At 40.8% G+C, this 57,671-nt stretch carries 46 protein-coding genes, 1 tRNA gene, 6 rRNA genes, 1 other RNA gene and 1 other annotated feature (1 of these 55 running past the window's edge); of the genes, 6 read left to right on the top strand and 48 right to left on the bottom strand.

Annotation, left to right across the window (positions count from 1 at the left end; all coding sequences use genetic code 11):
• The 8 genes from ispE to metG form a co-directional block, all read right to left on the bottom strand.
• Positions 1 to 25: the 5' end (the start) of a 4-(cytidine 5'-diphospho)-2-C-methyl-D-erythritol kinase gene (gene ispE, locus AB1H92_RS00270; RefSeq protein WP_115359639.1), read on the bottom strand. The gene continues 827 nt to the left of window position 1, outside the view; the window shows 25 of its 852 coding nt (coding positions 1–25); it begins with the start codon at positions 23 to 25; the stop codon falls past the left edge of the window.
• Positions 26 to 198: 173 nt separating this feature from the next.
• Positions 199 to 384 (bottom strand): small, acid-soluble spore protein, alpha/beta type, encoded by a 186-nt coding sequence (locus AB1H92_RS00265; RefSeq protein WP_115359638.1) that lies wholly within the window; start codon positions 382 to 384, stop codon positions 199 to 201.
• A gap of 135 nt (positions 385 to 519) precedes the next feature.
• Complete coding sequence (gene veg, locus AB1H92_RS00260) at positions 520 to 786, bottom strand: biofilm formation stimulator Veg (RefSeq protein ID WP_075526414.1); 267 nt, start codon at positions 784 to 786, stop codon at positions 520 to 522.
• Positions 787 to 938: 152 nt separating this feature from the next.
• Positions 939 to 1,823 (bottom strand): 16S rRNA (adenine(1518)-N(6)/adenine(1519)-N(6))-dimethyltransferase RsmA, encoded by an 885-nt coding sequence (gene rsmA, locus AB1H92_RS00255; protein WP_115359637.1) that lies wholly within the window; start codon positions 1,821 to 1,823, stop codon positions 939 to 941.
• Entirely contained in the window at positions 1,816 to 2,379 is a 564-nt protein-coding gene (gene rnmV / locus AB1H92_RS00250; RefSeq protein ID WP_115359636.1) for a ribonuclease M5, read from the bottom strand. Before rnmV ends, rsmA begins: the two co-directional genes overlap by 8 nt.
• 273 nt (positions 2,380 to 2,652) lie before the next feature.
• On the bottom strand, positions 2,653 to 3,921 hold the full coding sequence (locus tag AB1H92_RS00245; protein WP_115359635.1) for a G5 and 3D domain-containing protein: 1,269 nt from the start codon (positions 3,919 to 3,921) through the stop codon (positions 2,653 to 2,655).
• Between the two features lie 129 nt (positions 3,922 to 4,050).
• A complete protein-coding gene (locus AB1H92_RS00240) occupies positions 4,051 to 4,821 on the bottom strand; it encodes a TatD family hydrolase (protein ID WP_115359634.1) in 771 nt (256 codons plus the stop codon).
• A 237-nt stretch (positions 4,822 to 5,058) separates the two neighbouring features.
• Complete coding sequence (gene metG, locus AB1H92_RS00235) at positions 5,059 to 7,020, bottom strand: methionine--tRNA ligase (RefSeq protein WP_115359633.1); 1,962 nt, start codon at positions 7,018 to 7,020, stop codon at positions 5,059 to 5,061.
• A 273-nt stretch (positions 7,021 to 7,293) separates the two neighbouring features.
• Between metG and AB1H92_RS00230 the strand changes: the two genes are divergently transcribed.
• Complete coding sequence (locus tag AB1H92_RS00230; protein WP_115359632.1) at positions 7,294 to 7,572, top strand: AbrB/MazE/SpoVT family DNA-binding domain-containing protein; 279 nt, start codon at positions 7,294 to 7,296, stop codon at positions 7,570 to 7,572.
• A gap of 130 nt (positions 7,573 to 7,702) precedes the next feature.
• Here the strand turns inward: AB1H92_RS00230 and rsmI are convergent, their stop codons facing one another.
• From rsmI to ffs, 19 genes are all read right to left on the bottom strand, one after another.
• Positions 7,703 to 8,578: a 16S rRNA (cytidine(1402)-2'-O)-methyltransferase gene (gene rsmI / locus AB1H92_RS00225; RefSeq protein ID WP_115359631.1), complete on the bottom strand. Its 876-nt coding sequence runs from the start codon at positions 8,576 to 8,578 to the stop codon at positions 7,703 to 7,705.
• Positions 8,556 to 8,843, bottom strand: coding sequence for a GIY-YIG nuclease family protein (locus tag AB1H92_RS00220; protein WP_115359630.1), 288 nt, complete (start codon positions 8,841 to 8,843; stop codon positions 8,556 to 8,558). Before AB1H92_RS00220 ends, rsmI begins: the two co-directional genes overlap by 23 nt.
• Positions 8,827 to 9,570, bottom strand: a complete 744-nt coding sequence (locus AB1H92_RS00215; protein ID WP_370475541.1) for a tRNA1(Val) (adenine(37)-N6)-methyltransferase — start codon at positions 9,568 to 9,570, stop codon at positions 8,827 to 8,829. The genes AB1H92_RS00220 and AB1H92_RS00215 overlap by 17 nt, the downstream gene beginning before the upstream one ends.
• A 106-nt stretch (positions 9,571 to 9,676) precedes the next feature.
• A complete protein-coding gene (yabA, locus tag AB1H92_RS00210) occupies positions 9,677 to 10,039 on the bottom strand; it encodes a DNA replication initiation control protein YabA (protein WP_115359629.1) in 363 nt (120 codons plus the stop codon).
• 13 nt (positions 10,040 to 10,052) lie between these two features.
• Complete coding sequence (locus AB1H92_RS00205) at positions 10,053 to 10,880, bottom strand: stage 0 sporulation family protein (RefSeq protein WP_115359628.1); 828 nt, start codon at positions 10,878 to 10,880, stop codon at positions 10,053 to 10,055.
• Positions 10,873 to 11,868 carry a DNA polymerase III subunit delta' gene (holB, locus tag AB1H92_RS00200; protein ID WP_115359627.1) on the bottom strand — a complete coding sequence of 332 codons (996 nt, stop codon included), beginning with the start codon at positions 11,866 to 11,868 and terminating at the stop codon, positions 10,873 to 10,875. The genes AB1H92_RS00205 and holB overlap by 8 nt, the downstream gene beginning before the upstream one ends.
• Before the next feature lie 57 nt (positions 11,869 to 11,925).
• Positions 11,926 to 12,366: a YaaR family protein gene (locus tag AB1H92_RS00195; RefSeq protein WP_243835629.1), complete on the bottom strand. Its 441-nt coding sequence runs from the start codon at positions 12,364 to 12,366 to the stop codon at positions 11,926 to 11,928.
• A gap of 17 nt (positions 12,367 to 12,383) precedes the next feature.
• On the bottom strand, positions 12,384 to 12,713 hold the full coding sequence (locus AB1H92_RS00190; protein ID WP_075526428.1) for a cyclic-di-AMP receptor: 330 nt from the start codon (positions 12,711 to 12,713) through the stop codon (positions 12,384 to 12,386).
• Between the two features lie 52 nt (positions 12,714 to 12,765).
• Complete coding sequence (tmk, locus tag AB1H92_RS00185) at positions 12,766 to 13,398, bottom strand: dTMP kinase (RefSeq protein ID WP_115359626.1); 633 nt, start codon at positions 13,396 to 13,398, stop codon at positions 12,766 to 12,768.
• A gap of 1 nt (position 13,399) precedes the next feature.
• Complete coding sequence (locus AB1H92_RS00180; RefSeq protein ID WP_115359625.1) at positions 13,400 to 14,836, bottom strand: aminotransferase class I/II-fold pyridoxal phosphate-dependent enzyme; 1,437 nt, start codon at positions 14,834 to 14,836, stop codon at positions 13,400 to 13,402.
• A 153-nt stretch (positions 14,837 to 14,989) separates the two neighbouring features.
• A 5S ribosomal RNA gene (rrf, locus tag AB1H92_RS00175) occupies positions 14,990 to 15,104 on the bottom strand.
• Between the two features lie 66 nt (positions 15,105 to 15,170).
• Positions 15,171 to 18,122 (bottom strand): 23S ribosomal RNA (locus tag AB1H92_RS00170).
• A gap of 190 nt (positions 18,123 to 18,312) precedes the next feature.
• Positions 18,313 to 19,867, bottom strand: a 16S ribosomal RNA gene (locus AB1H92_RS00165).
• Together the 16S, 23S and 5S rRNA genes form the textbook arrangement of a ribosomal RNA operon.
• A 341-nt stretch (positions 19,868 to 20,208) precedes the next feature.
• Complete coding sequence (locus AB1H92_RS00160; RefSeq protein ID WP_115359624.1) at positions 20,209 to 20,472, bottom strand: pro-sigmaK processing inhibitor BofA family protein; 264 nt, start codon at positions 20,470 to 20,472, stop codon at positions 20,209 to 20,211.
• A gap of 56 nt (positions 20,473 to 20,528) precedes the next feature.
• The gene (locus tag AB1H92_RS00155; RefSeq protein WP_115359623.1) at positions 20,529 to 20,741 is read right to left on the bottom strand and encodes a YaaL family protein; all 213 of its coding nucleotides are present in this window, start codon (positions 20,739 to 20,741) and stop codon (positions 20,529 to 20,531) included.
• 22 nt (positions 20,742 to 20,763) lie between these two features.
• Complete coding sequence (gene recR, locus AB1H92_RS00150) at positions 20,764 to 21,360, bottom strand: recombination mediator RecR (protein WP_115359622.1); 597 nt, start codon at positions 21,358 to 21,360, stop codon at positions 20,764 to 20,766.
• 11 nt (positions 21,361 to 21,371) lie between these two features.
• Positions 21,372 to 21,692, bottom strand: a complete 321-nt coding sequence (locus AB1H92_RS00145; protein ID WP_075526434.1) for a YbaB/EbfC family nucleoid-associated protein — start codon at positions 21,690 to 21,692, stop codon at positions 21,372 to 21,374.
• A gap of 91 nt (positions 21,693 to 21,783) precedes the next feature.
• A complete protein-coding gene (dnaX, locus tag AB1H92_RS00140; RefSeq protein ID WP_115359621.1) occupies positions 21,784 to 23,550 on the bottom strand; it encodes a DNA polymerase III subunit gamma/tau in 1,767 nt (588 codons plus the stop codon).
• Positions 23,551 to 23,721: 171 nt separating this feature from the next.
• Positions 23,722 to 23,987, bottom strand: an RNA gene (ffs, locus tag AB1H92_RS00135) — signal recognition particle sRNA large type.
• A 501-nt stretch (positions 23,988 to 24,488) separates the two neighbouring features.
• On the opposite strand from ffs, the gene AB1H92_RS00130 reads away from it, so the two are divergent.
• Positions 24,489 to 24,581 (top strand) — tRNA-Ser (locus AB1H92_RS00130).
• Between the two features lie 222 nt (positions 24,582 to 24,803).
• Here the strand turns inward: AB1H92_RS00130 and thrB are convergent.
• The 3 genes from thrB to AB1H92_RS00115 are packed head-to-tail and all read right to left on the bottom strand — an operon-like array spanning position 24,804 to position 28,068.
• Positions 24,804 to 25,715 carry a homoserine kinase gene (thrB, locus tag AB1H92_RS00125; protein WP_115359619.1) on the bottom strand — a complete coding sequence of 304 codons (912 nt, stop codon included), beginning with the start codon at positions 25,713 to 25,715 and terminating at the stop codon, positions 24,804 to 24,806.
• Complete coding sequence (thrC, locus tag AB1H92_RS00120) at positions 25,715 to 26,770, bottom strand: threonine synthase (protein WP_115363964.1); 1,056 nt, start codon at positions 26,768 to 26,770, stop codon at positions 25,715 to 25,717. The genes thrB and thrC overlap by 1 nt, the downstream gene beginning before the upstream one ends.
• Positions 26,770 to 28,068 carry a homoserine dehydrogenase gene (locus tag AB1H92_RS00115; RefSeq protein ID WP_115359618.1) on the bottom strand — a complete coding sequence of 433 codons (1,299 nt, stop codon included), beginning with the start codon at positions 28,066 to 28,068 and terminating at the stop codon, positions 26,770 to 26,772. Before AB1H92_RS00115 ends, thrC begins: the two co-directional genes overlap by 1 nt.
• A 274-nt stretch (positions 28,069 to 28,342) precedes the next feature.
• On the opposite strand from AB1H92_RS00115, the gene AB1H92_RS00110 reads away from it, so the two are divergent.
• Complete coding sequence (locus tag AB1H92_RS00110) at positions 28,343 to 29,713, top strand: aspartate kinase (RefSeq protein WP_115359617.1); 1,371 nt, start codon at positions 28,343 to 28,345, stop codon at positions 29,711 to 29,713.
• 43 nt (positions 29,714 to 29,756) lie between these two features.
• Here the strand turns inward: AB1H92_RS00110 and AB1H92_RS00105 are convergent, their stop codons facing one another.
• The 3 genes from AB1H92_RS00105 to AB1H92_RS00095 form a co-directional block, all read right to left on the bottom strand.
• Positions 29,757 to 30,404, bottom strand: a complete 648-nt coding sequence (locus AB1H92_RS00105; RefSeq protein WP_115363962.1) for a hypothetical protein — start codon at positions 30,402 to 30,404, stop codon at positions 29,757 to 29,759.
• A gap of 262 nt (positions 30,405 to 30,666) precedes the next feature.
• A complete protein-coding gene (locus tag AB1H92_RS00100) occupies positions 30,667 to 31,317 on the bottom strand; it encodes a deoxynucleoside kinase (RefSeq protein WP_115359616.1) in 651 nt (216 codons plus the stop codon).
• Entirely contained in the window at positions 31,314 to 31,949 is a 636-nt protein-coding gene (locus AB1H92_RS00095; protein WP_115359615.1) for a deoxynucleoside kinase, read from the bottom strand. The genes AB1H92_RS00100 and AB1H92_RS00095 overlap by 4 nt, the downstream gene beginning before the upstream one ends.
• A gap of 187 nt (positions 31,950 to 32,136) precedes the next feature.
• Here AB1H92_RS00095 and tadA point away from each other — a divergent pair, with 187 nt between their 5' ends.
• Positions 32,137 to 32,637, top strand: coding sequence for a tRNA adenosine(34) deaminase TadA (gene tadA, locus AB1H92_RS00090; RefSeq protein ID WP_115359614.1), 501 nt, complete (start codon positions 32,137 to 32,139; stop codon positions 32,635 to 32,637).
• Between the two features lie 33 nt (positions 32,638 to 32,670).
• Here the strand turns inward: tadA and serS are convergent, their stop codons facing one another.
• The 3 genes from serS to pdxS all read right to left on the bottom strand — a co-directional run bounded on the left by serS (position 32,671) and on the right by pdxS (position 35,782).
• Positions 32,671 to 33,945, bottom strand: coding sequence for a serine--tRNA ligase (gene serS, locus AB1H92_RS00085; protein WP_115359613.1), 1,275 nt, complete (start codon positions 33,943 to 33,945; stop codon positions 32,671 to 32,673).
• A 58-nt stretch (positions 33,946 to 34,003) separates the two neighbouring features.
• Positions 34,004 to 34,222 (bottom strand) — a binding site (T-box leader).
• Positions 34,223 to 34,267: 45 nt separating this feature from the next.
• Positions 34,268 to 34,846, bottom strand: a complete 579-nt coding sequence (locus tag AB1H92_RS00080) for an NUDIX domain-containing protein (protein WP_115359612.1) — start codon at positions 34,844 to 34,846, stop codon at positions 34,268 to 34,270.
• A 90-nt stretch (positions 34,847 to 34,936) separates the two neighbouring features.
• Complete coding sequence (gene pdxS / locus AB1H92_RS00075; RefSeq protein WP_115359611.1) at positions 34,937 to 35,782, bottom strand: pyridoxal 5'-phosphate synthase lyase subunit PdxS; 846 nt, start codon at positions 35,780 to 35,782, stop codon at positions 34,937 to 34,939.
• Between the two features lie 98 nt (positions 35,783 to 35,880).
• Here pdxS and AB1H92_RS00070 point away from each other — a divergent pair, with 98 nt between their 5' ends.
• Positions 35,881 to 37,293, top strand: a complete 1,413-nt coding sequence (locus AB1H92_RS00070) for a PLP-dependent aminotransferase family protein (RefSeq protein ID WP_115363960.1) — start codon at positions 35,881 to 35,883, stop codon at positions 37,291 to 37,293.
• A gap of 85 nt (positions 37,294 to 37,378) precedes the next feature.
• The gene (locus AB1H92_RS00065; RefSeq protein ID WP_115359610.1) at positions 37,379 to 38,548 is read left to right on the top strand and encodes a pyridoxal phosphate-dependent aminotransferase; all 1,170 of its coding nucleotides are present in this window, start codon (positions 37,379 to 37,381) and stop codon (positions 38,546 to 38,548) included.
• A 50-nt stretch (positions 38,549 to 38,598) separates the two neighbouring features.
• Here the strand turns inward: AB1H92_RS00065 and AB1H92_RS00060 are convergent, their stop codons facing one another.
• From AB1H92_RS00060 to dnaA, 12 genes are all read right to left on the bottom strand, one after another.
• Positions 38,599 to 39,939 (bottom strand): serine hydrolase, encoded by a 1,341-nt coding sequence (locus AB1H92_RS00060; RefSeq protein ID WP_370475193.1) that lies wholly within the window; start codon positions 39,937 to 39,939, stop codon positions 38,599 to 38,601.
• A 232-nt stretch (positions 39,940 to 40,171) separates the two neighbouring features.
• Positions 40,172 to 41,638 carry an IMP dehydrogenase gene (gene guaB / locus AB1H92_RS00055; protein WP_115359609.1) on the bottom strand — a complete coding sequence of 489 codons (1,467 nt, stop codon included), beginning with the start codon at positions 41,636 to 41,638 and terminating at the stop codon, positions 40,172 to 40,174.
• A gap of 401 nt (positions 41,639 to 42,039) precedes the next feature.
• Positions 42,040 to 42,154: ribosomal RNA gene (gene rrf, locus AB1H92_RS00050) — 5S ribosomal RNA — on the bottom strand.
• 70 nt (positions 42,155 to 42,224) lie between these two features.
• Positions 42,225 to 45,176, bottom strand: a 23S ribosomal RNA gene (locus AB1H92_RS00045).
• A gap of 190 nt (positions 45,177 to 45,366) precedes the next feature.
• Positions 45,367 to 46,921, bottom strand: a 16S ribosomal RNA gene (locus AB1H92_RS00040).
• Positions 46,922 to 47,560: 639 nt separating this feature from the next.
• Entirely contained in the window at positions 47,561 to 48,667 is a 1,107-nt protein-coding gene (locus AB1H92_RS00035) for an HD-GYP domain-containing protein (protein WP_115359608.1), read from the bottom strand.
• Positions 48,668 to 48,797: 130 nt separating this feature from the next.
• A complete protein-coding gene (gene gyrA, locus AB1H92_RS00030; protein WP_115359607.1) occupies positions 48,798 to 51,338 on the bottom strand; it encodes a DNA gyrase subunit A in 2,541 nt (846 codons plus the stop codon).
• A gap of 31 nt (positions 51,339 to 51,369) precedes the next feature.
• On the bottom strand, positions 51,370 to 53,289 hold the full coding sequence (gyrB, locus tag AB1H92_RS00025) for a DNA topoisomerase (ATP-hydrolyzing) subunit B (protein WP_115363956.1): 1,920 nt from the start codon (positions 53,287 to 53,289) through the stop codon (positions 51,370 to 51,372).
• 239 nt (positions 53,290 to 53,528) lie between these two features.
• A complete protein-coding gene (gene recF / locus AB1H92_RS00020; RefSeq protein ID WP_115359606.1) occupies positions 53,529 to 54,653 on the bottom strand; it encodes a DNA replication/repair protein RecF in 1,125 nt (374 codons plus the stop codon).
• On the bottom strand, positions 54,643 to 54,882 hold the full coding sequence (gene yaaA, locus AB1H92_RS00015) for a S4 domain-containing protein YaaA (RefSeq protein ID WP_115359605.1): 240 nt from the start codon (positions 54,880 to 54,882) through the stop codon (positions 54,643 to 54,645). The genes recF and yaaA overlap by 11 nt, the downstream gene beginning before the upstream one ends.
• A 132-nt stretch (positions 54,883 to 55,014) precedes the next feature.
• Positions 55,015 to 56,148 (bottom strand): DNA polymerase III subunit beta, encoded by a 1,134-nt coding sequence (gene dnaN, locus AB1H92_RS00010; RefSeq protein WP_115359604.1) that lies wholly within the window; start codon positions 56,146 to 56,148, stop codon positions 55,015 to 55,017.
• 173 nt (positions 56,149 to 56,321) lie between these two features.
• A complete protein-coding gene (gene dnaA / locus AB1H92_RS00005) occupies positions 56,322 to 57,671 on the bottom strand; it encodes a chromosomal replication initiator protein DnaA (RefSeq protein WP_115359603.1) in 1,350 nt (449 codons plus the stop codon).

Here is a 57,671-nt window from a genome sequence, read left to right as displayed (position 1 = left end):
TTGCGGGTGCCTTCTCGTACAACATTGGACTCCCTCCAATCCTCCGTTCTTTGCTCCCTATTTTACCATAGAACAGGAGAATGCACCTTCGGTAAGGGATAAAATATGTTCAATAAAAAAGGACTATTCGTCCATTATCAAATGATAACTTCGGAACAGTCCTTTTCTTCGTCAGCTTTCAATGGATTTAAAGGAATCCTATGGTGTTCGGTCGTCTTCACCAAGACCGCGATTCGCCATTTCAATTGCGCGCTTTACCATATTACCGGCATCACGTGCTTTAATTCCTCCCCAACCTTCCCGCTCAACAACATCGTAAAATCCAAGCTCTTTTGCAATTTCTTCTTTTAATTGCTCAGACATGATACTCTGTTTTCTCGCCATTCGGTTTGCCTCCTTTTCAGCTGACAAGCTTAGTATGCACTAAGCAACTAAAAAAACACCTACCGCAGGAATAATGAAAATCCCTTTGATAGGTGCTTGAAACTTGAAATAATATTTAAACAATAAATGCTAGTACTATTTGACAACGAAGTCTGTCAGACCAGCGTCGTCAATGATTGATATTTCAACGGCATCCGTTAAAATATCCGCGTAGCTGTAAGAGACTCTTTCAAACGAGTTCTCTTCTTGATCGAGTTCAACGACGAATACTGCACGATATGTTTCACTTAGAACACCAGTTCTTTCAATCGTTCTTCTTCGGCCACCGTTTACCTTCAAGTGCAAACGTTTCCCTAAATGAGAATCCAATAACTTCTTAATGTCCGCTAATGTTTTTGGCACTTCGCTAACACCTCACTATATACAACCATAACATATAGTGGTTTATTTGTCAACCAAACAGATAATTTTAACAAGCAATCATTATACTTGTCAATCATTTTATTTTAAAAAACCATAGTTTTTTTGAAGTGCACTTTTTTTCGACACTAGTTTTATTTCTTAGAAAAATCACTATATAACGCGTTAGATAATCGGGCAAACTCTTCTATTGTTAACGTTTCCCCTCTACGCCGCGGATCAATATCTGCTTCCTTAAAGGCAGCCAATATAGATTCTTTCTTCGTTTTCCCATCAGGAAGCGAGGTCTGTAAATTATTTAAGATTGTTTTTCTTCTTTGTACAAAGGATCCTTTTGACACTTGAAAAAGAAAATCTTCATCATTAACTTTTGCGGGTAATTGTTCTTTTCTCGTTAATTTTAAAACAGCAGATTCAACGTTTGGTTGTGGAACAAAAACTGTTTTTGGAACAATCATAGCAACCGAAGCATCCATGTAATACTGGATAGCGATGGATAATGAACCGTATGCTTTTGTTCCTGGAAGCGCGGTAATACGATCCGCTACTTCTTTTTGCATCATAATAATCATTCCAGTAATTGGAATCCTTTCAAGTAAAAACTTCATAATAATCGGGGTCGTTACATAATAAGGGAGGTTCGCAACAACTACAATATCTTTGAAATCTTTGAACTCCTCATCTATCATTTGCTTTAAATTTGCTTCTAATACATCTTGATGAATAACCTTAATGTTATTATATGGCGACAAAGTGTCTTCTAGAACGGGTAGTAAGCGCCCATCAATTTCATACGCTACGACTTTCCCTGCTTTTCTTGCAAGATGCTCCGTTAACGCGCCAATTCCCGGGCCAATTTCAATTACCCCTACTTGCTCTGTAAGTTCTGCATGAGAAACAATATTCTCCAATACATTTGGATCAATTAAAAAGTTTTGCCCTAAACTTTTTTTAAATGAAAATCCGTGTTTTTCTAAAATCTCCTTAGTCCTCTTCGGAGTCGCAATATCTTTATTCATCTTGTTTTTCCTCCTTATCGAGAACAGTTATAGTGTTTGCTAATTGTTCCGGTGTTATTCTAAACATTTCTAATCGTTTTTTTAAACCCTTCCCATTTACTTGTCCAATATGGAGCAATTCACTTAAACGTTCTCGCCTTTTTCGAGCATCTGGATGTCCAACTAGTCTTGCTGCCATCAAATCAATGAGCGGAATTTCGACAGCTGGTTGTTCTTCTACTGTATAGACGGATTGAATTGCTTGTCGAATATCATCGTCAGTCGCATGTTCAATTCCAAGTCCTTTACCATTCTTGGCAATCGTTTTCTTTTTTTCTAAAAAAGCATGTTTTACAGTCGGGATACGTTCCTCTATAATCGCACGAATGCGTCTTCCAGGATAGTCAGGATCAGTGAACACAATGACGCCACGCGTCTCCGCTGCGTGCTGAATACGCGACAACGTCTCTTCATTAATGGCTGAACCATTTGTTTCAATTGTATCCGCATTCGTTGCACGCTTCACTGCAACCGTATCAGACTTTCCTTCAACGACAATAATTTCTTTTATATTCACGAAGGTTCCTCTTTCCACTTTATTCTTTACATTATTCTACTCTTCCAATCCCTATTAGTAAAAAGGAATGTATGTATACCTACTTATCTTCAATGCATATACATGTGTAAACAAGCTCGATTTTGACAATAACGGTCACACTTATAACCAATAGAGCATTGATAAAATTGCATTCATTAGATGTGGAAGCTTTGAGCTAATATATATTGATCAACCTTTTATTTCCAACACCAAAAAATCCGCAGGACCAACACAGCCCCGCGGATAAAGATATTAATCTATAATTTTTATTTTCACTTTACGTTTTCCAAAATTATAAGCCGCTTGTTTCGTTGGAACGTGGAGGTCAATTCGGTTACCCTTTATCGCTCCGCCTGTATCGCCTGCAACTGCGTAACCATATCCCTCTACCCAAACTTTAGAACCAAGAGGAATGACGCTAGGATCTACAGCAATGACTTTTAAATTTGGATTTGCCTTTAGGTTAATTCCCGTTGCCGTTATACCTGAACAACCGCTACACCCTGCCGTATAAGCCGTTGCCGATACGTAAAATTCTTTACCTCCGGACGGTGCAGAATTATTTCGGGAAACAGACGTCGTTTTAGCCGGTGCTTTTGAAGCGCTCTTTGTTGGTGCAGCGCTTTTTGTTGGCGCAGCACTTGCTACGACTACCTTAGTACCAACAGCAACAATCTTTTTGGTTGGTTTTTTAACGGTAACTTCATCTATTAATGAACGTGAAACTTCTTTTCCATCTTCTTTTATAACTTCATACTCTCGAGAGACAATTCCTTTTTGACCTTGTTGGACAACCTTTTCGCGCCCCTTAAGTAATGAATCATCACTTTTCGTTTCAACTGCGAAGTTTTCCTCTTCCTCGACAGTCTCCGTGGCTTTTTTTACGCGAACGATTTGAACAACAGAACCTGGTTTGACTTGATTGTCTAAATCGCCTTCTAATCTATCTAAATCGTCTAGTTGGATGTCTTTACTTTTCAGAAAATCACCAATTGTGGTAGATGTTGACCAATATTTCTTTTCTTCTCCACCATCGATTAACGTAAACTCATACGCTTTATCGACTATGATACTGTTCTTTTCGTCAAGTCGCGTTGTTAAATCTGGGCTTACTTTGTCATGTGCAGTTAATTCTATACCTGCTTCATCTAAAGCTTCACCTACTGTTTCTTTCGTTGTCCAAAGAGTTGTATTTTCTTCATCGACGGTTACTGCGACTTGTTTCGATTGTTCCCACCGAATGGTTAGACCATTTTTTATCGGTGTATTCACTGAGGGTGTTACAATATCGTGCTCGGAAACTTCTATTTCATATTCTGAAAGAAGTTTACCTACTGTACTTGCATGTGTTCTATATTGTTCCTGTTGTCCGTTCACAGTAAGTGTTACAGACTTCTTATTCCCTTCATAAATTGCTAGGGAAACAACAGTCACGAATAATGTTGTAAATATAATTGTAAATAGTATTTGTTTACTCCTCAATGACTTAAAGAACAGATTTTTCATGGTGCTACTTTGCATGAAAAAATTCCTCCTTCATCACCTGTGTGATTATATAGGGTCCTTTTTTGCATGTCAACCCAATAGTTTTTTGTTTTCATAGATTTGAGTGCGTCTCATTAAGAAGAGTATGAGAATCATATTCTCTTTTTATTCATCTATTTTAAATAGTTTTAAAGCATTTTCCGTTGTGATAGATGCCACTTCTTCTATAGATACCTCTTTAAGCTTGGCGATTTCTTCCGCAACTAATGTTACATATACTGGTTCATTCCGTTTCCCTCGATGAGGATGAGGCGTTAAATAAGGGGCATCTGTTTCGATTAATAACTTATTTAACGGGATTTCTTTTGCAACTTGCTTTGGCCCTTTCGCATTTTTAAACGTAACTGGACCACCGAGCGAAATCAGAAAGTTCATTGTGATACATTCTTTTGCAATTTCTACACTTCCACTAAAACAGTGCATAATCCCACCGACTTGTTCAGCTTCTTCTTCCTTCAAAATGCGCACGACGTCAGCCGTAGCATCTCGATTATGAATCACAATCGGCAAATTTACTTTTTTAGCGAGTTGGATTTGTCTTCTAAAGAGTTTTTGTTGAACCTCTTTTGGAGATTTATCCCAATAGTAATCAAGACCCATCTCTCCAATGCCAACTACTTTAGGATGTGCTGCAAGCGATTCAATCCATTCTAAGTCTTCTTCCGTACAATCAACTGCGTCAACGGGATGCCAACCAACGACCGCGTAAATAAAGGGATAACGTTCTGTTAATTCCATCGCTTTACGAATTGTTTTACGGTCAAATCCGATTACAACCATTTTGGAAACGCCCGCCTCTAACGCACGTTCAATGACTTCCTCGACATCTTCTTCGTATTGATCTGCATTTAAGTGTACATGTGTATCTATAAACATAGTCTCTCTCCTCGCACTTTTTTAATTGTAATAGAGTTAATCATTTCTTTGGTCACAACCATATTACAAATACATTACAATATCTTTGTTGATTTATATAAATAGAATGATTTTATTTGTCGTTAAATGTTTGTTCTTATCAATAAAAAAGTGACGTATCTAATGATTACGTCACTTTTTTATCATATATAAATTATTACCACTTTGTTTTTAATAAATTTTTGTTTTGTTTCAGCTTTATTTCACAACGGCGCCATTCTCTAATGACTTGTCCACTGTTGCAAGCTTTAATACACCATTAGACTCCCCTGCTAAAATCATCCCTTGCGATAATTCTCCACGAAGTTTAACTGGTTTTAAATTCGCAACAACAATTACTTTCTCACCAATTAAAGATTCTGGTGCGTAGTGTTCTGCAATTCCTGAAACGACTTGTCTTTGCTCAAATCCTAGATCAAGCTGTAGTTTTAATAACTTATCCGTCTTCGGAACTTTTTCACAAGAAATTACTGTTGCAACACGTAAATCTACATTCATAAATTCGTCAAATGTTATTTCATCACGAATTGGTTCAGCTTCTTGCTTTTCAGGCTCAACATTTTCTTTAGGTGCAGTAATTGCCATTTGTTCTCGAATGTATTCAACCTCCGTCTCAACTTCCAAGCGCGGGAATATCGGAACTCCTTTTTCGACAACTTTTGTTCCAACTGGAATCGCCTTGAAATCGCCAAGCGTTTCCCAAGCAAGCATCTCTTCAGAAAGCCCAAGTTGTTCGATAATCTTCTTCGGAGATTTAGTCATAAACGGTTGTAGCAATACTGCAATGTGACGAAGTGATGTAACGAGATTCAACATGACAGACGCTAATTTATGGCGTTCATTTTCATCTCTTGCAAGAACCCATGGTGTTGTTTCATCGACATATTTATTCGTTCTAGAAACAAGCGCCCACAACTCGTTTAGCACAACGCTAAATTGCATATTTTCCATAGCATTTTCATATTTCGTAACCGTGTTCGTAATAAATTCTTTTAACGCATCATCAAACTCAGTCGGTTCTAATTCTTCAGTCGGAATAACACCTTCAAAATATTGATTAATCATCGAAACTGTTCGGTTTAGTAAGTTTCCAAGGTCATTCGCAAGGTCATAATTTGTCCTTTCAATAAACGCTTCAGGTGAAAACACACCATCTTGACCGAAAGGCAGTTCACGTAAAAGGAAATAGCGAGTTGCGTCTAACCCGTAACGATTAACGAGCATTTCAGGATATACAACGTTTCCTTTAGATTTAGACATTTTCCCGTCTTTCATCATAATAAAGCCATGTGCAAACACTTTCTTCGGTAATGGAAGATCAAGTGCCATTAGGAAAATTGGCCAATAAATCGTATGGAAACGCACAATATCTTTACCTACAACGTGCACATCTGCCGGCCAGTATTTATTATAGAGCGTTTCATCATCTGAACCATATCCAAGTGCCGTAATATAGTTTGTTAACGCGTCAACCCATACGTAAATAACGTGCTCTGCATCCCCAGGCACTTTAATTCCCCAATCAAACGACATACGGGAAACGGATAAATCCTCCAGTCCTGGTTTAATGAAGTTATTAATCATTTCATTTTTACGGGACTCTGGTTCAATAAACTGTAAATTTTCTTCATAATACTGCAGTAATCGATCCGCATACTTCTTCATATTAAAGAAATAAGACTCTTCTTTAACTCTTTGAACAGATCGTCCACAATCCGGACAATTTCCATTCTCTAGTTGCGACTCACTAAAGTAGGATTCACACGGTGTACAGTGCCATCCTTCATATTCACCTTTATAAATGTCACCGTTATCAAGAAATGTCTTAAATATCTTTTTAACTAATTCAGTATGACGGCTTTCAGTCGTGCGAATAAAGTCATCATAAGAGATATCCATTTTCGCCCATAAGTCTTTGGCGATTTTTGCAATCCCGTCAACGTATTCCTGAGGTGGTTGACCAGACTCATCCGCTACTTCCTGTATTTTTTGACCATGTTCATCCATTCCTGTCAAAAATCGTACATCATATCCTCGCAAACGTTTATAACGTGCAATTGCATCAGAGGCGACGGTCGTATATGCCGTGCCAATATGGAATTTTCCGCTAGGATAATAAATCGGCGTTGTAATATAAAAAGTCTCTTTTTTTTCAGACACGAAAATTCCTCCAGTATAATTGTATGTATCCTATATTCTATCGAAATTATTAGAACGGCACAATGTTATTCTTATCGTAATATCAGTATAGGCAATACATAATTCATTAATCATTAAAAATACTATTGTACTAATATCATTTATTGCTAAAAATTCTTTCTTTTCTATATTCTCTCATTGACGATAATTGGAAATCTTGTTATGATAAATGGCATATAAACGTCAGAATTGTATAAATGATGACAATTGACTGTTATGAAAGGGGGCCTTTCTATGAAATCCACGGGTATCGTTAGAAAAGTAGATGAGCTTGGACGTGTAGTAATTCCTATCGAATTACGTAGAACGCTAGGAATCGGACAAAAGGATTCACTTGAAATTTATGTCGACGAAGATAAAATTATCTTAAAAAAATATGCACCAAATATGACTTGTTCAATTACAGGTATTGTTTCAGATGATAATTTAAGTTTATTAGATGGAAATTTAATTCTAAGTCCTGAAGGTGCAGAACAACTTATTACAGATATACAGAACAACTTAAAAAAATAAAGCCAATCTCCGGAACAACAAACTGTTCCGGGTTTTTTTATCATTTACGATGGTACCCAAAAATGAATATACGTCCTTCAGGATTTCCCGCCAATCAATAAATCATCATACAGGGTAACCTTGAACATTCTCACTTATCAACATGAAAGGCCTGATACACATCTCTTCTACTCATTTTTCGAACGTCCGCTACTTCACGAATCGCTTCTTTTGAACGAATCTTTTTACGATTTATGATTTCCTCAACATGTTCGCGAATGGCGAGGTCTTGCCACCAGGCGGGCGCATCCTCTTCTACGTGCCCATCGCCGCCTTCAATCACAATACAAAACTCACCACGAACTGTATTCGTATTAGTCCACTCGAGTGCTTCTTCTAACGTACCCCGCAAAAACTCCTCAAATTTCTTTGTGATTTCTCTCGCAAGAACAATTTTTCGTGTGCTTTCAATTTGTTCATGTAATGCTTTCAACGTTTCTTTTAACCGATGTGGTGCCTCATATAAGAGTATCGTTTCTTCTCTCTTTCTGAGCTGTTCGATTTGCTGTTGACGTTCTTTTTTATTTCTAGATAAGAAGCCATAAAACAAAAACGGTTGTGTCGTTAATCCAGATGCAACAAGAGCTGTGATCGCGGCATTTGCACCAGGTACCGGTACCACATCATAGCCACTTTCAATCGCTTTTTTTGCAATATCAACACCCGGGTCTGATATACAAGGCATCCCTGCATCGCTTACAAGTGCAACTGATTTCCCTTCTGATAATAAATGTAATATTTTTTCCCCACCAACGGCTAGATTATGTTCATGGTAACTGATGAGCGGTGTTTGAATTTCAAAGTGATTACATAATTTAATGGTGTTGCGTGTATCTTCTGCAGCAATTGTATGTACTTCATTTAAAATACGAATCGCTCGGTAAGTCATATCTTCTAGGTTTCCAATCGGCGTTCCTACCAGAAATAACTTCCCGCTCCCCTGTTCAGCACTTTTTTGTGATTTCAACCTGTCCACTTCCTTTTGCAATATGGATTTCTTTTTGCTTCCGGCTCAATTGTTTAAATTGATATTCTGCTTGCATCGCTTCTCTCTTCGTTTCATAGGTTTCAAAATAAATACAATGTACAGGAAGCTTCGCACGTGTATATTTTGCCCCTTTCCCTTCATTATGCACATTGACTCGTCTTTCTAAATCATTTGTATACCCCGCGTAAAATGATCCATCATTACATTCCAAAACGTAAAACAGATGCTCAGGCTTTTTCTCCATACAAGAGCTTCCTCACTTCTTCTGTATAATTTCCGTCATTGTCATATACATAGAGGGGCGGTAATATCTTCAAGTCTGGTTTCCCATCCTTTGTTCCTTCAATTAACAACGTATTCGCTTCTTTCCCTTCCTTCGAATAAACAAACCGAATACGCTTCGGTTCCAAACGATTCGCACGCATTGCTGTTACAATATCCAATAAACGTCCTGGGCGATGGACAAAAGCCGCCTTCCCACCTTGCTTTAACAATTCACTTGCAGATTGAATCGCTTGCTCTAACGTCAGGTGAATTTCATGACGCGCAATCGCAACATGTTCTTTTAAGTTTTTTTCAGTTGCTTCATATGCTGGAAAGTAAGGGGGATTACAAGTGACGGCATCATACTTTTCATAACCAATTTTCTCAGCAATACCAATTACATTACCTTGAATCACATTGATTTGTTGTTCTAATTGATTATACAACACACTTCTATTCGCCATTCCGGCCAGTCTCTCCTGCAACTCAACTGCCGTAATACTAGCTTTTGACCTCGCACTTAAAAATAAAGGAATTGCACCGTTACCCGTACAAAGATCCACAATCTTCCCTGATGCTCGAGTAGGTACATGAGCAAACCTTGCCAAAAGTACTGCATCTAAAGAAAAGGAAAAGACGGACGGACTTTGAATAATACGCAAATCCTCCGCCAATAAATAATCCAGTCTTTCATCATCTTTTAATATATCCAAACGTAAACGCCTCCGACCAAATACATTTTCTACAATGTTGTTTTCTTTTTTCTTCGTATTTAAAAAGCCGATGCCTACTTTGATATAGGATCGGCTCATTTTACACATTTTGTTTATTTAAAAACGATAAGCAGAACAAGCAATCTTCCCCTTTACGGATGCTTCCATAATGAATGTTACAAACGTGAAAGCCTTCGTTGTAAAGTCGCGCTAAATTATCGACGCCTTCGCCAACATCTACCGTATTTTGTTTCTTTTCAGGAGGCTGGTTACTTGAAGATTTCTCTTCTTGCTCGTCAATTTCATCAAGTCTTTTACGCAAATGATGGTTTTCGAGTTGAAGTGAATGATTCTTTTCTGTCATCTCTGCGACGAACCCCATCAGTTCACGGAATTGCTTTTGCATAGAGTCAAGCTGTTGTTCGAATTCCATTATGCTATCCAAAAAGTTCCTTTCTTTCAACTTTTCCACCCCATCATTTTATCAAGTGCAGCATTTTATTATTCGGGTCCATAATTTCTTCCAGTGTATATTCAAGCACTTGGTCCTCTTCTAATAAACTTACCTGAAGTAAACGCTCAAGTAAATTTAAACCAACTACTTTTCCAGGTCCTTCAGGCGTATCGATTTGTGTTCCAATATCTGGCATCTGTCTTTTGGCCTCTTCATATTCATCATTTTCATATTTCAAGCAGCACATAAGACGACCGCATAGACCTGAAATTTTTGAGGGATTTAATGACAAGTTTTGGTCCTTTGCCATTTTGATTGAAACAGGCTCAAAATCACCAAGAAAAGTAGAACAACAAAGCATTCGACCACATGGACCAATTCCACCTAGCATTTTTGCCTCATCCCGTACGCCGATTTGTCTCAATTCAATACGCGTCCGGAAAATAGATGCTAAATCTTTGACCAAATTGCGAAAATCGACACGACCTTCTGCAGTAAAATAAAAAATTATTTTATTTCTATCAAAAGTGTATTCAACATCTACAAGCTTCATATCAAGCTCATGTTCTCCAATCTTTTCAGCACCTATTACGAATGCTTTATGTGCTTCAAGGTTGTTTTCCTCAACTTTATCTACGTCTTTTTCTTCCGCTGGTCTAATAATTTTTTTCAGCGGCAAAACGACGTCATTTTCATCGACTTCTTGCACTGGTATTGCTACTTTACCGTATTCAACACCTCTAGCTGTTTCGACGATTACGTAATCATCTATAGTTAACTCATAATCGAGTGGATCGAAATAATATATTTTCCCCGCTTTTTTGAAGCGAACACCTATTACTTTATACAACGAGAAATCCCTCCTGCATATTGAGCATCAATTGTTCCATAAGAAGCGTTCGATTCATATTCCCACCCAATTGCCTTTTGGATTGTAGAATAGCTTCCATTACCGCAGACAATTGGCTGTACGTCAATTTCATCGCAAGTGAATTTAAAAACTCATTGTAATCTGGATACACAGACATAGAGTTCAATTCCGCTTTTAACGCAACGACATCGCGATAAGCATACAATAGTAAATCAAGCCCTCGGTCCGTCTCTTCTCTTTCTTTAAAGACTTGAGACCAAGTTGACTGGATATACAATAACGCCTCATGGATATTTTGATCTGATGCTTCAACTAATTTTAACACTGTTTTTCGCATATGCGCAAATTCATCCTCTTGCGCCAACTGTAAAGCCTCTTCTATATTTGCGGTTAGCATCGTAACAGTTGCAGCCATAGACCTCGTAATCCCTTGTTCTTCGAGCATGGAAATCAACGTTTCACGCGAAGGGGGAAGGAATGATATTCGTTGGCAACGTGATTGAATCGTCGGCAATATAGCTTGATAGGATTCAGTGAGTAATATTGCAGTCACATTTCCTTCTGGTTCCTCTAAATATTTTAATAGTGCATTAGCTGATGCCGAATTCATACGTTCAGCTTGTGAAATAATATATATTTTACGACCACTTTCATATCCTTTTTTCGTCATCTCTAACAGAAATTCATCCATTTGTCCCTTTTTAATTGTTTGCCCATCAGGATAAATGATTGTGATGTTAGGATGATTACGAGATGCAACCCGTAAACAAGAACTACATGTTTCACATGGAGCATTTTGTGTTGGATTTTGACAAAGTAAAAGTTTTGCAAAAAATAAGGAGATCTCTTCCTTTCCAGTACCACGTTCGCCATCAAAGATGTAAGCGTGTCCAATTCGGTTATGTTCAAAAGACGCTTTTAATCTACTCATTACTATTTGCTGATTAATAAATGTTGTGCTTTCCATTTTTCTCCTACCCTCTTACTTCAAAAAAACCGTGCTTCTTGTTAGAATACACGGAAATTACGTATATAGATTAATAAGTAGTCCCTTAATCTCACCAATTTTATCTAAAAGATCAACAGCTTTTTTCTCTTCATTTAAAAGGTCTTCTGCTAATTCGATCAGTTTTTCATCAATAATTTGAACAATCTTTAACCTGCGCCCTTCACCATATTGATTCCAAGTGTGTGACTGGTTTAACGCAAGGCCCGTTTCAACAGAATCTTTCAAAAATCTACGAACAAGCATTTTAAACTTAGCCATATCACGCAAATTACGAGACCTAGCAAGTCTGTCCCCAGCCATAGATATATTACCGAGAAGTCTCGTAATTTGCTCGCTATGAAGTTTTTCACTGTGCTTCTGAACCATTTTACCAAACCGTAATCCATTCTGCTCAGTCAATTGTTGCCCGTTCTTCATTTTATCTAAATTAGTGCGGTAATTACTGTTAACTTTCACGTATACTCACCTCGGCTTTAGAAATGGTGAAAGTGTTCAATTGGTAGCACGAACACAGTTGCGCCTCCTACTTCTACTTCAACCGGGTATGGAATATACGAATCTGCATTGCCACCCATCGGAGAGACTGGTGCTACCATTTGATCTCGTGAACGGCAATTATCTTTTATAATTTCAAGTAGCTTATCCACTAAACTGTCATCTGTACCAATTAAAAATGTCGTATTACCAGATCTGAGAAACCCACCCGTACTCGCTAATTTAGTCGCTCGAAAATCATTTTTTGTCAAGGCTGCTGACAAACGGTTACTATCCTGATCTTGTACAACTGCTACTATCAACTTCACGGTCATCTCTCCTTTAGCCCTCTTTCTCCTTATTATAGCATGAATTCTCACATTACATAATTCGAGAGGCAATTATCTTATAAACATTTTCTGCTACTTCATCTTGTTTTAAACTCGCATCGGTTACTACAATCCTATCACAATACCGCTGAATAACCTGTTGATAGCCTTCATAAACTTTATGATGGAAAGATAAATCTTCCTTATCCAATCGATTTTGTTCACGTTGGTCATTATTTAATACCCGTGCAAGTCCTTCTTCTGGACGAATATCAAAAAATACGGTTACATCAGGCATCGCCTCTCCGATAGCAAACTTATTAATCTCCAATATCTCATCTATTCCGATACCTCGTGCATATCCTTGGTATGCCAATGAACTATCAATAAAACGATCGCATAATACAATGTAGCCTTGCGCCAATGCAGGTATTACCTTTTCAACGAGATGTTGTCGTCTTGCAGCCGCATAAAGAAGTGCTTCTGTTTTAGCATCCATCTCAGTATTTTCATTATCGAGTATAATTCCTCGAATATCTTCAGATATTTTAATGCCACCTGGCTCCCTTGTAAGCAAAACCTTCTTGCCTTGGTTTTTCAAGCGATCGTAAATAGCTGAAATGACAGTTGTCTTTCCCGCTCCTTCTGGGCCTTCAAACGTAATAAATACGCCTTTGCTATTCATACTATTCTTCCACCTCGTTCATTACGACAAGTATTTGTTTTTCTTCTATTCGAATTGCCCCTTGAAAACTCGCTTTCAAAGTAGTGAGTGTTGTCAACAGTTCAACGTGCTCCTTCGTTATCCTTTCACCAGTTAATAATAACGGAATACCTGGTGGGTAAGGAATAATTGGGGCCGCTGCGATCATTCCTACAGTTTGATCGTAATGTACCCAATCAACTTGAAATTGTTCTAGCTCGCTTCTATTGTAACAGAGTTCAGATATTTGATTGACAGTAATGGGTGGGGTAATGACATTCTTTTTTTCTTCATGAATATGTAGCCAGTTAACTGCTCGCTCAATTTTATTACAAATCGTTTCAATATCATATGTTTGTCCTTTCTTTAATAAAGGAAGGATGAAAAGCACTTGATAAGGGTCTGCAAGTTCAACAAAAATATTCTCCATCTCCAACGCTTTAAGAAATTGAAATCCAGTATAATTTTCAACTCTCCCCATTAACTTCAAAGGATCATTTGACTCGACGACTTGAAAGGATGCTATACGATTCAATCGATTGATAAAATTTTCTCTTCTATTTAAAAAGCTTTTTACATCTTCTCTCGTAAATGATTCCGCATAAGCCCTCGCATCGTCCAAGGATGCCATTAGAAGATAAGAAGGGCTACTCGACTGCAACATTTGTAAGTACTTTGATATACGTTCTTTTGACACAAAAGTAGATTTCACATGTAAAAAAGAAGCCATCGTCATGGCTGGTAATGTTTTATGTGCCGAATGAACAACGACATCAGCACCTAATGCCAAAGCTGATGTAGGAAAAGGGTTCCCTATCACAAAATGAGCACCATGTGCTTCATCTACGAGTACCGGTACATCTTGTTTATGACACATAGCAATAATTTCTTTTAAGTCTTCTCCTGTTGTCCCATAATAAGTAGGATAAGTTAATATGACAGCTTTCGCGTTAGGATATTGTTCTAATGCTTGTCGAACTTGTCCCGCTGAAACAGTACTGGCAGAAGCTGTTTCTTCATCCCAATTAGGTGCAATTAAAACTGGCCTAGCATCAACCAATTCAAGTGCATTGAATACAGACTTATGTGCATTTCGTTGAACAATCACTGTATCGCCAGCACGACAAGTCGCATAGATCATCGCTAGATTACCTACCGTAGAACCATTAACTAAGAAAAAACTCGCATCCGTATTATATAATTTCATTAATTTATCCTGTGCCTTTGCAATGACATCCTCTGGTTGATGCAAATCATCAAGACCACTTAACTCTGTAAAGTCAAATGAGAGCGCAGAACGTAATGATTGTGGCAAACCGGATAATTCTCCATACTTATGACCCGGTACGTGAAAAGAGACCGGTTTCTCCTGTTTAAACTCCACCAACCTTTGGACAAGTGGACGATTGATATATTCCATTTTCTCTTCACTTCCTACTATTATTAATGATGTTAAGATTTAAGACGTGAACCTCTTTAGTATGATTCATACCTATCACTTCATTTAGCGAATTATTATTAATTTCATATATAACAAAAAGAGCCACTACCATAAGGTAATGACTCTTTTAGTGCTTGGCAACGTCCTACTCTTGCAGGGGCTAACCCCAACTACCATCGGCGCTGAAGAGCTTAACTTCCGTGTTCGGTATGGGAACGGGTGTGACCTCTTCGCTATCGCCACCAAACTATTGAGCTTGTTCGCTCAAAACTGGATAAACAAAACATTGAATACAACAAACCGCAATGTATTTAAGGATAAGTCCTCAATCGATTAGTATCCGTCAGCTGCACATGTCGCCATGCTTCCACCTCGGACCTATCAACCTCATCATCTTTGAGGGATTTTACTTACTTGCGTAATGGGAAATCTCATCTTGAGGGGGGCTTCATGCTTAGATGCTTTCAGCATTTATCCCGTCCATACGTAGCTACCCAGCTATGCCTTTGGCAAGACAACTGGTACACCAGCGGTATGTCCATCCCGGTCCTCTCGTACTAAGGACAGCTCCTCTCAAATTTCCTGCGCCCGCGACGGATAGGGACCGAACTGTCTCACGACGTTCTGAACCCAGCTCGCGTACCGCTTTAATGGGCGAACAGCCCAACCCTTGGGACCGACTACAGCCCCAGGATGCGATGAGCCGACATCGAGGTGCCAAACCTCCCCGTCGATGTGAACTCTTGGGAGAGATAAGCCTGTTATCCCCGGGGTAGCTTTTATCCGTTGAGCGATGGCCCTTCCATGCGGAACCACCGGATCACTAAGCCCGTCTTTCGACCCTGCTCGACTTGTAGGTCTCGCAGTCAAGCTCCCTTATGCCTTTGCACTCTACGAATGATGTCCAACCATTCTGAGGGAACCTTTGGGCGCCTCCGTTACTCTTTAGGAGGCGACCGCCCCAGTCAAACTGCCCGCCTGACACTGTCTCCTACCCCGCTAAGGGGCATGGGTTAGAATTCCAATACAGTCAGGGTAGTATCCCACCGATGCCTCCACCGAAGCTGGCGCTCCGGTTTCAAAGGCTCCTACCTATCCTGTACAGACTGCATCAGAATTCAATATCAGGTTGCAGTAAAGCTCCACGGGGTCTTTCCGTCCTGTCGCGGGTAACCTGCATCTTCACAGGTACTATAATTTCACCGAGTCTCTCGTTGAGACAGTGCCCAGATCGTTACGCCTTTCGTGCGGGTCGGAACTTACCCGACAAGGAATTTCGCTACCTTAGGACCGTTATAGTTACGGCCGCCGTTTACTGGGGCTTCGGTTCAAAGCTTCGCTTGCGCTAACCTCTCCCCTTAACCTTCCAGCACCGGGCAGGCGTCAGCCCCTATACGTCACCTTACGGTTTTGCAGAGACCTGTGTTTTTGCTAAACAGTCGCCTGGGCCTATTCACTGCGGCTCTCTCGGGCTTTAACACCCTATCAGAGCACCCCTTCTCCCGAAGTTACGGGGTCATTTTGCCGAGTTCCTTAACGAGAGTTCTCTCGATCACCTTAGGATTCTCTCCTCGCCTACCTGTGTCGGTTTGCGGTACGGGCACCTCCCGCCTCGTTAGAGGCTTTTCTTGGCAGCGTGAAATCAGGGACTCCGGGGAAAATTCCCCTTGCTATCACAGCTCAATGTTATAGAAACGGGATTTGCCTCGTTTCACACCTTACTGCTTAGACGCACATTACCAACCGTGCGCTCACCCTATCCTACTGCGTCCCCCCATTACTCAAACGGCGGGGAGGTGGTACAGGAATATCAACCTGTTGTCCATCGTCTACGCCTTTCGGCCTCGACTTAGGTCCCGACTAACCCTGAGCGGACGAGCCTTCCTCAGGAAACCTTAGGCATTCGGTGGAAGGGATTCTCACCCTTCTTTCGCTACTCATACCGGCATTCTCACTTCTAGGCGCTCCACTAGTCCTTACAGTCTAGCTTCGACGCCCCTAGAACGCTCTCCTACCACTGACACCAAAGGTGTCAATCCACAGTTTCGGTGATTCGTTTAGCCCCGGTACATTTTCGGCGCAGCGCCACTCGACCAGTGAGCTATTACGCACTCTTTAAATGGTGGCTGCTTCTAAGCCAACATCCTGGTTGTCTGGGCAACGCCACATCCTTTTCCACTTAACGAATACTTGGGGACCTTAACTGGTGGTCTGGGTTGTTTCCCTCTCGACTACGAATCTTATCACCCGCAGTCTGACTCCCAAACAAAAATCATCGGCATTCGGAGTTTGTCTGAATTCGGTAACCCGGGATGGGCCCCTAGTCCAAACAGTGCTCTACCTCCGAGATTCTAACGTTTGAGGCTAGCCCTAAAGCTATTTCGGAGAGAACCAGCTATCTCCAGGTTCGATTGGAATTTCACCGCTACCCACACCTCATCCCCGCATTTTTCAACATACGTGGGTTCGGGCCTCCAGTAAGTGTTACCTTACCTTCACCCTGGACATGGGTAGATCACCTGGTTTCGGGTCTACGACTACATACTAAAACGCCCTATTCAGACTCGCTTTCGCTGCGGCTCCGCATTCTCTGCTTAACCTTGCATGTAATCAGTAACTCGCCGGTTCATTCTACAAAAGGCACGCCATCACTCAGCTTGTTTCCGAAGAAACAGCATCGAGCTCTGACTACTTGTAGGCACACGGTTTCAGGATCTATTTCACTCCCCTTCCGGGGTGCTTTTCACCTTTCCCTCACGGTACTGGTTCACTATCGGTCACTAGGAAGTATTTAGCCTTGGGAGATGGTCCTCCCGGATTCCAACGGAATTTCACGTGTTCCGTCGTACTCAGGATCCACTCTGGAGAGAATACACTTTTGATTACGGGGCTATTACCCACTATGGCAGACCTTTCCAGGTCGCTTCATCTAATGCATTCCTTTGTAACTCCGTATAGAGTGTCCTACAACCCCAGGAAGCAAGCTTCCTGGTTTGGGCTGTTCCCGTTTCGCTCGCCGCTACTCAGGGAATCGATTTTCTTTCTCTTCCTCCGGGTACTTAGATGTTTCAGTTCTCCGGGTGTGCCTCATATACGCTATGTATTCACGTATATGTACTGTTCCATTACGAACAGTGGGTTTCCCCATTCGGAAATCTCTGGATCAATGCTTACTTACAGCTCCCCAGAGCATATCGGTGTTAGTGCCGTCCTTCATAGGCTCCTAGTGCCAAGGCATCCGCCGTGCGCCCTTTCTAACTTAACCTTAAAACCAACGTTGTATAGCGATATACAACAATTGATTCATACATTACTACATTTGTGTTTATTTCAATGTCGTTTTATCCAGTTTTCAAAGAACAAGTAATGAAAGTTCAAATGAATGAACCTTCAAAACTGAACGCAAAACGTCAAGTTGAAGAGAACTTTCTCTTCATTCCGTTAAATATCCTTAGAAAGGAGGTGATCCAGCCGCACCTTCCGATACGGCTACCTTGTTACGACTTCACCCCAATCATCTGTCCCACCTTCGGCGGCTGGCTCCCAAAAGGGTTACCCCACCGACTTCGGGTGTTACAAACTCTCGTGGTGTGACGGGCGGTGTGTACAAGACCCGGGAACGTATTCACCGTGGCATGCTGATCCACGATTACTAGCGATTCCTGCTTCATGCAGGCGAGTTGCAGCCTGCAATCCGAACTGGGAACGGTTTTATGGGATTAGCTCCCCCTCGCGGGTTGGCAACCCTTTGTACCGTCCATTGTAGCACGTGTGTAGCCCAGGTCATAAGGGGCATGATGATTTGACGTCATCCCCACCTTCCTCCGGTTTGTCACCGGCAGTCACCTTAGAGTGCCCAACTGAATGCTGGCAACTAAGGTCAAGGGTTGCGCTCGTTACGGGACTTAACCCAACATCTCACGACACGAGCTGACGACAACCATGCACCACCTGTCACCGCTGTCCCCGAAGGGAAAGGTATATCTCTATACCGGTCAACGGGATGTCAAGACCTGGTAAGGTTCTTCGCGTAGCTTCGAATTAAACCACATGCTCCACCGCTTGTGCGGGTCCCCGTCAATTCCTTTGAGTTTCAGCCTTGCGGCCGTACTCCCCAGGCGGAGTGCTTAATGCGTTTGCTCCAGCACTAAGGGGCGGAAACCCCCTAACACTTAGCACTCATCGTTTACGGCATGGACTACCAGGGTATCTAATCCTGTTTGCTCCCCATGCTTTCGCGCCTCAGCGTCAGTTACAGACCAGAAAGCCGCCTTCGCCACTGGTGTTCCTCCACATCTCTACGCATTTCACCGCTACACGTGGAATTCCGCTTTCCTCTTCTGTACTCAAGCCTTCCAGTTTCCAATGACCTTCCACGGTTAAGCCGTGGGCTTTCACATCAGACTTAAAAGGCCGCCTGCGCGCGCTTTACGCCCAATAATTCCGGACAACGCTTGCCACCTACGTATTACCGCGGCTGCTGGCACGTAGTTAGCCGTGGCTTTCTAATGAGGTACCGTCAAGGTACAGGCAGTTACTCCTGTACTTGTTCTTCCCTCACAACAGAGCTTTACGATCCGAAAACCTTCTTCGCTCACGCGGCGTTGCTCCATCAGACTTTCGTCCATTGTGGAAGATTCCCTACTGCTGCCTCCCGTAGGAGTCTGGGCCGTGTCTCAGTCCCAGTGTGGCCGATCACCCTCTCAGGTCGGCTACGCATCGTCGCCTTGGTAAGCCGTTACCTCACCAACTAGCTAATGCGCCGCGGGCCCATCCTGCAGTGACAGCATAGCCGTCTTTCAGAGTTCCCTCATGCGAAGGAACTGATTATTCGGTATTAGCCCCGGTTTCCCGGAGTTATCCCCAACTGCAGGGCAGGTTGCCCACGTGTTACTCACCCATCCGCCGCTAACAAAGGAAGAAACAAGTTTCTTCCTTTGTTCGCTCGACTTGCATGTATTAGGCACGCCGCCAGCGTTCGTCCTGAGCCAGGATCAAACTCTCCATAATAGAGAAATTCGATTAGCTCGATTTCTTTGCTGGCATCATTAAGATGTCCAATTTTGAATCCGAAGATTCGTTTCCTACAAACCAACAAGTTGATTTGTAGTTGTTATATCTTGACGTTTTGCTGTTCAGTTTTCAAGGTTCATATTATAGAAGAAATCTTTCACCGTTTCTTCCGACTGCTTCTTTCGTTCTCCCGAAGCAACTCTTATATCATATCAAGTATCAAACTCGATGTCAACAACTTTTTTGAATTTCTTTTTTAGTTGTTTTCGTTATTTGTGTTGCTCGAATTGGCAACGTTAATAACTATACCACCTTCTTTTTTAGAATGCAACCCCTATTTATAAAATAAATGCAATCACACAAATTGAAGCGAGACCTGGAATGCCAAGTATCGTAATAACAAGCCCCGATACAATGTTAACCGGGACATAAACACCAAAGAAACCAGCGACTACGTTTAAAATAAAAAGAGCTAGAAAGGAAAATGCAAGACGGAACCAATAGATTGAAATGAACTCGAAGATACTTTTCACACGCTTCTTGTCCATTACCAATAGAAACAACACAAAACTCGCGATAAAAATACTAATGGCTGCTTTCATGAGGAACACTCCTTTTTATGTGAATGCTCCATCATACGCAACCAAAAGAAAATATATTAGTCTCTACCTAAGTTTCTTGCCTTTGCTTCCTTATATAGATAGAAATGTTTGCTCTCTGTTATTTTACGCCGTATAAAAACTTCTTGATCATAATCATCAAGATGATTTTCAATGAACTTCGCTTGTTCCCATTCATCTCTTGTTTCCGTCATTAACGATCGTAACTTGTCGTCAAATATTCTTTTTAGCTTACTCTTCCTTTTAAACATAGACACCGCCCCTTTTTTCACATCATAGTTCTCGGCGTCCCTCGAGCGCTTTAGATAATGTAACTTCATCTGCATATTCAAGGTCTCCACCAACCGGTAACCCATGTGCAATTCTTGTCGTTCTTATGCCTGAAGGTCTCACTAATCTAGAAATATACATGGCCGTTGCTTCACCTTCAATTGTTGGATTTGTAGCTAGAATCAACTCTTCGACTTCCTCATCTTGCAAGCGCGTTAAAAGAGATGGAACATTTATATCTTCTGGTCCAACCCCATCCATTGGAGAGATAGCACCATGGAGAACATGATAAAGGCCTTGGTAATCTCGCATTTTCTCCATTGCTATTACGTCTTTTGGATCTTGTACAACACATATAAGTGAACGATCACGCTGTTTATCTTGACATATATGACATGGATCTACGTCTGTAATATGTCCGCAAGTTGAACAAAAATGTAAATTCCGCTTCGCATCCACGAGCGCCTTTGCAAAATCTAAAACAGTATCTTCTTCCATTTCTAATACAAAAAACGCCAGTCGGCCCGCTGTTTTCGGACCGATGCCTGGCAATTTCATAAAACTATCAATTAACTTAGATATTGGTTCTGGATAATGCATGCTGATTCCTCCTAGAACATTCCCGGTAGGTTTAGCCCCTTCGTGAACTGTCCCATTGTTGAGTTCGTTAATTCATCCGCTTTTTTCATTGCTTCGTTTGTAGCAATCACTACTAAGTCTTGTAAGATTTCTACATCTTCTGGATCGACTACGTCTGGGTTAATCACAACTTCTAATACTTCTTTATCTCCTGAAACCGTCACTTTGACCATACCGCCGCCAGCAGTTCCTTCGAGACGCTCTTCCCCTAGTTTCTCTTGTGCTTCCGCCATTTTCTTTTGCATTTTTTGCATTTGCTTCATCATACCTTGCATATTTCCCATACCACGCATGTCAATTTCCTCCTCAATTTTGGTTTTACCTTCTCAAAAATTTCTTCTCTTCTATAATAAGTCGAAATGAAATTTTTCGGTACTATATCGATTAATCATCGTGTACTTCAATAAAGTCCTTGCCGAAAATCTTCTCAGCTTCCGCTACAATTGGATCAGCAACTTCTTGTTCTGCTTCTTTTAAAAAGTCCATCATTTCACCCGCGACTCTTTCTTCGTTTTCTTCGCCCGCGTTGTCACCTTGTTTCTCAAGCCCATGATTTCGAATAAAGTCAGACCGAACTTTGAGCCATGATTCCTCAGGAACATAGATCACTTCATACGGCTTTCCCGTTCTAGAGTTGAGGGCGTCCGTTAAACCTGCTCGTAAAGATGGATTTTCGGAAGCCATTAAACAATGGATCTCGTATTTAAACTTTAACACAAACGAGTCCGCAGATGCTGCAACTGGTTCCGCTTCATCTAGAAGAGCTGCATGTGATTTCTGCAACATTTGCAACATACCCGCCCAATTTTCCCGAATTGCTTGGATATCTTGTTTTGTTGCAGCCTTTAATACTTCATTAATTTTACCTGTTGGAATTCGAATAGATTGCGATGACTTTGATGCATTCCTTCTTGGTTGTGGTGCATTTGACTCACCAGGATTCACTTGGACTCCTGACTGGATTTGTTGTTGCAGTTGAGTAATTGTACGTTCCAATTGTTCTACTTTATTCACCAAATCAGGATTTTCATTGGCAAGCGAGTTAGATTGTATCGAGGCTATTTGTGGCTCTAAATGAATCATTTTTAAAAGAGCTGACTCTACATAGACTTTTGCATGATTTGAAAAACGCATTTCTTGTTGTGTCTTTGCCAATATGTCAATAAATGAATAGAGCGTGTCCTGGTCAAATTCCTTGGCTAACTCCTCAAAACGACTATCTGCCGACACAAGTTCCAGTAGATCTTTCAAGTTTGGTGCAGTACGTAAAAGCAGGAGGTCTCTGAAAAACGTAATTAAATCTTCCGCTAGTCGTGAAACGTCTTTTCCTTCTGCAATTAACTGATCTAAAAGAGACAACGTAGTACCTGCATCTTTTTCCTGCAGCGCTTTCGCCAATCGATAAAAAATATCTTCTCCAATTGCGCCTGTCACAAGTAATGCATCATTTACCGACAAACTATCTCCACTAAAGGAAGCAACCTGATCCAACATACTTAATGCATCACGCATACCACCAGAGGCCGCTTGCGCAATAACCTTCAAGGTCCCTTCATCAGACTCAATTTGTGCGTCTTGAAGGACAATTTCCATGCGTTCAATAATATCAGATGAAGTAAGCGGTTTAAAGTCAAATCGCTGACACCTTGAAATGATCGTTAACGGCAACTTATGTGGTTCTGTCGTTGCCAAAATGAACACGGCATGCTCAGGTGGCTCTTCAAGTGTTTTCAACAAAGCATTGAATGCCGAATTCGATAACATATGAACTTCATCAATAATATATACTTTAAACCGTGAATTGGACGGTGCAAATCGAACCTTTTCAATAATTTCTCGCATTTCTTCTACTCGCGAATTTGATGCCGCGTCAAATTCGATTACATCTGTATTAGAACCTTCCGTTATACTGATGCAAGTCGGACACTCATTACACGGTTCGTTCGTCGTTCTTTCTTCACAGTTGAGAGCTTTCGCGAAAATCTTTGCTGCACTCGTTTTTCCAGTTCCACGCGGTCCTGAAAAAAGATATGCATGCGTCGTTTTATTATGAAGGAGGGCATTTTGAAGCGTCTGTTTCACATGGTGCTGGCCGGACATTTCTGCAAATGATTGCGGTCGATAAACACGATAAAAAGCTTGATAAACCAACACTTACCTCTCCTTTTGAATACATTTTTTCAATACTTCCATTGTAGCACAAATGCCATCCTATTACATTTGTTATTATCCTGATTTCTCAACCTACAGAGCTACTTCTTAATTTTAAGCAAAATAAAAACCCGTCCATCCCTGAACGAGTTTGAATAATTCTATGTAATGCCGTGCACCTTCCTCCGACTGCCGAACATATGCGTTACTCCTGTCGCCAGCTCAGCCTAGGCAACCCTACGGCACATGAAAGATTCCACTTAATGCTGCTTCCTTCCGGACCTGACATGGTTCATGGATTTTCATTGCGCAGGACCCAAACGTCAACACTACGTGCAAGAGGCAGACCATACATTCGAACAGCCTCGGGAAGGAATTCAGTCTTGCTAGAGCGGATTGCAAGTTACAAGGTTCCGCTATTCCCCCACCTAGCACGGCAATACTTAGTATACTAAATTATAACGGAAAAATCAACACGTGATTTAAAATGACTCATCATAAATCATTTTATCAAAGTTATTTCTATTCCTATACAACGAAAAGAATTAGAACAAGAACATATTGTTGTAGATAAACGAAACTTTTTGGAAGTCAATCCGTAGTAAAGATATAAAGTACTTTCATGAGGTGATATGAATGTTTAATCGAACGCCTAAGTGCTCCGAGTGTGGTATTGAAATTAAAGGAGATGATGTTGTATTCTTGAAAATGCGTTATCCAAAGCGAAAAGGAATGGTTGAAATTAAAGCATACCTTAATAACGAAGGAACTTTTCTATGTGAAAATTGTTTTCAATATCCTTCAAAATAAAAGAACAAGCATGCATCCTTGTCCTTATATTCAAACGGCTGATTTACTCTAATTAATGTTTCTTAAAAATCTTTCTTGAAAACTGTTGACATTATATTTTTTACATGGTAAATTATTAATTGTCTTACGGAGGAATACCCAAGCCCGGCTGAAGGGATCGGTCTTGAAAACCGACAGGGGTGTTAAAGCCCGCGGGGGTTCGAATCCCTCTTCCTCCGCCATAATTTTAAATTAGCGCATAAATTTAGAGATTGAATTCGTTACACGGTAACGAATTTTTCTTATCAAATAATAGACTGAAAATAAAAACACTCTTAATGAGTGTTTTTTTGTTTTCCCATATGATATTGAAAGTTTCTTTATTATTAACACTCCACATTGCATTATTTCTTGAACAACCTATAAAAGCTACCTTGGTCACATAACAAGGTAGCTTTTAGAGATCAAATCGGCATATTTTGTTTTTGAATATTCGCCCCGACATTTGACGAACGAACAGGAAAACTATAATAATACGGGAATCTTGAAGTTAGCTCCTGGACAATCTCCTCTTCAGTCCCCTCTTCCACTGTCACAATTAAAGAAGGGCCCGCCCCGCTAATCGTCATTCCATATGCGCCAACATCTTTACAAAACATACGAATATCATCATAGTGTGGGAACAATGTTTTACGATAAGGTTCATGAAGATGATCTTTCTCCATCATTTTCCCGACTGTTTTCCAATCATTTTGTGCTAGTGCTACCGTTAAGACGGCGCTCGCAGAACTGCTGCGAACCGCCTTTTCATGCGACAATTCATTCGGCAATAGCCCTCTCGCTTCCGATGTTTTAAACTCTTTCGGCGGAACGAGAACTACAAACATTGCATCCACCTGTTTCACGTGAATATAGTCAATCTCGTCAGCTTCAAAATAAGCGATTACAGCCCCACCAAGTAAAGCTGCACTGACATTATCTGCATGTCCCTCTAGTTCGCTGCCGAGTAAAACTTTATCTCTGTCCGTCAGCTCTAGTTCTAATAGATGGTCAGCGATTACAATTCCAACTGCGATTGCGGAAGCACTGCTCCCAAATCCTTTTCCTAATGGGATATCAGACTTTACTCTAAGTTGTAAAGGAGCGATTTCTTTATGATATCTCTTAGCAACTTCAATAATCGTCTGAACGATTAAATTTTGCTCATCTGACACCAACCCTTGAAATGCTTCCTCTTCATAAATCACTGTCCATTCACTGTGAGCTGTTACGTCCACCGACATATAAAGATCTAAAGCAAGGCCGACACTATCAAATCCAGGACCTAAATTTGCGGTAGTGGCCGGTACGATGACTGAAAATCCTGGATTTGACATCATTGAACCCCTGCCTTTAGTTCATTAAGCAGTTCTTCAAACTCCTCCTGCGATAACAATGCCTTGTCTTCATTGACTTGAATCGCCGTGTCAGGATCTTTCAAACCATTTCCAGTAAGTACTGCGACAACTGTTGCGCCTTTTTCAAGCACACCAGCATCTACTTGTTTCTTCACGCCTGCGATAGACGCACATGAACCTGGCTCAGCAAAAACACCTTCCTGCGAAGCAATTAATTGATATGCCTCTAAAATTTCTTCATCCGTTGCAGATAAAATATTTCCTTTCGATTCTTCGAGTGCACGGTTTGCTAGTTCCCAACTTGCAGGATTTCCTATTCTGATTGCCGTCGCCACCGTTTCAGGTTCTTCAAATACGCGGTTGTAAACGATAGGTGCTGCCCCATCTGCTTGTACACCTAGTAATTTTGGTAATTCAGTCCCTTTCTTATCCGCGTATTCTTTAAACCCCTTCCAAGCGGCCGAAATATTTCCGGCATTTCCAACTGGCAGTGCAAATACATCCGGCACTTTTCCAAGCTGATCAATCGTTTCAAACGCAATTGTTTTTTGTCCTTCTAAACGGTACGGATTCACCGAATTCACGAGCGCAACTTCTCCTTCTCCGGCTTCGCGTACCATTCTAAGTGCTTCGTCAAAATTCCCTTCAATCTCAACGATTTCCGCACCATACATTTTTGCTTGCGCCATTTTCCCAAGTGCAATTCTGCCCTCTGGAATAACGACAATTGTGCGCATTCCTGCTCTAGCACCATATGCCGCTGCAGACGCAGAAGTATTTCCCGTGGACGCGCAAATTAAAGTCGTTTTCCCTTCCTCTTTCGCTTTCGCTACTGCCATGACCATACCGCGATCTTTAAAAGAACCTGTTGGATTAACCCCCTCTACTTTCACATACAGATTAATGCCCCACTGTTCAGATAGACGAGACAAATGGATAAGCGGTGTATTCCCTTCATGTAAAGTAAGCATTGGTGTATTCTTTGTAATTGGTAACCACTCTTTATATTGTTCTAGCAATCCATTCCATCTCATCATGATTTCTCTCCTTCTACACGGTAATGACTTAATACAGCTAATACGACATCTGTATTTTCAAGTTCTTCTAATACGTCCAGATGTTGTTGGCGTGACATCTTATGTGTGATAAACACAAGTTCGGAATCCTCTTCGTCATTTACAGGATTCTGGACAACAGTTGCCAAACTTGCACCATACTTACTGTAAATGGCCGACAACCTCGTTAATACACCCACCTCATCTTTCACTAAAAATCTATGAAAGTACCTTGAAAATCGTTTATCATCACTTTTTACTTTCCGCTCATATTGCGGGGAATGAAGTCTTTTTCCATTCATCCCAAGTAGTAAATTGCGGCAGGCTGCCACCACATCGGCAGTTACTGATGTTGCAGTCGGCAATGAACCAGCACCAGGACCATACAACATCGTTTCACCTACAGCTGCACCGTAGATATAAACAGCATTATATTCATTATGAACGGATGCTAGCGGGTGTGTATTTGGAATGAAAACAGGCTCTACGGATACGGCAATTCCGTCTTCATCTTTCTCTGCATGACCTGCCATTTTCACTGTATAACCAAAGCTTTCCGCCAAATCAACGTCTCCGTCTTGTATTTCTTTCATCCCTCTCACAAACACGTCATCTAGTTGCACTTCAGTAGAAAATGCGAGAGACGCTAAAATAACCATTTTTCTTGCCGCATCAATACCGTCTACATCCGCGGATGGATCAGCTTCAGCAAACCCAAGTTCCATCGCTTCCGCAAGTGCATCTTCATAAGACATATTTTCTTGTTTCATTTTCGTTAAAATAAAGTTCGTTGTTCCATTCACAATCCCAGTTAATGAACTAATCCGGTCAGAAGCGAGCCCATCCTCCATCGTACGAATAAGTGGAATTCCACCACCAACACTCGCTTCGTAAAATAAATCACATTTATTTTCATCTGCAAGCCTCAACAATTCAGGACCATAAACAGCCATCAAATCTTTATTTGCCGTAACGACTCCTTTTCCAGCATGTAAAGAAGCTTCAATCGCATCCTTCGCACCATTCATACCACCCATTACTTCTACAATCAAATCGATTGAAGGGTCATTCAAAACTTCGTCTATGTCATCTGTAAAGACATCCGCAGGTAAATCTGTCTCCCGCTTCTTTGTCATATCTCTTACTAATACTTTTTTAATTTTTACTTCTGTGCCTAACTTATGATGCAAATCTTGCTGATGCTCTAAAATGATTTTTGCTACACCGCTACCTACAGTACCAAAACCTAATAAACCAATATTAATTTGATTTCCCATTGACGATTCTCCTCGCTGTGTGTACACTATAGAAAAACAATTGACCTCTGTATAAAGACATTATAAAGATGTTCTAGCAGATTTACAACCCCAATTGTTCATATTTACAAGGATAGAAGACTTTGTCTAACCTTGCTAGGAGTCAGATAAATCGCGACGAATGGCATGGCTTTGCCGTTTTGGAAAGATCCTAGATGATCATAGTTTCATCTTTTTAATTAGAATTATCTATATATTACCAATAAAAATAATTAAAAGATAGGATTTGATGGAAATGAAAGTGTGTAAATTTGGTGGAACGTCAGTGGCAACGGCAGAACAGATTAAAAAAGTCGTCGATATTGTTAAAAGTGATGATTCAAGGAAGATTATTGTCGTATCTGCACCTGGTAAAAGATTTGCTGAGGATGAAAAAGTAACAGACTTGCTCATTACTTTGGCAAATGTTGCACTTAACAATAAAAACGTAGAAGCGGCTTTAGAAAATGTAGTCACTCGATATCGTTTGATAGGAGAAGAACTTGGCCTCGACAGCACAATCGCTCAAGTCATTGAAGATGATTTACGTAATCGCTTAGCAACTAAGTCTAATGATGAAAGTTTGTTTATGGATACAATGAAGGCAGCCGGAGAAGATAATAATGCGAAGCTGATTGCCGCCTATTTTAACCATGTAGGTATACTTGCACAATACGCTTGTCCAAAGAAAGCTGGTTTACTCGTCAATGAGCGCCCTGAACGAGTCCAAGCATTACCTGAAGGATACGCACAGCTCGAAAACTTAAAGAACGCAGAAGGAATTGTTGTCTTCCCAGGATTTTTTGGTTATACGAAAAGCGGAACACTTCGCACGTTTAACCGTGGCGGTTCTGATATTACAGGCTCAATAGTCGCTGCTGCAGTCCGTGCAGACCTATATGAAAACTTTACAGATGTTGACTCTGTCTTCGCAGCCAATCCAAAAGTTGTTGAAAATCCCGCCGCAATCGGTAAGATGACATATCGTGAAATGCGTGAACTCTCATACGCAGGCTTCTCAGTTTTTCACGACGAAGCATTGATGCCAGCATTTTTACGCTCAGTTCCCGTTTGTATTAAAAACACAAACAATCCGGAAGCGCCTGGAACGATGATTGTGAGTGAACGCGATTATTCCGCACAACCAGTAATCGGCATTGCAACAGATAACGGATTCTCAACATTATTCGTTGAAAAGTATTTAATGAACCAAGAGATTGGATTTGGTCGTCGTTTACTACAAATTTTGGAAGATGAAGGAATTTCCTTCGAACATACACCTTCTGGCATTGATAATATGTCTGTTATTATTCGGAATGAGTATTTAACTGAGGATAATCGCTTAAAAATTATTAAACGCATTGAGGAAGAACTTCATGCAGATGACGTTCACTTCCGCGAAACAGATTATTCCATGATTGTTCTTGTTGGAGAAGGGATGCGCCATGCGACGGGACTAACAGCGCGTGCTGCAACAGCAATTGCACGCACTGGTTCTAATATCGAAATGATTAACCAAGGATCTTCCGAAGTAAGTCTCGTCTTTGGCGTTGATAAAAAAGACGAGGATAAAATTTTGCGCGAGCTGTACACGGAGTTTTTCCAAAAAGTAAAAGTTCTAGCATAAACGAAAGGCACACCAACATAAACGGTGTGCCTTTCATTTTTTTCTAGTATGAATAATACCCGAACATCATCGGAAATTGTCGAATAATAGCATCTGCAATCATATCTGCCATTTCTAATGCTTGCGCCTCAATTTCATCAAATACCGCTACATCTTCTTTGTAATTTCCTTCAATCATCGTGACAGCTTCATGTTTCGTCAATGCTAAATGCATATAAAACATTTCTCTAATCTCTTCTAGATGAATGTATGGATTGATGCTGCTTAAAAACACCGAAATTTCATCCGCATTTCTATACCACTGCTTTTCTTTTTCTTCAGCAGTTTCCGTATCTCCATTCACAGCGGCAGTAACTAGCTCCGCAGCAATCACTAAATGTTCTTTGATTAATTCTCCATATTTATCGGCAATTTGGTCTCCGTAAAAAGGTCTTAAACAATTCCCCAAATCCGTCGCATTTCTTAATAATCGTGCTTGCACTTCATCTAAATCAGGTAATTTAAACACGATACTAATAATTGTCATGCGCGTCCAGTTGACATGTTCTTCCCAAAGGAGGCGGTTCATCGTTTTATAATCCGCCTCTGCTTTACTAATAAACTGTCTGCCATAAGGATCTGGTGTATTTAAAATATATCTGACCGGAGCTGTATAATTCACGCTTGGTCCCCAATAGTTTGATAAGTTCATGGTTCTTTCTTGATGAGAATTAAAGTCATTTGCATAAAAGTACACTCTACGAACACTCCTCTATCATTTTCTCTATGCCAAACTTAAGCATCACTTATTAACATCGCTTATCAAATTAGGCAAGATGAGCGTCCTGTATCGTATTCAATTGAGGTTATGTTGGTGAAATTATAATCGAGAATATCAGTTTACCTAAGATTTTCTCAAAAAAAAGAAGAAGAAAGTCATACTCCCCTTCCTCTTCCGTTATGGTATTTCTACTTTATCTATTTGTCGTCTGTCCAATCTGCTTTACAATATTTTCAATTTCATTCGGGTTTTCAAGTAGATCATAATCTTTAATATTGAGTCGAAGTACAGGACAAGCATCAAAAGTGTTAATCCATGTAGCATAACGCTCATGCATCTCTTCCCAGTACGCAATTGGTGTCTGCTGCTCCATCGGACGTCCGCGTTCTTCAATCCTACTGATAATATCCGCAACAGATCCTTCTAAATAGATAAGTAAATTTGGATGCGGAAAATAAGGCGTCATAACCATCGCTTCAAATAAGTCCGTATAAGTTGCGTAGTCAACTGGGTCCATCGTTCCTTTTTCCATATGCATTTTCGCGAAAATCCCTGTATCTTCATAAATTGAACGGTCCTGAATAAAGCCGCCGCCCATTTCAAAAATCCGTTTTTGTTCTTTAAAACGTTCTGCCAAAAAGTAAATTTGTAAATGGAAACTCCATGTTTTGAAATCATCATAAAAGCGATCCAAATAGGGATTGTCATCGACTTGTTCAAACGATGTTTTAAAGTTTAATGCGTCTGCCAGTGCTTGGGTCATCGTTGACTTCCCCGCGCCTACTGTACCTGCAATCGTAATAATTGCATTTTCAGGAATTCCATATTTTTCCCGTAAGTTCATCTTTCTTGCACTCCTTGAATCACTTCTACAATACTCGTTAACACATATTCCATGTCTTCTTTTTTATTCACGAAGTCCAAATGATCCCCATTAAATCTAAGCACGGGTATATGTGGATTGGCTTCCTCAAATATATTAATAAACATTTCATAGTCATTTGCTAATTGAGTTAAGTATGCAGGATCCATATTTTTTTCAAATTCGCGCCCACGTAATGCGATGCGCTTCATCAGTGTTTCTTGACTTGCATATAAATAAACGATTATATTCGGTGCAGGCATATCTCGCGTTAAAATCTTATAGATTTCTTCGTATTTCTCGTATTCATTTTGCTCAAGTGTTCTCTTCGCAAAAATTAGGTTTTTAAACACATGATAGTCTGCAACGACTGGTGTATTACTCGAAAGTATTTCTTTTTTTATATCACTCAATTGCTTATATCGATTACATAGAAAAAACATTTCTGTCTGAAAGCTCCATGCTTCAATATCATCATAAAACTTCGACAAAAATGGGTTTTCTTCAACTATCTCTTTTAGCAACTGGAAATTCTGTGATTCCGCTATCGACCTAGAAAGCGTCGTTTTACCAACGCCAATTGGCCCTTCAACTGCTATAAACGGAATAGTCATCAGATATCCCCCTATCTCGTCTTAATTGCACGCACTTTATCTTATCACAATCGGGAATTGAAGTTAATATTTTTTCACGTGGAACATTTTTCTTAAGTGGATGATTTTTCTGTTTTAAGACGCTGATTATGAAAGTTTTCTTCATTATACGGCAATCATGCTACAATATAGCAAAGGAGCGATGCAGATGACATCATTTGAAAAAGACAATAAATATATGCGAATGGCGATTGCAGAAGCTCGTAAAGCGGAAAAATTAGGTGAAGTGCCGATTGGTGCAATTATTGTTCATAAAGATCAAGTCATTGCACGTGCGCATAACTTACGCGAATCAACGCAAAATGCAACAACGCATGCTGAACTCTCTGCTATCCAAGATGCTTGTGAAGTCTTGAGTAGTTGGCGACTAGAAGAAACAACATTATACGTCACACTTGAACCTTGTCCTATGTGTGCCGGTGCAATTATACAATCTCGTATTCCCCGAGTCGTTTACGGCGCACGCGACCCGAAAGGCGGCTGTGTACATTCTCTTTATGAATTACTCAATGATGCACGGTTTAATCATGAAGCCGAAGTAACTGAAGGTGTTTTGGCGGATGAATGTGGTCAAATGCTAACAGACTTTTTCAGAGCGATTCGGGAACGCAAAAAACAACAAAAGAAAATCGTGCCAGACGTTGAATAACGCTCGCACGATTTTTTTCTGTCTACACACCTGTTACTTAATAACTTCTTTTCCACCCATATATGGACGGAGTGCTTTCGGAATAATAACAGAACCATCTTCCTGCTGATAGTTTTCTAAAATAGCCGCTACTGTACGTCCTACCGCTACACCACTTCCGTTTAACGTATGCACGAACTCAGGCTTTGCTCCAGTCTCTTTACGGTAACGGATATGTGCACGGCGCGCTTGGAAATCTTCAAAGTTAGAACATGAAGAAATTTCACGGTACACATTTTGCGTTGGCATCCATACTTCTAAGTCGTACGTTTTTGCGGATGAAAAACCTAGATCTCCTGTGCAAAGTTTTACAACGCGGTAAGGCAACTCTAATAGTTGTAATACTTTCTCCGCATGGCCTGTTAGCTTTTCTAATTCTTCATAAGAATCTTCTGGTTTCACAAGACGCACAAGTTCCACTTTATTGAACTGATGCTGACGAATTAACCCGCGCGTATCTCTTCCTGCAGAGCCCGCTTCTGAACGGAAGTTTGCACTATATGCAGTAAATGTAATTGGCAACTTACTGCCGTCTACAATTTCATCACTATGGAAGTTAGTCACTGGGACTTCTGAAGTTGGAATTAAGAAATAGTCCTCTTCTTCAACATGGAATAAGTCTTCTGCAAACTTTGGTAACTGTCCCGTCCCCGTTAAGCTCGTACGATTGACAAGTTGCGGTGGAAGTAACTCTTCATATCCATGTTCATCAACATGCAAGTCTAACATGAAGCTAATGAGCGCTCTTTCTAAACGAGCCCCTAATCCACGATAGAATACAAAGCGGCTTCCAGCAACTTTTGCTGCTCTTTCAAAATCTAAAATATTTAAATCCGTTCCTAAATCCCAATGTGGCTTCGGTTCAAATGTAAATGATGTTTTATCGCCCCACGTACGGATTTCTATATTTTCATCATCACTATCCCCTTGTGGTACACTGTCATGCGGTGTATTTGGAATACGCATTAGAATATAATTCAGTTTCTCTTCAACTTCATGTAGCGCTGTTTCCAGAACCTTTATCTCTTCCCCAACTTCACGCATACGTAAAATTGCTTCATCCGCATTTTCTTTGTTGCGTTTCATCTGCGCAATTTGTTGCGATACTTCATTACGTTCTGCCTTCAATTGCTCTGTTTTAACGATTAATTCTCTTCTTTTCTCATCAAGTTCCCCAAACTGATCAAGATCCGTTAAGTCTTCACCTAACCTTGCTAACTTTTCTTTTACTTCATCGAAATTTGTGCGTAGTTTTTTAATATCTAACATACAATTTTCCTCCTTTACTATTTTAGAACACAAAAAAAGCCCTCTATCCCCTTGTCATAAAAGGGACGAGAACTACCCGCGTTGCCACCCAAATTAACCAGACTACTTTGTCTGATTCACTTCATTGAAATAACGGTTCAACTGACCGGCATAGACTTACTAGTTGTTCAGCCTAGCTACTCAAGGACGGATTCACAAATGTTTTTATCAGCTCCCACCACCCGCTGACTCTCTATGAAAAAACAGACTTGCTACTGCTTCCTTTCATCGTCTTACTATTTAAATTATATATACCATACTATATTGCCACTTTATTCGCAAGTTATACAAAAGCTAACTTTTTAGCAATCGCTTCAAAATAACTTGAATGGTGCGGAACAAAATCGTCCAATCCTATCTCTGTAACAGTATCCAACATTATGTTACGGCACTTAACTTTATTCACTTCTTGTGAGCATAGCCGAATGAAATCTTCTTTTTCTATTTCATGAATGCTATCCACTTCCCCTTCTTGTAAGATAAAGTCAGTTGGCTCAAATGAAGAAACATATATAAACACATGCGCAAACTCATAGTCACAAAAACCCGGAAGTTTAATTATATCGCGAACGACGCCAACCGAAGTTAATCGAGAAAACTGGACATTTACGCCAAGTTCTTCCTCAATTTCACGAACTCCATCTTCCACTTTCTCTGTCGCCTCTAAATGTCCAGCCGCGGTTATATCAAATAAAGATGGGAAGTCACTTTTAGCGTCACTTCTTTTTTGAACGTAAATAAATTGTCTATCTACAAACCAACAATGAAACGTCTCATGCCATTTTCCTTGTTGGTGAACATTCTCTCTTGTATCTTCACCAATCCATTGGAAATTTTCATCAAAAACTTTTATCCATTCCATTACGTCCAACCTCCAACTAAAAAAATACCTAATCCACCATGAGTAGAGTAGGTATTTATTATCTCTAATTTTGCAGTTCAAAGCGAACTCTTATAAGCTACGCGCTGCCATTCGTTCACTTTCAGCAAGCGCCGACATTTCAATCCCTTTCATCGGCGTTCCTAGATCCTTTGAGAGTTCAATTAACAAATCATAGTCTCTATAATTTGCAGTTGCTTTCACGATTGCACGCGCGAACTTTTCAGGGTTTTCTGATTTGAAAATTCCAGAACCAACGAATACACCGTCCGCACCTAGTTCCATCATTAACGCTGCATCTGCCGGTGTTGCTACGCCGCCTGCTGCATAATTTGTCACTGGTAAGCGACCCGCTCTCTTAATCGCTAATAAAACTTCATAGGGTGCCCCTAGAATACGTGCTTCTGTCATAATTTCTGCTTCATCCATATGAATGAGTTTAGTTACTTGCGCATTCACTTTTCGTAAGTGACGAACTGCTTCCACAATATTGCCCGTCCCTGGTTCTCCTTTTGTGCGCAGCATTTTTGCACCTTCACCAATTCTTCTCGCTGCTTCTCCTAAATCACGTGCTCCACAAACAAATGGCACTTCATAGTCGCTCTTTAATAAGTGGAATTCATCATCTGCTGGAGATAACACTTCACTTTCGTCAATATAATCCACCTTCATCGCTTCTAGCAAGCGGGCTTCCGAGATATGACCAATTCTTGCCTTTGCCATCACTGGAATTGACACAGCTGCTTGTACTTCTTCAACAATACGTGGGTCTGCCATTCGTGCCACCCCACCAGCCGCTCTGATATCAGACGGAACGCGTTCAAGTGCCATAACCGCTATTGCACCTGCCGCCTCCGCTACTTTTGCTTGCTCCCCATTAATTACATCCATAATTACGCCGCCATATTTCATATCCATTTATTCTTCCCCCTTTTCTTATTGTTCAGTATAATTGATATTGACATGATTCAAATACTCAGATTCATATAAAATGAAGGGGTCAGATAAAAGTGAATATTGATATGCTGTTAATCGAGCTAAGTAAAGAAACACCTATCCCGTTGTATGAGCAAATTTATAACCAAATTCGACAAGATATTATTCACGGTAAATTACAAGTTGGAATGAAACTACCTTCCAAACGGAAATTAGGAGAGTTTTTAAACGTCAGCCAGACGACAATTGAACAAGCGTATGGACAGCTAAGCGCTGAAGGTTTTATTTTATCACGCCCAAGAAAAGGATTTTTCGTTCAAGCAATTGATGAACTTGCTTATGTACAACCGAAGAAAGAAGCTTCCAAACCTGTTCCAATAAAAAAAGAAACCATTGATATTGATTTTTCACCCGGTCATATAGACACGACAAATTTTCCTTTTACACAGTGGAGGAAGTTTGCAAAAGAAACCATCGATGAATCATCCAATCATCTTTTACTGCTTGGCGATCCACATGGCGATATTGAATTACGTCAAGAAATTGCCCAGTATTTATACCACTCGCGTGGGGTCGATTGTACACCTGAGCAAATTATTATCGGTTCTGGTACAGAGCAGCTTATGCCACTCGTCATTCGTATTTTAGGAGAAGATGCATCCTTTGCAATTGAAGACCCTGGGTACCCATTAACGCATCATGTCTTTTCCCATAATAATCGGCAAGCTATCCCAATCCCTGTAGATAACGAAGGGATGGATGTAGATGCACTCCAACAAGTCGATGCATCTATAGCCTATGTAACACCATCACACCAGTTTCCAACCGGTACAGTACTCTCAGCAGCACGTAGAATTGCACTTTTAAACTGGGCTTCAATGGAAGAGCATCGTTTTATTATTGAAGACGATTATGACAGTGAATTTCGTTATACAGGCCGCCCCATCCCTGCATTGTATGGCATGGATAACGGGGAAAATGTTATATACATCAGTACGTTCTCTAAATCCCTAATGCCTTCTTTACGGATAGCTTATATGGTGTTGCCAAAAGTTTTGCTAAGAAGATACCAAGATGCTTTTATTCATTATGTTTCTACTGTCCCACGTTTAGATCAGCATATTTTAGCGCGTTTTATGAGGGATGGACAATTTTCAAGACATTTAAATCGGATGCGGACAATATACAAACGAAAGCTACAAACATTAATAGATACTTTGACTCCCTATGCACCGGTTGTAACTTATTACGGTGAAGAAACGGGTATGCATATTACGATTACCGTGCAAACAAATGATAACGAAGAGTGCTTAGCGGAGAAAGCTCTTTCAGCCGGCATACGTATTTATGGTTTAAACACGTATCGAACTAAAAAAGAGACCGGTACACCTTCTTTTCTGATTGGTTTTGGAGGACTAACTGACGAAGAAATTATTACCGGTATTCAAAAACTAATGGCTGCTTGGGGTATCTCTAAAGAGCCAGACTCATAATATGATTCTCATCTTTTTAAATTAGTAGACTTATTGTAAAATTGGATTTATGGTTAATTAACATCATTGTAAAAGGGGTTATCATATGAAACTTTCAAATCGATTAAAAGATCTGCCACCACACTTTTTCTCATCACTTGTCCAAAATGTCGAACAGGCTGTTTCGGAAGGACGAGATGTGATTAATTTAGGAAGAGGAAATCCCGACAAACCAACCCCTTCACATATCGTCGAAGCGTTGCAAAAAGCTGTAGAGGATCCAATGACCCATGGGTACGCACCATTTCGCGGGACAACGGAATTAAAAGAGGCTGTAGCAAACTTTTATAAACGAGAATATGAGGTTGACCTAAATCCTGAAACTGAAGTTGCAATTTTGTTCGGCTCTAAAACTGGACTTGTCGAATTGCCACTTGCCATTATGAATCCTGATGAATTACTTTTACTACCAGACCCTGGTTATCCCGACTATTTATCAGCCGTTAGTTTATCAGATATCCAATACGAAACAATCCCACTCCTCGCTGAAAATGATTTTTTACCTGATTATGAGATGCTCTCAAATCAACAAAAAAGACATGCGACGTTAATGTACTTGAACTATCCGAGCAATCCTACAAGTGCGACGGCGACTCTTCCATTTTTTGAAGAGACCGTTGCCTTTGCAAAAGAAAATGGTATTTCAATTATGCATGACTTTGCTTATGGCGGGATTGGGTTTGACGGAGAGAAACCAATTAGCTTCCTCCAAACTGAAGGTGCAAAAGACGTGGGGATTGAAATGTATACAATGTCTAAAACCTTTAATATGGCAGGCTGGAGGATCGCTTTTGCAGTGGGCAATGCAGACATCATTGAGGCAATTAATTTATTACAAGACCATTTATTCATTAACCCATTCCCGGCAGTACAGCGGGCTGCTGCAGTTGCGTTAAATGGTGACCAACATTGCGTAGACGAACTTGTTTCACTTTATGAAAGAAGGCGCGATGTATTTATCACCGAGTGCCAAAGAATTGGTTGGCATGTAGAAGCGCCTAAAGCCTCTTTCTTCGCCTGGATGCCCGTTCCTCATGGGTATACGAGCGAATCCTTTACGAAACTGTTATTAGACGAAGCTGACATCGCCGTAGCGCCTGGGCATGCCTTCGGTAAGTCAGGTGAAGGGTATATTCGTGTTGGCTTATTAGAAGAAGAGGATCGTTTAGTAGAAGCCGTTAAACGTATTGAAAAGCTTGGAATCTTCAATACGTGATTGTTCATAACAAAAAGGAGTGAACCTAATAAAGGTCACTCCTTTTACTATTAAAATAATCCTTTTACAAAATCAGTTGTACTATCCCAAATACTGACAAAAAATGAACCTGTTGCGCGCATACTTAATTTAAACCAACCGGCTTTTTCTATATTTTCTGTAGTGACAACTTCACCGGCATACTGGCTACTATCAATAAAACCATAATCCGTGCCTTCCGTTCGTACCATGTTGACATGACCGACAACTGTTCCCTTTTTCACAGGAGCTTCAAGTTTACCGTCTATCAATTTCGATTCATCTATTACAAATTCAGGCTTATACAAATCTTTTTCACTCGTTTTCACCATCATTGTAACTGGATCTTTCACGGCTATTTTGACAGAATCATTTTTTCCTTTATTGACACCAATTGTTTTTTGTTCTTCAAATTCATAACCCGCTGGCACGAGTTCAACTTCAGAGAACTGACCAAATCCATAGTCAAACAATGCACGAGTTGCATCAAATCGAGCCTTGTAAGAACCTTCGCCTTGTGCATCGACTGCTTTCATTACAACAGCAATTAATCGTTTGCCGTTACGCTTTGCTGTACCTGTGAAACTGTGCCCTGCAAAATCCGTCGTACCTGTTTTTAATCCATCTACCCCTTCATATTCATACACAAAGCCAGGCAGCATGAAATTCCAGTTATCCATTTTAGTGGCATCATCAGTCCCTTCACGGAACCATTTCGTATTGATTTTTGTTGTTTCTAATACTTCTGGATAATCATGGATTAAATGATAGGCTAGTTTTGCAACCGATTTCGCTGGCATGACGTTTTCATCTTTCTCACCAGTGCCTCCTGGATGCATTCCTTGCAAATGACCATTGTTTAATCCAGTTGAATTAACAAATTTATAATCTTCTAACCCTAATTCTTCAGCTTTCGCATTCATTAATTTCAAAAACTCTGTTTCCGTACCCGCAATCGTTTCGGCAATTGCAATAGTTGCAGCATTTGCCGAATAAATTGCAAGCGCTTCGTATAACTCTTCAATTGTATATGTACCATCTGCGCGAAGGGGTACGTTACTTAAACGACTATCTTGTGAAATAGCATATGTATAATCATTTACTTTATATTCTTGCTCCCAAGTAATCTTTCCTTCAGCAATTGCTTCAAATAATAAATACTCGGTCATCATTTTTGTCATACTTGCAATGCCCAATGGTGTATCAGCATTTTCTTCATATAATATTTTACCTGTGTCTGCGTCAATTAAAATAGCACCATCAACATGGATGCCTAATCTATCATTAGCGGCAGCTGGAGTAATGCCAACTGTCGATATTAGCATAAATGGGACGATCAACAACACTAACAAATTTCTCATTCTCTGTTTCAAAGTACTACCTCCGTAATTACTATTTCCCCTCAATCATTTTAACATAATTTCCATACGTCATGTGAACTAATTAAATAAATAAGCTAAAGGTGCTTGTAATTCGAACCGTTGCATCCGAAGTTGGACAAAAAAAGCATCCTTCCGCTCATATAGACGCAGGAAAGATGCAAAAGTTCCTAAATAGGATTAAATATCTTAACCAAGAACACCCGTGATTTTATTCATGAGTGATTTATGAAAGTGTATAGTTTGGTGCTTCTTTTGTGATTTGTACTTGATGAGGATGACTCTCTCGTAATCCCGCACCCGTCATACGGATAAACTGAGCATTTTCACGTAAGTCGTGTAGATCTTTTGTTCCACAATACCCCATACCTGAACGAATTCCACCAACTAACTGATGAATTGTATCTGAAAGATTCCCCTTGTATGGAAGACGTCCCTCAATACCTTCAGGAACAAGCTTTTTCGCATCGTCTTGGAAATAACGGTCTTTAGAACCTTTTTCCATCGCACCAACAGAACCCATTCCGCGGTAAACTTTAAAGCGACGTCCTTGGAATAACTCAGTTTCACCAGGACTTTCCGATGTCCCAGCAAGCAAACTTCCAAGCATTACAGCATGTCCACCCGCTGCTAAGGCCTTCATGATGTCACCGGAATATTTAACTCCACCATCAGCAATCATTGTCTTTCCTAATTCACGTGCAACCGATGCACATTCATAAATTGCTGTAATTTGTGGTACACCTACTCCTGCAACAACTCGAGTCGTACAAATTGAACCTGGACCAATACCAACTTTTACGACATCAGCACCGGCTTCATATAATGCTTTTGCCGCTTCTGCAGTAGCAATATTCCCAGCGATGATATCCAATTCAGGATAAGCCTCACGAATTTGTTTAACGGTGTCTAGCACCCCTTTAGAGTGTCCATGTGCTGTATCAATTACAATAACGTCAACTTCCGCTTTGACAAGCTTCTCAACACGTATCATCGTGTCCGTAGTTACACCTACAGCCGCGCCTACAAGAAGTCTTCCTTGTGAATCTTTCGCGGCATTAGGAAACTCAATCACTTTTTCAATGTCTTTAATGGTAATTAAACCATTCAGAATACCTTCTTCATCAACAATCGGTAATTTTTCGATTTTATACTGTTGTAAAATCTTCTCTGCATCCGCCAATGTTGTTCCAACAGGTGCTGTCACTAAATTATCTTTCGTCATAACATCCGAAATAGAGAGTGAGTAATCTTCGATAAAGCGCATATCTCTATTCGTAATAATCCCAACAAGCTTCAATTCTTCTTCATTGTTTACAATGGGAACACCAGAAATTCGGTATCTTCCCATCAGATGTTCCGCATCGAACACTTGATGTTTAGGGGTTAAATAGAAAGGATTTGTAATAACACCATTTTCTGATCGTTTTACAGTAACAACTTGTTCAGCCTGCTCTTCAATACTCATATTTTTATGAATAATCCCAAGCCCACCTTGACGTGCCATTGAAATTGCCATTCTTGCTTCCGTAACAGTATCCATTCCAGCACTAATAATTGGAATACTTAATTGAATTTTATCCGTCAATTTCACCGATAAAGATACGTCTTTTGGTAATACATCAGAAGGCCCTGGTACGAGTAATACATCATCGAAAGTAAGTCCTTCACGAGCAAATTTTGACTCCCACATTGCTATTTTGCCTCCCTCAGGTCATTTGAATATTAGTAAAATATTATCAGCGCCCTTTAGTACTGTCAAGGTCCACGCGATTAGTAAATGTATTCACACAATTCGGCGTGCTATGCCTTCATAAATAAACATCCTATTTGTTATATCCTTTACCACTTTATAATTTTAAAACTTCACAACTCATCGTTACTTAGTAATAGACCCTACTAGCTAGTGATGATTTGGAAACGATTTTGTCTCTTAGTAATAAGTTATACCGGCTCCACAACTATTTACCCTAACCGAGCTAGTTGCATGTGGATTTCACATCTAGAGCTTATTTAACTCTAATATAGTTGTTTCCTATAAAATATTTTTATAAACAAAAAGAGCCACTACCATAAGGTAATGACTCTTTTAGTGCTTGGCAACGTCCTACTCTTGCAGGGGCTAACCCCAACTACCATCGGCGCTGAAGAGCTTAACTTCCGTGTTCGGTATGGGAACGGGTGTGACCTCTTCGCTATCGCCACCAAACTATTGAGCGAAATTGTTCACTCAAAACTGGATAAACAAAACATTGAATTTAACAAACCGCAATGTATTTAAGGATAAGTCCTCAATCGATTAGTATCCGTCAGCTGCACATGTCGCCATGCTTCCACCTCGGACCTATCAACCTCATCATCTTTGAGGGATTTTACTTACTTGCGTAATGGGAAATCTCATCTTGAGGGGGGCTTCATGCTTAGATGCTTTCAGCATTTATCCCGTCCATACGTAGCTACCCAGCTATGCCTTTGGCAAGACAACTGGTACACCAGCGGTATGTCCATCCCGGTCCTCTCGTACTAAGGACAGCTCCTCTCAAATTTCCTGCGCCCGCGACGGATAGGGACCGAACTGTCTCACGACGTTCTGAACCCAGCTCGCGTACCGCTTTAATGGGCGAACAGCCCAACCCTTGGGACCGACTACAGCCCCAGGATGCGATGAGCCGACATCGAGGTGCCAAACCTCCCCGTCGATGTGAACTCTTGGGAGAGATAAGCCTGTTATCCCCGGGGTAGCTTTTATCCGTTGAGCGATGGCCCTTCCATGCGGAACCACCGGATCACTAAGCCCGTCTTTCGACCCTGCTCGACTTGTAGGTCTCGCAGTCAAGCTCCCTTATGCCTTTGCACTCTACGAATGATGTCCAACCATTCTGAGGGAACCTTTGGGCGCCTCCGTTACTCTTTAGGAGGCGACCGCCCCAGTCAAACTGCCCGCCTGACACTGTCTCCTACCCCGCTAAGGGGCATGGGTTAGAATTCCAATACAGTCAGGGTAGTATCCCACCGATGCCTCCACCGAAGCTGGCGCTCCGGTTTCAAAGGCTCCTACCTATCCTGTACAGACTGCATCAGAATTCAATATCAGGTTGCAGTAAAGCTCCACGGGGTCTTTCCGTCCTGTCGCGGGTAACCTGCATCTTCACAGGTACTATAATTTCACCGAGTCTCTCGTTGAGACAGTGCCCAGATCGTTACGCCTTTCGTGCGGGTCGGAACTTACCCGACAAGGAATTTCGCTACCTTAGGACCGTTATAGTTACGGCCGCCGTTTACTGGGGCTTCGGTTCAAAGCTTCGCTTGCGCTAACCTCTCCCCTTAACCTTCCAGCACCGGGCAGGCGTCAGCCCCTATACGTCACCTTACGGTTTTGCAGAGACCTGTGTTTTTGCTAAACAGTCGCCTGGGCCTATTCACTGCGGCTCTCTCGGGCTTTAACACCCTATCAGAGCACCCCTTCTCCCGAAGTTACGGGGTCATTTTGCCGAGTTCCTTAACGAGAGTTCTCTCGATCACCTTAGGATTCTCTCCTCGCCTACCTGTGTCGGTTTGCGGTACGGGCACCTCCCGCCTCGTTAGAGGCTTTTCTTGGCAGCGTGAAATCAGGGACTCCGGGGAAAATTCCCCTTGCTATCACAGCTCAATGTTATAGAAACGGGATTTGCCTCGTTTCACACCTTACTGCTTAGACGCACATTACCAACCGTGCGCTCACCCTATCCTACTGCGTCCCCCCATTACTCAAACGGCGGGGAGGTGGTACAGGAATATCAACCTGTTGTCCATCGTCTACGCCTTTCGGCCTCGACTTAGGTCCCGACTAACCCTGAGCGGACGAGCCTTCCTCAGGAAACCTTAGGCATTCGGTGGAAGGGATTCTCACCCTTCTTTCGCTACTCATACCGGCATTCTCACTTCTAGGCGCTCCACTAGTCCTTACAGTCTAGCTTCGACGCCCCTAGAACGCTCTCCTACCACTGACACCAAAGGTGTCAATCCACAGTTTCGGTGATTCGTTTAGCCCCGGTACATTTTCGGCGCAGCGCCACTCGACCAGTGAGCTATTACGCACTCTTTAAATGGTGGCTGCTTCTAAGCCAACATCCTGGTTGTCTGGGCAACGCCACATCCTTTTCCACTTAACGAATACTTGGGGACCTTAACTGGTGGTCTGGGTTGTTTCCCTCTCGACTACGAATCTTATCACCCGCAGTCTGACTCCCAAACAAAAATCATCGGCATTCGGAGTTTGTCTGAATTCGGTAACCCGGGATGGGCCCCTAGTCCAAACAGTGCTCTACCTCCGAGATTCTAACGTTTGAGGCTAGCCCTAAAGCTATTTCGGAGAGAACCAGCTATCTCCAGGTTCGATTGGAATTTCACCGCTACCCACACCTCATCCCCGCATTTTTCAACATACGTGGGTTCGGGCCTCCAGTAAGTGTTACCTTACCTTCACCCTGGACATGGGTAGATCACCTGGTTTCGGGTCTACGACTACATACTAAAACGCCCTATTCAGACTCGCTTTCGCTGCGGCTCCGCATTCTCTGCTTAACCTTGCATGTAATCAGTAACTCGCCGGTTCATTCTACAAAAGGCACGCCATCACTCAGCTTGTTTCCGAAGAAACAGCATCGAGCTCTGACTACTTGTAGGCACACGGTTTCAGGATCTATTTCACTCCCCTTCCGGGGTGCTTTTCACCTTTCCCTCACGGTACTGGTTCACTATCGGTCACTAGGAAGTATTTAGCCTTGGGAGATGGTCCTCCCGGATTCCAACGGAATTTCACGTGTTCCGTCGTACTCAGGATCCACTCTGGAGAGAATACACTTTTGATTACGGGGCTATTACCCTCTATGGCAGACCTTTCCAGGTCGCTTCATCTAATGCATTCCTTTGTAACTCCGTATAGAGTGTCCTACAACCCCAGGAAGCAAGCTTCCTGGTTTGGGCTGTTCCCGTTTCGCTCGCCGCTACTCAGGGAATCGATTTTCTTTCTCTTCCTCCGGGTACTTAGATGTTTCAGTTCTCCGGGTGTGCCTCATATACGCTATGTATTCACGTATATGTACTGTTCCATTACGAACAGTGGGTTTCCCCATTCGGAAATCTCTGGATCAAAGCTTACTTACAGCTCCCCAGAGCATATCGGTGTTAGTGCCGTCCTTCATAGGCTCCTAGTGCCAAGGCATCCGCCGTGCGCCCTTTCTAACTTAACCTTAAAACCAACGTTGTATAGCGATATACAACAATTGATTCATACATTACTACATTTGTGTTTATTTCAATGTCGTTTTATCCAGTTTTCAAAGAACAAGTAATGAAAGTTCAAATGAATGAACCCTCAAAACTGAACGCAAAACGTCAAGTTGAAGAGAACTTTCTCTTCATTCCGTTAAATATCCTTAGAAAGGAGGTGATCCAGCCGCACCTTCCGATACGGCTACCTTGTTACGACTTCACCCCAATCATCTGTCCCACCTTCGGCGGCTGGCTCCCAAAAGGGTTACCCCACCGACTTCGGGTGTTACAAACTCTCGTGGTGTGACGGGCGGTGTGTACAAGACCCGGGAACGTATTCACCGTGGCATGCTGATCCACGATTACTAGCGATTCCTGCTTCATGCAGGCGAGTTGCAGCCTGCAATCCGAACTGGGAACGGTTTTATGGGATTAGCTCCCCCTCGCGGGTTGGCAACCCTCTGTACCGTCCATTGTAGCACGTGTGTAGCCCAGGTCATAAGGGGCATGATGATTTGACGTCATCCCCACCTTCCTCCGGTTTGTCACCGGCAGTCACCTTAGAGTGCCCAACTGAATGCTGGCAACTAAGGTCAAGGGTTGCGCTCGTTACGGGACTTAACCCAACATCTCACGACACGAGCTGACGACAACCATGCACCACCTGTCACCGCTGTCCCCGAAGGGAAAGGTATATCTCTATACCGGTCAACGGGATGTCAAGACCTGGTAAGGTTCTTCGCGTAGCTTCGAATTAAACCACATGCTCCACCGCTTGTGCGGGTCCCCGTCAATTCCTTTGAGTTTCAGCCTTGCGGCCGTACTCCCCAGGCGGAGTGCTTAATGCGTTTGCTCCAGCACTAAGGGGCGGAAACCCCCTAACACTTAGCACTCATCGTTTACGGCATGGACTACCAGGGTATCTAATCCTGTTTGCTCCCCATGCTTTCGCGCCTCAGCGTCAGTTACAGACCAGAAAGCCGCCTTCGCCACTGGTGTTCCTCCACATCTCTACGCATTTCACCGCTACACGTGGAATTCCGCTTTCCTCTTCTGTACTCAAGCCTTCCAGTTTCCAATGACCTTCCACGGTTAAGCCGTGGGCTTTCACATCAGACTTAAAAGGCCGCCTGCGCGCGCTTTACGCCCAATAATTCCGGACAACGCTTGCCACCTACGTATTACCGCGGCTGCTGGCACGTAGTTAGCCGTGGCTTTCTAATGAGGTACCGTCAAGGTACAGGCAGTTACTCCTGTACTTGTTCTTCCCTCACAACAGAGCTTTACGATCCGAAAACCTTCTTCGCTCACGCGGCGTTGCTCCATCAGACTTTCGTCCATTGTGGAAGATTCCCTACTGCTGCCTCCCGTAGGAGTCTGGGCCGTGTCTCAGTCCCAGTGTGGCCGATCACCCTCTCAGGTCGGCTACGCATCGTCGCCTTGGTAAGCCATTACCTCACCAACTAGCTAATGCGCCGCGGGCCCATCCTGCAGTGACAGCATAGCCGTCTTTCAGAGTTCCTTCATGCGAAGGAACTGATTATTCGGTATTAGCCCCGGTTTCCCGGAGTTATCCCCAACTGCAGGGCAGGTTGCCCACGTGTTACTCACCCATCCGCCGCTAACAAAGGAAGAAACAAGTTTCTTCCTTTGTTCGCTCGACTTGCATGTATTAGGCACGCCGCCAGCGTTCGTCCTGAGCCAGGATCAAACTCTCCATAATAGAGAAATTCGATTAGCTCGATTTCTTTGCTGGCATCATTAAGATGTCCAATTTTGAATCCGAAGATTCGTTTACTACAAACCAACAAGTTGGTTGTAGTTGTTATATCTTGACGTTTTGCTGTTCAGTTTTCAAGGTTCATATTACAGAAGAAATGTTTCTTCTAGCTGCTTCTTTCATTCTTCCGAAGCAACTCTTATATCATAGCACAACATCGAACTCGTTGTCAACAACAATTTCAAAGTTTCTTTTTCGTTGTTTTCGTTCGTCGTTTGCTGTTGTTTGTGCTGCTCAACTTCGCAACGTTTATAACTATACCATTACCTTTTTGAAATAACAACACCAAAATAAAAGTAAGTTTATTTAGAATAATTAGCAAGGTGTTTTTATCTAAATCAATATCGATTGTTACATTTAGATGCTTTTCAAAATCAAAATATACATCACAGATACTGAATCGCTCGTTTGTTTATTTTGTCACTCTCTAATGAAGTAAGTTCATTTCATAATAGTCGGCCTGCGGATCATTTAAAAGTGTAACTTCGCTTTGCCTCGACGGTGTTGGCCGACTATGTCCTATAGCAATGTGGGCAGAAGTACCAGACACTTGCTGTAAAAGACGATGAATATCCAAAGCACCTAAAATATCGTATTTATGGTAATGTCCCTTTGTTTAGTTAAATCTAATGTCGATTCATTATCATATAACTTTACGATTGGACGGAAAGGGGCATCTTGATGAATAAAGATCACAACACCTTTGATACCGTTAGATAGTTTTACTTCGGTACCTAAAGAAAGTTTTCCAATGACATGATATAAAGTATCAATCAGGTTGATATCGAATTTCCCAAACTCTTCTTCTCTTAAAAATTGCAAAACCTTGAACGGTGATTCCTTTGAACGGTAATATCTATCGGAAGTCATTGCATGGTATACATCAGCTAACGCTAAAATCTGAGAATGTAGTAGAACATTTTTTTGTTTATCCCCTCTAGGATAGCCGCTCCCATCCAGCCTTTCATGGTGTTGGAGGATTGCGAGTTTCATTTCTGTTCTTATTAAAGGTGAGTCTTTTACCATTTGATAGCTATATATTGGATGTTTTTTAACCTCACTATATTCCATTTCGGATAAAACAGTTGATTTTACATTGATAGATGACTCAATTTTAGCCATTCCACTATCAATAAGTGTCCCTGCCAAGCCCAATTGTAAAGATTCTCCTAATGAAAAATTCAACTTCCTTCCAATTGAAAAAGCAATTAATCCAACAGCAATTGAGTGATGATATAAATAGTCGTTTGTATCAAAAAAATCACTTAAAAAAATGAGGTTCGTTTCGCTACCGTCAATCTGTTTTAGCAAGGGAACAATAAAAGCGCGTACATTCGCTATATCAAGTTTGGTCCCCGCTTTCCATTTGACATATTCTTTTTTAAATTTATTTACAGCCTCTAAATAACTTGTTTGAAGAGGTATAGGCACATGCCCTTCATTTGAAACAAGATTTTGAGCGTTAAGTTCTTCATGTCTACTATTCTCTACCTCAATCTGAACTGAATTCACCCGATTTAACTCTATTACTTTCACTTTTTTAACATTGAACACTCTTAGAACTTCGATATGTTCAATTGTTAAATCCGTATCTTTCTTAACAATAGGAAAGTGAGTATTCACATATATATCCTCACCAATCGTTAGACCCGGACGTAAGTTATGTAATTCTACGACTGAATCGTTCATTTTATTGACTCCTTTACAAGATTTATGTAAACCCACGAATGAAAACAAGGGTGTTCTCAGCTTAGTTATAAAAAAAGGCTCTAAACTTTTTAAAAACGCCAAATGAGTTTTTACTCATTTGGCGTTTCAATTAGTCGCTTTGTTCGTCTACATCTACATCGGTATTATTCGACTCTATATCGCTATCTGCGTCAGCCGATTCCGATTCCGAATCTGACTCGGATTCTTCATCCTCATCATTATCTTCTTTCTCTACCTTCGCAACAGTTGCAACGAGCTCATCTTCTCCGAGACGGATTAGACGTACACCTTGTGTACTTCTTCCAATAACTGAAATATCGTTAATATCCATTCGGATCAAAATACCATTAATCGTAATTAACATTAAATCTTCTGTACCATCGACAGCTTTCATTGCGACAAGCGAACCGTTACGTTCTGTCACGTGCAATGTTTTCAAACCATAACCGCCACGTGATTGGATTCGATACTCTTCTTCAGACGTTCGTTTTCCAAATCCTTTTTCAGTAACGACGAGGATTTCTTTTCCTTCTTCGATAACATCCATTCCAACAGTTATATCGCCATCTCGTAAACGAATTCCTCGAACTCCGCCCGCGACACGCCCCATTGAACGAATATCAGATTCATTGAATCGAATGAGCATACCATGCTTCGTTCCAATCACGATATCTTCGTTACCGTTTGTCATTTTAACCCCGATAAGTTCATCATTATCTCTTAATGTAAGTGCAATTAGACCATTTGAACGGATATTTGCAAACTCGGAAACTTTTGTCCGCTTGGCAACCCCATTCCGTGTAACAAAGAATAAATACTTATCTTCCTCGAATTCTGCAACTGGAATCATCGCTGTGACATTTTCATCTTTATCTACGCCGAGTAAATTAATAATCGGCAAGCCTTTTGCCGTTCGACTAAACTCTGGAACTTGATAGCCTTTCGTCCGGAATACGCGTCCTTTACTCGTAAAGAATAAAATCGTGTCATGAGTTGATGTGTTCAATAAATGTTCAACGAAGTCATCATCATTTGTGCCCATTCCTTGAATTCCACGGCCACCACGACGTTGGCTACGATAAGTATTTGCTGGCAAACGTTTAATATATCCATTATGTGTAAGCGTTAAGACTGAGTTTTCAACTGGGATTAAGTCTTCATCCTCAATCATTTCTGCACCACCGGCAGTAATATCAGTTCTTCGCTCGTCAGAAAAACGTTCTTTTAACTCAAGTAATTCTTCACGAATAATTTGTACTAATTTCTCCTCGTCTGCAAGGATTGCACGAAGTTCAGCAATAAGTACTTGAAGATCCTTATACTCTTCTTCAATTTTATCCCTTTCCAACCCTGTTAAACGCTGGAGACGCATGTCTAAGATTGCCTGTGCTTGTCTTTCCGAAAGTTTAAACTGCTCCATTAAGCCAGTTCTTGCTTCTTCGGTTGTTTTTGAAGCGCGAATTAAAGCAATAATGGCATCGATATTATCAAGGGCGATTCTTAATCCCTCTAAAATATGTGCACGATCTTCCGCACGACGTAAATCATATTGTGTACGTCTACGAATGACGACTTTTTGGTGTTCTAAGTAGTGATATAGAATCTCTTTTAAACCAAGCACTTTAGGTTGTCCATCTACTAGTGCAAGCATATTAACACCAAAACTTGATTGGAGTGCCGTTTGTTTATATAAATTATTTAAGACAACATTGGCATTAGCATCCCTGCGGATTTCAATGACAATTCGCATACCGTTACGGTCGGATTCATCCCGCAAGTCGGTAATGCCGTCAATTTTCTTATCGCGAACAAGTTCAGCAATTTTTTCAATTAATCGTGCCTTGTTTACTTGGTAAGGTAATTCATTGACGATTATTGTTTCTCTACCATTCGATTTCTGTTCAATTTCGACTTTACCACGAATAACTAGAGAACCCCTACCTGTTTTATAGGCTCTTCGAATACCGCTACGTCCCATAATAATTCCACCCGTTGGAAAATCGGGGCCGGGCAGTACTTCCATTAATTCTTCAGTCGTTATTTCCGCATTATCCGCTAATGCAAGAACTGCATTGATCGTTTCACCTAAATGATGTGGTGGAATATTTGTTGCCATTCCGACCGCAATTCCTGATGTTCCGTTCACAAGTAAATTTGGAAAACGACTTGGTAGAACAATAGGCTCTCGTTCTTGGCCATCGTAGTTATCTTGATAATCTATCGTATCTTTATTTATATCTCTAAGTAATTCCATTGCGATTCGAGACATTCTAGACTCCGTGTATCGCATGGCTGCAGCGGCGTCTCCGTCTACAGAACCGAAGTTTCCATGTCCGTCTACAAGCATATAACGATAGTTAAAGTCCTGCGCCATCCGAACCATCGTATCGTACACAGCACTATCGCCGTGTGGATGGTATTTACCAATGACATCCCCGACGATACGTGCAGATTTCTTATGTGGCTTATCTGCAGTATTACCAAGGTCTTGCATCGCATATAGAATCCGACGATGCACTGGTTTTAAACCATCCCTAACATCGGGAAGTGCACGGGAAACGATAACACTCATTGCATAGTCTAAAAATGATGTTCTCATTTCCGTACTAATATTAATGCCTTTGACGCCACGATTTGGCATATCTGCCATATTGGTAAACTCCTTTCAGTTTCCTTTTTTATTACGCATCCAGGTTTTTAACATATTGTGCGTTTTCTTCAATAAATCTTCTGCGTGGTTCAACATCTTCACCCATTAAGTGTTCAAATGTCTCATCCGCTGCAATTGTATCCTCTAGTTCAACTTGTAAAAGTACACGTTGTTCAGGATCCATTGTGGTGTCCCAAAGTTGTTCAGCGTCCATTTCACCAAGTCCTTTATATCGTGTAACGACTGGTTTTGGACTTTGCGACATACCATCTAAGATTTCCTCTAACTGTTCTTCCGTATAGCAGTATTCCTCATTCCGCCCTTGTTTCACGCGGTAAAGAGGTGGCTGTGCGATATAAATGTAACCCGCTTCTATGAGTGGTCTCATAAAACGGAAAAAGAATGTTAGTAAAAGCGTTCGAATATGTGCGCCGTCAACATCAGCATCTGTCATAATGACTACTTTGTGGTAACGAGCTTTCTCTAATTCAAATTCTTCACCAATCCCTGTTCCAAGCGCAGTAATCATCGCTCGAATTTCCTCATTGCCTAAAATACGGTCTAGTCGAGCTTTTTCTACGTTTAATATTTTACCTCTTAACGGCAAAATCGCTTGGAAATGTCGATCCCTTCCGCCTTTTGCTGAACCACCTGCGGAATCACCCTCAACGATGTACAATTCACTAATGGCTGGATCGCGTGAAGAACAATCTGAAAGTTTACCAGGCAAACTTGATACTTCAAGCGCCGATTTTCTTCGCGTAAATTCCCTAGCATTTCGTGCCGCAATTCTTGCTTGTGCAGCGATTAAACTTTTCTCAATAACTTTTTGAGCTGTTGATGGATTTTCCAATAAAAAGCGTTGGAATCCTTCTGAAAACAACTGGTTGGTAATTGTACTTACTTCAGAGTTACCCAGCTTTGTTTTCGTTTGTCCTTCAAATTGAGGATCTGGGTGCTTGATAGAAATAATGGCTGTTAATCCTTCACGCACGTCATCACCGGATAAATTTTGATCATTTTCTTTCAATGATCCCGTTCTTCGGCCATAGTCATTGACGACACGCGTTAACGCCGTTTTAAATCCTGATTCATGCGTACCGCCTTCGTACGTATTAATATTATTGGCAAAAGAGAAGAGGTTTTCAGCAAATCCGCCGTTATATTGCATCGCGATTTCAATCGCAATTCCATCTCTTTCTCCTTCGATAAAAATTGGTTCTTCATGAATTGGTTCTTTATTTTTATTTAAATGTTCAACGTATGATTTGATACCGCCTTCGTAATAATAAGTATCTGTACGCTCCTCGTCATCCCTTGCATCTGTAATGGTAACGCGAAGTTTACGATTTAAATAGGCGAGCTCTCTTAACCGATTTGCAAGTGTATCATAGTCAAACACAGTCGTTTCAGTAAAAATTTCTGGATCGGCTTTAAATCTAACACTCGTTCCTGTTTCTTCAGAAGTTCCAATCTCTTTTAATTCAACAGTTGGAACACCTTTTTCAAATTTTATATAGTATCTTTTTCCACCACGGTTGACGAATACTTCTGTTTCAAGTGACAAAGCATTTACAACAGCAGCACCAACCCCATGTAATCCGCCTGAAACTTTATAACCGCCACCGCCGAACTTACCCCCGGCGTGTAAGACAGTCATGATCACCTCAACAGCTGGTCTCCCTGTGGATTCTTGGATCCCAACTGGAATTCCACGACCATTATCATCGACGCGAATCCAATTGTCTTTTTCTATCGTCACTTCAATATGGTCACAGTATCCCGCAAGTGCTTCGTCAATACTATTGTCAACGATTTCCCATACAAGATGGTGAAGCCCTCTAGAACTTGTTGTTCCAATATACATACCAGGACGTTTACGGACAGCTTCAAGTCCTTCTAGCACCTGTATCTGTGCTTCATCATAGGATTGAATATTATTATCTTCCATTGCCAAGCTTGTTCACCTTTCCTTTCTAAACGTATACAAATACAAAAGTGCAAGGCGCCTTCTAACCTCGATAGGCATAAGGCGATTCAGCAGCGTGCTTTTACTGCATAGCAGGATTGACTTGTGCCTCAAGTATCAGCTTCTATACACCTAGCAAAGTAATTGCATACGCAAACCCCGCAACTAATGAATCTTATTCAGTAAAAAACTACCGCTCTTATAAAAGAGTTGGAACGGCATTATTCGGCACTTTTTCTTTTCACAGTTCCTGCAGTCACTTCAAATATTTCGGCTTGGCGAATTGTTTCGTGGTCAATACCAGCAATATTTGTTGTTGTAACAAATGTTTGGACTTCACCTTGAATCGTATTTAACAAATGAGACTGACGGAAATCGTCTAACTCCGATAAGACGTCATCGAGGAGTAATATCGGAGATTCACCGACTTCTTGTTTCACTAATTCAATTTCCGCTAATTTTAAAGATAAAGCCGTTGTTCTTTGTTGACCTTGCGAACCGAACGTTTGAATATCATAGCCGTTAACGTGAAAATGTAAATCGTCTCGATGCGGTCCAAGTAAGGTTAACCCTCTTTCTACTTCTCTAGAACGCATTTCAGTTAACCGTTTTTCAAAAACATTTTCCATTTCTTCAGTAGTCTGCCCAGAATTCAAGTCTTTTAAAGTCCCATAAGAAACTTTCAACGATTCCATTCCCCGGGAAATACCTTTATGGATCGGTTCTGCCCATTTTTGCAGTAATTCCATGAAATAAAAACGTTTACGAATAATTTGGATGGCTACTTGAATATACTGTTCTGTATATATATCAAACATGACATTATTAAAATTTGATTTCCCTCGATTATCTCGTAGAATTGCGTTTCGCTGCTTTAAAACTTTTTGAAATGTAAGTAGGTCATGAAGATAGACAGGAGAAATTTGACCAATTTCCATATCAAGAAATCGTCTCCTGACAGAAGGGCTCCCTTTCACAAGATTTAAATCTTCCGGAGCAAACATCACAACGTTTAATTGACCAATATAATGGCTCAATCGATTTTGCTCTAAATGATTCACTCGTGCCTTTTTCCCTTTTTTGGAAATCACAAGCTCAAGTGAGAGATTCCCATATTTACGTTTGATGTTCCCTTCTATTTTACCATATTCTTGTTCCCAACGTATCAATTCACGATCATTTGAAGTGCGATGTGATTTTGCCATTGATAAGACATATATGGCCTCCATGATATTCGTCTTGCCTTGTGCATTTTCCCCTATCAAGACATTAATCTCGGGGGAAAATGACAAGTCAAGCGTTTCGTAATTTCGATAATTCGTTAAAGCTAGTCGCTCAATATACATCCGGCGATCCGTCTGTCTCTTCATATATTTTGAATTTACCTACTTCAGGAATCTCGACAATATCATTATGACGCAGCTTTTTACCACGTCTTTGTTCTGGTTCATTATTTACATAAACCGTATATTCATCCAGATACCATTTGGCCATGCCACCTGAACTAATCACGTTTACCATCTTTAAAAATTGACCAAGTGTTATAAATTCCGAATGGATAGTCAGATCTTTCATCGATCTTCAACCTTTCATAAGTTAGTTATCACTTCATTTTACAGGATTTCTGGTCGTAAGTAAAAAAAGACTATAGATAAAGTGTAAAACGACTTTATCTATAGTCGGAGTTAACCTCTTATTAACAAGTTTTTAATACGTTCGAACAGGTAAGATTAATTGTAATATCGAATCATCGTCTGCCGATTTTAATATAAATGGTCGCATAGCTCCCGTGAATTGGATTTCAATATCTTGACCATCAATTGCACGTAATGCATCCATCATATATTTTGCGCTAAAAGATATCTTCAGTTCTTCACCAGTGATTTGAATTGCTTCAACAAGCTCTTCAACCTTCCCAATTTCAGGTGAATTGGAGGATATCTCGATCATTTTATCTTCTGTAGAAAAACGGACGATATTATTACGGTCTTCTTTTGCAAGTAGTGATGCTCGGTCAATGGATTGTAACAGTGCACGGCCATTGACTGTAACAGATGTTTTACTTTCAGTTGGAATTAACCGGGAAGTGTCTGGATAATTTCCTTCTAGTAAACGTGAATAAAATAATACATGATCTGTTTTAAACAGAACTTGTTGTTCTGCAATAATTATTTTCACTGGGCTATCTGAGTCCGGTAATATTTTATTTAATTCTTGAAGACTTTTTCCTGGTATGACAAAACTAAATGGGATTGTTGGCATATTTTCAGGAGATGCAAGTTTTCTTGCAAGTCTGTGACTGTCCGTTGCAACACATGATAATTTACCTTCTTCAACAGTCCAATGTACACCCGTCAAAATTGGACGCGTTTCTTGTTGAGATACGGCAAATACTGTTTCACGAATAATAGATTTCATCAAGTCTGCTGGTAATGAAAAGCTATGCTCATCTTTTACTTCCGGCAAAATTGGGTACTCATCTGGATTGGACCCAATTAATTTAAATTCGGATTTTCCTGAATGGATCAATGTGAGTAAGCCGTCTGTTACGTTAATTTTAACTTCGTTTGTTGGTAGTTTACGAATAATTTCACTAAAAACTCTTGCTTGTAAAACGATACTGCCTTGTTCAGAGATTTTAATGAGTTCTTTACCATCTCTTTCTACAGGGATAAAAGTACGAATCGTAATATCTGAATCACTACCTGTCATCGACATTCCATTTTCATTCACTTCGATTTTTATTCCCGTTAAGATTGGTATCGCAACTTTTGAACTGATGGCTTTCATGACATCGTTTAGCGCATCAAGAAGTTCGTCTCTTACAATCTCAAATTTCATTTCATACCCTCGCTTATATATTTATATTAATTAATTAAAAGATAGTAATAATAGTAATAGGGCCTGTGGATTTGTGGATAAGTGACTTTACCACACTGACACAAGGTTTTCAACATGTGCATAACCTGTTTGCAGATATGCATAAGTTATTCTATGTTACTCACAAGTTATCATTATTCTCTACCAAGCGTATGTTTAATTTCTTGTATATCTTGTTGTAGAGCTTGGTCATCTTTTAACATCGTCGAGATCTTTTCATGTGCATGAATAACCGTTGAGTGATCTCGGCCTCCAAATTCTGATCCAATTTTAGGCAAAGAATTATCCGTTAACTCTCTTGATAGATACATGGCAATTTGTCTTGGAAAAGCAATTGCACGTGTTCTTTTCTTAGCTGAAAAATCTTCAAGACGTACGTTAAAGTGTTTTCCAACTGTTTTTTGGATATCAAGGATGGTAACGGTTCTAGGTCTTGTATTTGGAATAATATCTTTTAATGCTTCACCAGCAAGTTCTACTGTAATATCACTATTTACTAATGAAGAATAGGCAACTACTCTGATTAGTGCACCCTCAAGTTCACGAATATTCGTATCAATCTCATTGGCAATATGCATCATCACTTCGTTTGGAATATCAATAAGTCCATCGGCTTTTGCCTTTTTACGTAATATCGCGATTCTCGTTTCTAAATCGGGCGGTGTAATATCCGTAATAAGTCCCCATTCAAAGCGCGATCTAAGCCGATCTTCTAACGTTGGAATTTCTTTTGGTGGTCTGTCACTTGAGATGACAATTTGTTTTGATTCTTCGTGAAGTGTGTTAAACGTATGGAAAAATTCTTCTTGTGTTTGTTCTTTTCCAGCGAGAAATTGAATATCATCTATGAGAAGCACATCGACGTTTCGATATTTATTACGAAATTCAACGGCTTTATTATCTCGAATCGAATTAATAAACTCGTTTGTGAATTTTTCAGATGTTAAATAAACAACCTTTGCGTTCGGATTATCTTCCAATACATAATGCCCAATCGCATGCATTAAGTGTGTTTTACCTAGCCCAACACCCCCGTAAATAAAAAGCGGGTTATAAGCTTTCGCTGGTGCTTCTGCAACGGCTAATGATGCTGCATGGGCAAAACGATTGCCAGACCCAATCACAAATGTGTCAAATGTATACTTTGAATTAAGCATTCCTGCAATTGAATGAGAAGGGGGAGTTTCAGCAGGTGGTTCAACTGGTTTTGGCATCATAAAGTCCTTTTCTTCCATATCTTCAGGTACAACGAAATGGATAAAACGATCTTCCCCTGTAATTTCAGAAAGAATACCGGATATTAAGTGAATATAATTACTTTCTAACCAGTCTTTTGAAAATGTATTTGGGACAGCTATCGTGACATTTTCTTCTTCATAAGAGATTAATTTTGTCGATTTTAGCCAGGTTTCAAAACTTGGTCTCGAAATGCGCTCTTCAATTTTCGACAAGACCTCATCCCATAATTTTTCTAGGTGATCCAC

It is taken from the genome of Sporosarcina pasteurii (genome assembly GCF_041295575.1).
Taxonomy (GTDB): Bacteria; Bacillota; Bacilli; order Bacillales_A; family Planococcaceae; genus Sporosarcina; species Sporosarcina pasteurii.
The sequence above is the reverse complement of the archived record's forward strand: the minus strand, read 5'-3'. Positions and strand labels throughout refer to the sequence as shown.

Excerpts from the sequence above, each read along its gene's own strand:
- AB1H92_RS00265 (WP_115359638.1), bottom strand. The coding sequence starts at position 384 with ATGGCGAGAAAACAGAGTATCATGTCTGAGCAATTAAAAGAAGAAATT.
- rsmA (WP_115359637.1), bottom strand. The coding sequence starts at position 1,823 with ATGAATAAAGATATTGCGACTCCGAAGAGGACTAAGGAGATTTTAGAA.
- AB1H92_RS00245 (WP_115359635.1), bottom strand. The coding sequence starts at position 3,921 with ATGCAAAGTAGCACCATGAAAAATCTGTTCTTTAAGTCATTGAGGAGT.
- AB1H92_RS00240 (WP_115359634.1), bottom strand. The coding sequence starts at position 4,821 with ATGTTTATAGATACACATGTACACTTAAATGCAGATCAATACGAAGAA.
- AB1H92_RS00230 (WP_115359632.1), top strand. The coding sequence starts at position 7,294 with ATGAAATCCACGGGTATCGTTAGAAAAGTAGATGAGCTTGGACGTGTA.
- AB1H92_RS00220 (WP_115359630.1), bottom strand. The coding sequence starts at position 8,843 with ATGGAGAAAAAGCCTGAGCATCTGTTTTACGTTTTGGAATGTAATGAT.
- holB (WP_115359627.1), bottom strand. The coding sequence starts at position 11,868 with ATGGAAAGCACAACATTTATTAATCAGCAAATAGTAATGAGTAGATTA.
- tmk (WP_115359626.1), bottom strand. The coding sequence starts at position 13,398 with ATGAATAGCAAAGGCGTATTTATTACGTTTGAAGGCCCAGAAGGAGCG.
- AB1H92_RS00180 (WP_115359625.1), bottom strand. The coding sequence starts at position 14,836 with ATGGAATATATCAATCGTCCACTTGTCCAAAGGTTGGTGGAGTTTAAA.
- AB1H92_RS00160 (WP_115359624.1), bottom strand. The coding sequence starts at position 20,472 with ATGAAAGCAGCCATTAGTATTTTTATCGCGAGTTTTGTGTTGTTTCTA.
- AB1H92_RS00155 (WP_115359623.1), bottom strand. The coding sequence starts at position 20,741 with ATGTTTAAAAGGAAGAGTAAGCTAAAAAGAATATTTGACGACAAGTTA.
- recR (WP_115359622.1), bottom strand. The coding sequence starts at position 21,360 with ATGCATTATCCAGAACCAATATCTAAGTTAATTGATAGTTTTATGAAA.
- AB1H92_RS00145 (WP_075526434.1), bottom strand. The coding sequence starts at position 21,692 with ATGCGTGGTATGGGAAATATGCAAGGTATGATGAAGCAAATGCAAAAA.
- thrB (WP_115359619.1), bottom strand. The coding sequence starts at position 25,715 with ATGTCAAATCCAGGATTTTCAGTCATCGTACCGGCCACTACCGCAAAT.
- thrC (WP_115363964.1), bottom strand. The coding sequence starts at position 26,770 with ATGAGATGGAATGGATTGCTAGAACAATATAAAGAGTGGTTACCAATT.
- AB1H92_RS00115 (WP_115359618.1), bottom strand. The coding sequence starts at position 28,068 with ATGGGAAATCAAATTAATATTGGTTTATTAGGTTTTGGTACTGTAGGT.
- AB1H92_RS00110 (WP_115359617.1), top strand. The coding sequence starts at position 28,343 with ATGAAAGTGTGTAAATTTGGTGGAACGTCAGTGGCAACGGCAGAACAG.
- AB1H92_RS00105 (WP_115363962.1), bottom strand. The coding sequence starts at position 30,404 with ATGAACTTATCAAACTATTGGGGACCAAGCGTGAATTATACAGCTCCG.
- AB1H92_RS00100 (WP_115359616.1), bottom strand. The coding sequence starts at position 31,317 with ATGAACTTACGGGAAAAATATGGAATTCCTGAAAATGCAATTATTACG.
- AB1H92_RS00095 (WP_115359615.1), bottom strand. The coding sequence starts at position 31,949 with ATGACTATTCCGTTTATAGCAGTTGAAGGGCCAATTGGCGTTGGTAAA.
- tadA (WP_115359614.1), top strand. The coding sequence starts at position 32,137 with ATGACATCATTTGAAAAAGACAATAAATATATGCGAATGGCGATTGCA.
- serS (WP_115359613.1), bottom strand. The coding sequence starts at position 33,945 with ATGTTAGATATTAAAAAACTACGCACAAATTTCGATGAAGTAAAAGAA.
- AB1H92_RS00080 (WP_115359612.1), bottom strand. The coding sequence starts at position 34,846 with ATGGAATGGATAAAAGTTTTTGATGAAAATTTCCAATGGATTGGTGAA.
- pdxS (WP_115359611.1), bottom strand. The coding sequence starts at position 35,782 with ATGGATATGAAATATGGCGGCGTAATTATGGATGTAATTAATGGGGAG.
- AB1H92_RS00065 (WP_115359610.1), top strand. The coding sequence starts at position 37,379 with ATGAAACTTTCAAATCGATTAAAAGATCTGCCACCACACTTTTTCTCA.
- guaB (WP_115359609.1), bottom strand. The coding sequence starts at position 41,638 with ATGTGGGAGTCAAAATTTGCTCGTGAAGGACTTACTTTCGATGATGTA.
- AB1H92_RS00035 (WP_115359608.1), bottom strand. The coding sequence starts at position 48,667 with ATGAACGATTCAGTCGTAGAATTACATAACTTACGTCCGGGTCTAACG.
- gyrA (WP_115359607.1), bottom strand. The coding sequence starts at position 51,338 with ATGGCAGATATGCCAAATCGTGGCGTCAAAGGCATTAATATTAGTACG.
- gyrB (WP_115363956.1), bottom strand. The coding sequence starts at position 53,289 with ATGGAAGATAATAATATTCAATCCTATGATGAAGCACAGATACAGGTG.
- recF (WP_115359606.1), bottom strand. The coding sequence starts at position 54,653 with ATGTATATTGAGCGACTAGCTTTAACGAATTATCGAAATTACGAAACG.
- yaaA (WP_115359605.1), bottom strand. The coding sequence starts at position 54,882 with ATGAAAGATCTGACTATCCATTCGGAATTTATAACACTTGGTCAATTT.
- dnaN (WP_115359604.1), bottom strand. The coding sequence starts at position 56,148 with ATGAAATTTGAGATTGTAAGAGACGAACTTCTTGATGCGCTAAACGAT.